Below are 57,509 nucleotides of genomic sequence, written 5' to 3'. Positions count from 1 at the left end.
GACGAGCCGTTCGACTACGTCGGCTTTGGGGAGACCAATGCCGGCGTCGGTGCCGGGCGCTACGGCAACTCGATCAACCTGGCTGACTCGGTGCAATACTCCGACTTCAACGGCCCGGGCGAGCGGTCCTGGCAGATGCGCTATGACCTGGACATGGGAGCCTTTGGCGCCCCCGGCCTGAGCTTCATGGCCCGCCATATTCGCGGTGCCGGCATCGACGGTACGCATACCCCCGGCAATTCGGCCTACACCGGGTTCTATGGCGCCAACGACCAGGAACACGAAACCGACGCCGAAGTGAAATACGTCGTGCAGAGTGGCCCGGCCAAGAAGCTGTCCTTCCGCCTGAGGGAAGCCTGGCACGATGGTGATGCGTCCACCGGGGGGCATTTGGTGCAGACACGCCTGATTACCGAGTACCCGTTGAATATCTTCTAAACAGGCGGGAGTGCCCGGTTGATGGATCTACCGGGTACTCTGCGTAGCCAGGTATTGATCGGTAGGCGTTTTGATTCCACACACAAAAAAAGGCGCTACCAAGAGCGCCTTTTTTGTTACCGCTGACTTATTGCAAACTAACCTGACGCAGTTCGGGCTCTTTCCCGCTGCCAATCGTGATGCGCTTGGGCTTGGCCTCTTCAGGAACCACGCGCAGCAAGTCGATGCTTAACAGCCCGTTGTTCATCGAAGCACCGCGCACCTCGATATGATCTGCCAGCCGGAACGACAGCCGAAATGCTCGTTGCGCGATGCCCTGGTGCAGATAAGTGACTGCTTTCTCGGTTTCGCGCTTGTCGCCAACGACTGTCAAAACGCCCTTCTCGACCTGTATATCCAGATCCGCTTCAGTAAGCCCAGCGACAGCAATGACAATGCGATATTCGTCATCACCGTGCTTTTCCACATTGTGAGGCGGATAAGTGTTCGGAGCCTCGCTGCGAAGCGCCGACTCAAACAGGTCATTGAAGCGATCGAAGCCCACGGATTGACGGAACAAAGGGGCCAACGAAAGGGTAGTAGCCATCTCAAAATCTCCTGATTAAATCCAAGTGATTAAGTGCGCGACCCGCATTCGGCGTCGCGTGATAAAAATTTATGTTCGCCGGGAAAATTTTCAAGAGGCCAGATAAAAATTTTTACATTTGAGTACCAGCCGGGAACGGCTTGCTCGGTTGGATAGACAGGCCGCCCTCAGGCTGCGATGCGTAGTCAGCCCACCTTTCTCTTGAGTGCTTGCCTGGGTCGGGTTCAGCAAGCGGTGGCTTCTTGGAACTCTCTGGCATGTTCGCCATTACTCGCGGCATGTCTTAAAATATCCGGTTGCCGAAGAACCGCCATGACATATCCATGAAGGGCTTCAATCCTTTACAAGTAAGTGTGGTCAAGATGAATAAGCCTTTCATTTCGCTGTGCCCTGAAATTACGCGGGCGCACGCGCTGACGTTGATGGATTGGTTAGAGGATGAGCGCATCACCTGCTATCTGAGCGATTCGCGTCATGTCTCCCGCTCCATTGAGCAAGTCATTGATCGGACTCAGTTGCCGATCCTGACTCATCTATTCAACCAGGGCGGCAGATTCTTTATGGCCTATGACCGGCATGACGCCCCGGTGGGCTTTGTCCGTCTCATCAAGACCGGCTCAAATTGCGAGATTGTCCTGGTCATCGGAGACAGCGACAAATGGGGCCGGAACCTGGGCGCCAGCACGATCCGCGAAGGCATGAAACTGGCCTTCCTCGACATGCGGGCCGAGAAGCTCATCGCCAAGATTCACCCGGACAACTCGCGCTCGCTGAAAGCCTTTCTGCGCAGCGGCTTTATGCTGGAGAGCGAAACGCCGACATTGACGTCATTTTCCATGACGGCGGCGAGCTATTTCCAGTTCTTGCGCGAAGGTGCCGGTGGCGACTCCACCAGGATCTACATCACTGAAATCGACAAGGCCAGGCTCGAGGATCTGATCGCGTTCGAGCAAGGCCCGGCGGTTGTTGAACTCGAACATGAGCTTGAGCGGGCCATTGTCGTCAAGCCGCAGCAGGTGGCGTGCAATGTCATCACGATGAACTCCAGGGCCTTGCTGCAACTGGACGATGAAGAGTTCGAAGTGGCCTTGGTCTACCCTGAAGACGCGGACAGCAACGCAGCAAAGCATTCCGTGTATTCCGACATAGGCACCGCCATCCTTGGCTATCAGGAGGGAGACGCCATCGACTGGCGAATTGCTGACCGGACCCGCCGGATTGAGATCAAGAAAGTGCTTTACCAGCCGGAGGCTGCGGGCGACTTCCACCTGTAATTGCGCCTTTTCTCAGTAACGAATCACGCCAGTCAGCGCGCCCGGCTTGGGTGCCTGACTTCTCCAGCGTGAACTGATAACCGAGACGGTTATCGGCGCGGGGGGTGAGATCGTGAAACCTACCCGCTGACGCCCACTTTTTGCAGAGTTGCGGAAACTGCCTGAAATGATACGGAAACGATTAGAGGTGTATTCCTGAACCCCAGAAACGCAAAAGCCCCGCAATAGCGGGGCTCTTGAGTAAATCTTGGCGGGAAACCAGGGATTCGAACCCTGGAGACGCTATTAACGTCCGCCGGTTTTCAAGACCGGTGCATTCAACCACTCTGCCAATTTCCCTTGTGCAACACAGGATTAGCGTAGCTCATCCTGCCTCAGCGGGCGCCATAATACCCGAATGAAACACACTGTCAAACTCTCGCCATAGCTTGTTACAGAGCGTCTGTTATGATCCTTGCGACTGAATGTTTCAAAACTGAAGGAGTGTCGCCATGCGCGAACAAAATTACGCAGTGAATGGAAACGCGCAGGCTGAGCAGCTAGAAGTTAGCCGCGTCCTGCGCAATACGTACGGCTTGCTCGCTCTCACCCTCGCGTTCAGCGGCGTGATGGCCTTCGTAGCCCAGCAAATGCGCGTCGGCTACCCGAATATCTTCGTCGTGCTGATCGGCTTCTACGGTCTGTTCTTCCTGACCAACAAGCTGCGCGACTCGGCCTGGGGCCTGGTGTCGGCGTTTGCCCTGACCGGTTTCATGGGCTTTATCCTCGGCCCGATCCTTAACCGCTACCTCGGCATGGCCGGCGGCGCGGAAGTGGTCAGCTCGGCATTTGCCATGACTGCCCTGGTATTTGGCGGCCTGTCGGCCTATGTGCTGATCTCCCGCAAGGACATGAGCTTCCTGGGTGGTTTCATCACCGCCGGTTTCTTCGTGTTGCTGGCTGCCGTACTGGCAGGCATGTTCTTCCAGATCAGCGGCCTGCAACTGGCGATCAGCGCAGGTTTCGTGCTGTTCTCCTCGGCCTGCATCCTGTTCCAGACCAGCGCAATCATCCAGGGTGGCGAGCGTAACTACATCATGGCCACCATCAGCCTGTATGTATCGATCTACAACCTGTTTATCAGCCTGTTGCAGATCTTCGGCATCATGGGCCGCGACGACTGATCGCAGCCGCACGCAAAAAGCCCGCTTCGGCGGGCTTTTTGTTGCCTGCGGCTTTATCATTGCCACAGGTTTTGCCTTCAGAGTGTTCCATGAAGTTCGCGATTGCGCTTTTTTCCGCCGCCCATGCGCCCTCCTCGCGCCGTGCCTTGCTGTTCGCCCAGGCGGCGCTGGCGGGTGGACATGAGATTGTGCGGCTGTTTTTTTATCAGGATGGCGTCTACAGCGCGTCCACTAACATTGTTGCGCCGCAGGATGAGCAGGATATCGCCCGTCAGTGGCGCGAGTTTGTCAGCGGGCATCAGCTCGATGGCGTGGTGTGCATCGCCGCGGCCCTGCGCCGTGGCGTGCTGAATGCCGAAGAGGCCACCCGTTATCAGCGCAGCGCGGTGAACCTGGACGCGCCTTGGGCATTGTCCGGGCTTGGGCAGTTGCATGACGCCGCCCAGTCCGCTGACCGCTTGATCTGCTTCGGAGGGCCGTGACATGTCGAAATCCTTGCTGGTGATCAGCCGACAGGCGCCGTGGTCCGGCCCCAGCGCCCGTGAAGCGCTGGATATCGTATTGGCTGGCGGCGCGTTTGATTTGCCGATTGGCCTGTTGTTTCTGGATGACGGCGTGTTTCAACTGGCCGCGAGCCAGGACGCCAGGGCCGTGCAACAGAAAGACCTGAGCGCCAACCTCCAGGCCCTGGAATTATTTGGCGTCGAAGAGGTGTTTGCCTGCAGCCATAGCCTCGCCGTGCGCGGGCTGGCCACCTCCGGCAACGCACAGCCGCTGAGCAGTGAACAAATTTCACAGATGATTGACCGTTACGACCAGGTGATTACCCTCTGATGTCGACCTTGCATGTGGTATCCCACTCGCCTTTTACCGACAGCCGGCTGGACAGCTGCCTGCGCCTCTGTGGCACCCAGGATGCGATCCTGCTGTGCGGCGACGGCGCCTACGCCCTGCAACCCGCCAGCGCGCCTTGCCAGGCCCTGCAGGCCAGGGGCGTGAAAGTGTTTGTACTGGCCGAAGACAGCCAGGCGCGTAACCTCGCCGTGCCTGAATGGGCCGGCAGTGTCGATTACCCGGCGTTCGTCCAGCTGTCGATCGACTATGACAAGGTCAACACCTGGCTATGAACACTTTGACCGTAGGTGAACGCACCCTCGAACTGGACAAGGACGGCTACCTCGTCGACCTGACCGAGTGGTCCAGCGACGTGGCCAACGCCCTCGCCACTACCGAAGCGCTGGAGCTGACCCCGGAACACTGGGAAATCCTCGAACTGCTGCGCGGCTTTTACGACGAATTCCAGCTGTCGCCCGCCGCCCGCCCGCTGATCAAGTACACCGCCTTGAAGCTGGGCCCGGAAAAGGGCAACAGCCTGCACCTCAACCGACTGTTCAAAGGCACTCCCGCCAAACTCGCCGCCAAGCTGGCGGGCCTGCCCAGGCCGACGAATTGCTTATGACTGATTTTGCCCCGTTGATCACTGAAACCCCTGCTGAGCACCCGTTCGCGCCGTTCGTGCGCATCCTCGGCAAAGGCAAGCGCGGCGCCCGCAACCTCACCCGTGAGGAAGCCCGGGAAGCCATGGGCATGTTGCTGGACGAGAAGGTCGAAGACACCCAGCTCGGCGCCTTCCTCATGCTGCTGCGGCACAAGGAAGAAAGCCCGGAAGAACTCGCAGGCTTCACCGAAGCCGTGCGCGAGCGCCTGAATGCACCGTCGCTCAATGTGGATGTCGACTGGCCGACCTACGCCGGTAAAAAACGCCACCTGCCGTGGTACCTGCTGGCAGCCAAGTGCCTGGCACAGAACGGCGTGCGTATCCTGATGCACGGCGGCGGCGCGCATACGGCAGGCCGGCTCTACACCGAGCAGTTGCTGGATGGCTTGCAGATTCCGTTGTGCCGCAATTGGCAACAGGTGGAAGCGGCCCTTGAACAGGGCAACCTGGCGTTTATTCCCCTGGGGGACTGGGCGCCGCAACTGCAGCGCATGATCGACCTGCGCAACACCCTGGGCCTGCGCTCGCCGATCCATTCACTGGCGCGCATCCTCAACCCGTTGAGCGCCCGCTGCGGCCTGCAAAGCATCTTCCACCCGGGCTACCAGGGCGTACACCGCGATGCCAGCGGCCTGCTTGGCGACAACACCATTGTGGTCAAGGGCGACGGCGGCGAGATCGAGATCAACCCGGACACCATCAGCCACCTGTACGGCACTACCGGCGGCGAAAGCTGGGATGAAGAGTGGCCCGCCCTCTCCGCCCAGCGCCACGTCAAGCCTGCGGCCCTGGAGCCCGAGCATTTGAAGGCGCTATGGCGCGGTGAGGTGCAGGACACCTACCCGCAACTGGCACTGATCGCCACCATGGCCCTGGCCTTGCGCGGCCTCGGCCACCCGCGGGAACAGGCGTTCGAACTGGCCCAGCAGTACTGGGATGCCCGGGACAAATCGATTTAGTCGATCATTAACCCCCACCCTTTGCGCTTTTTGTTCGAAGTCAGACCTTTAGACTGCACTCCAACGCTTATTAGCCAAGGAGTCAGTCATGGGTTTGCTGATCGAAGGACGCTGGCATGACCAGTGGTACGAAAGTAGCGCAGACGGCGCCTTCCAACGGGAGCAGGCGCAACGCCGCAACTGGGTGACCGCCGATGGTGAACCCGGCCCGACCGGCGAAGGCGGTTTCGCGGCTGAAGCCGGTCGCTACCATTTATACGTATCCCTCGCCTGCCCCTGGGCGCACCGCACATTGATCCTGCGCAAGCTCAAAGGCCTGGAGAGCTTGATCGATGTATCCGTGGTCAGTTGGCTGATGCTGGAAAACGGCTGGACCTTCGACAAGGCCCATGGCTCCAGCGGCGACAAGCTTGACGACTTCACCTTCATGCACCAACGCTACACCGCCGACACCGCCAGCTACACCGGGCGGGTCACGGTGCCGGTGTTGTGGGACAAGAAGCGCAAGCGGATTGTCAGCAATGAGTCGGCGGAGATTATTCGCATGTTCAACAGTGCGTTTAATGAACTGACCGGCAATCAACTGGATTTCTATCCCGAAGCCCAGCGCTCGACCATTGATGCACTGAACGATCGAATCTATCCCGCCGTGAACAACGGTGTGTACCGCGCAGGCTTTGCCACGTCACAAAAGGCTTATGAGGCCGCATTTGATGATGTGTTTGCCGAACTGGATCACCTTGAGCAGCACTTGGGTGAGCATCGTTACCTGGCGGGAGAATACCTGACTGAAGCCGATGTAAGGCTTTTCACCACGGCGATTCGGTTTGATGCGGTGTACTACAGCCACTTCAAATGCAACCTGCGACGGATTGCGGATTATCCGAACCTGTCGAACTGGCTAAGGGAGTTGTATCAGTGGCCGGGGATTGCCGAGACGGTGGATTTTGCTCACATCAAGGGGCATTACTACGCCAGTCACCGCACGATTAATCCGACGGGGATTGTGCCGAAGGGGCCGTTGCAGACGTTTGAGGCGGAGCATGACCGCGCGAGACTGAGCGGAAAAGGCATCTTGAGCTGACAAACCCTGTGGCGAGGGAGCTTGCTCCCGCTGGGCTGAGCAGCGGCCCCAAAATCCTGGGAGCGCTTCGCACTCCAGCGGGAGCAAGCTCCCTCGCCACAGCAAGCTCCCTCCCCACAGCAAGCTCCCTCGCCACAGAGACGGTCTCGCCACAGGAGACGTGTCAGACTTGCGACTGAGCGCCTTCAAACCACTTCAGCTTCTCACGCAACTGCACCACTTCTCCCACAATCACCAGTGTCGGCGCATGAACCTCATGTTCCGCCACCATGCGTGGCAGGTCAGCCAGGGTGCCGGTAAACACCCGCTGGTTGGACGTGGTGCCCTGCTGGATCAACGCCGCCGGCGTATCCGCCGAACGACCATGCTTGATCAGCTGTTCGCAGATGATCGGCAACCCGATCAAGCCCATGTAGAACACCAGGGTCTGCGAAGGGCCCACCAAGTCACTCCACGGCAGGTCCGAAGTCCCGTCCTTCAAGTGCCCGGTAATGAAGCGAACCGATTGCGCATAGTCACGGTGGGTCAGCGGAATACCGGCATACGCCGCGCAACCACTGGCCGCGGTAATACCCGGCACCACCTGGAACGGGATGCCATGGGCCGCCAGCTCTTCGATCTCTTCACCGCCACGCCCAAAGATGAACGGGTCGCCACCCTTGAGCCGCAGCACGCGCTTGCCTTGCCTGGCCAGGTCCACCAGTTGCTGGTTGATCTGGTCCTGCGGCACCGCATGGTCGGCGCGCCGCTTGCCGACATACACCCGCTCGGCATCGCGACGGCACAGCTCAAGAATCGCCGGCGCCACCAGGCGGTCGTACAGCACCACGTCGGCCTGTTGCATCAAGCGCAAGGCGCGGAACGTCAGCAGGTCCGGATCACCCGGGCCTGCGCCCACCAGGTAGACTTCGCCCGGTGCGTGGGGCGGCGCGCCGTTGATTTTCTCCACCAGCAGACGCTCGGCTTCATCGCCCTGCCCGGCCAGTTGCCGATCAGCAATCGGGCCCTGGAAGACATCTTCCCAGAACGCGCGACGTTGCTGCACATCCGGGAACAAGCCTTTGACCTGGCTGCGAAACCGCGCCGCCAGCCCGGCCAACTGGCCGTAAGTCGACGGAATCCAGGTTTCCAGCTTGGCGCGGATCAAGCGTGCAAGCACCGGCGCATCGCCGCCGCTGGACACTGCGATCACCAACGGCGAACGGTCGACAATCGCCGGGAAGATCACGCTGCACAAGGCCGGCGCATCCACCACATTGACCGGTACGCAACGACGCCGGGCATCGCTGGACACTTGCGCGTTCAGCGGCTCGTCGTCGGTCGCCGCGATGATCAGGGTGCAACCGTCGAGGTCGGCCTCCTGATAACCACGCAAAATCAGTTCACCGCCACTGCCCTGCACCAGTTCACGCAACTGGTCTTCAATCTGGGGAGCAACCACCCGCAACAACGCGCCGGCGTCGGCCAGCAGCCGGGATTTGCGCAAGGCAATCTCCCCGCCACCGACGACCAACACACGACTGCCGCGCAGGTTATGAAACAGCGGCAGAAATTCCATTTAGCCGATGACCTCAACGCCCGCCATGTACGGCTTGAGCACTTCAGGCACGCGGATCGAACCGTCAGCCTGCTGGTAGTTTTCCAGCACGGCCACCAGGGTACGGCCTACTGCCAGGCCCGAACCGTTGAGGGTGTGGACCAGCTCGGGCTTGCCGGTTTCCGGGTTACGGAAACGCGCCTGCATGCGACGGGCCTGGAAATCACCGCAGTTGGAGCACGACGAAATCTCGCGGTATTTGTCCTGGCTCGGCACCCACACTTCCAGGTCGTAAGTCTTCACGGCACTGAAACCCATGTCGCCGGTGCACAGGGCCAGAACGCGGTACGGCAGCTCCAGCAGTTGCAGGACGCGTTCGGCGTTGGCGGTCAGGCCTTCCAGCGCTTCCATGGAAGTCGACGGCTCGACAACCTGCACCATCTCGACCTTGTCGAACTGGTGCTGGCGAATCATGCCGCGGGTGTCGCGGCCCGATGCACCGGCTTCGCTGCGAAAGCATGGCGAGTGGGCGACAAACTTGATCGGCAGCTGCTTGGCGTCGAGGATTTCCCCGGCCACGATATTGGTCAGCGACACTTCGGCGGTCGGGATCAGGTACAAGTCGGCTTCGCCATCGCGGCTGATCTTGAACAGGTCTTCCTCGAATTTCGGCAGCTGGCTGGTGCCCATCAGCGCCGGAGCCTGGACCAGGTACGGGGTGTAAGCCTCTTCGTAGCCGTGCTCGCCGGTGTGCAGGTTGATCATGAACTGCGCCAGGGCGCGGTGCATGCGTGCGATCGGGCCACGCAGCAAGGCAAAGCGCGCGCCGGACATTTTGGCCGCCGTTTCGAAGTCCAGGCCACCGGTCAGTTCGCCCAGGGCGACGTGGTCCTTGATCTCGAAATCGAAGGTTTTTGGCGTGCCCCAGCGACGGACTTCGACGTTGCCGTCTTCGTCTTCGCCGATTGGCACGGATTCGTGCGGCAGGTTCGGGATGCCCAGCAGGATCGAGTCCAGTTCGGTCTGGATAACGTCCAGCTCGACTTTGCCGGAAGCCAACTCGCCAGCCATACGCTCGACGTCCGCCATCAACGGCGCGATGTCTTCGCCGCGCTGCTTGGCCTGACCGATGGATTTGGAACGCGCATTACGCTCAGCCTGCAGTGCTTCGGTGCGGGTCTGGACGGTCTTGCGCTGTTCTTCCAGCGCTTCGATGCGCGCAACATCCAAGGCAAAGCCACGGGATGCCAGGCGGTCCGCTACGTCCTGAAGGTTGCTACGTAACAGTTTGGAATCGAGCATGTCGGTCTCTCGTTTATCAAAGTTTGGTCAAGGACAGGCCAGCCCAGGTGGCGAGCAGCCCGCCGAACACGCTGACGGCCAGGTACCCGAAGGCGACCGGTGCCTGCCCGCTTTCCAGAAGGCGTAGCGTGTCCAGTGAAAAGGATGAAAAGGTCGTCAGACCGCCTACAAAACCGACAATCAAGCCGGCACGAATCTCAATCGGCACTTCCGGGCGAAGCAGAAACCACCCGTACAACAAGCCGATGATCAAACAGCCCACCAGGTTGACCGCCAGGGTCGCCGCATAAAAATGCTTCGGCCAATTGGCGCTGACCCACGTGCTGGTGGCGAAACGCAATAATGTACCAGCGATGCCGGCCACGGACACGGCAAGAATCGTTCTGAGCACTACTTTCTCCGCTGTTTCGGACTGAGCCGGTCAAGTTGGGCAAGGTGATTGAGCTTTTCGCCGATCTTCAGCTCCAGGCCGCGGGGCACCGGCTGGTAGAACGGCTGCGGCTCAAGGTCATCCGGGAAGTAATCTTCGCCAGCCGCATAGGCGTCCGGCTCATCGTGGGCGTAGCGGTATTCATCGCCGTAGCCGAGTTGCTTCATCAGCTTGGTCGGCGCATTGCGCAGGTGCAGCGGCACTTCCAGGGAACCATGCTCGGCGGCAGCACGCAGGGCGGACTTGAAGCCCATGTACACCGCGTTGCTCTTCGGTGCGCAGGCCAGATAGGTGATGGCCTGGGCCACCGCCAACTCGCCTTCCGGGCTGCCCAGGCGTTCCTGCACTTCCCAGGCGGCCAGGCACAGGCTCAGCGCACGCGGGTCGGCATTGCCGATATCTTCACTGGCCATGCGCACCACGCGCCGGGCCAGGTACAGCGGGTCGCAACCGCCGTCGATCATCCGCGCAAACCAGTACAGCGCGCCGTCTGGGTTTGAGCCGCGCACAGACTTGTGCAACGCGGAAATCTGGTCGTAGAACGCTTCGCCGCCCTTGTCGAAACGCCGGCGGGTGTCGCCCAACAGGCTCTGCAGCAAGTCGACGCCGATTTCGCTGCCATCCTCGGCCAGGTCGGAAGCGTTTTCCAGCAGATTGAGAAAACGTCGACCGTCGCCATCCGCAGCAGTCAGCAGGATCTTGAAGCCTTCCTCACTGACACTCAACTGGCGCTTGCCCAGGCCCTTGTCTTCGTTCAGCGCACGCTGCAAGAGCTTCTGCATCGCGGCTTCGTCGAGGCTCTTGAGCACATAGACACGCGCCCGGGACAGCAAGGCATTGTTCAGTTCAAAAGACGGGTTTTCGGTGGTGGCACCAATAAAGATCAGCGTGCCGTCTTCGACATACGGCAAGAACGCATCCTGCTGCGACTTGTTGAAGCGATGCACTTCGTCGACGAACAGGATGGTGCGCTTGCCGTACTGCCCGGCCTGCTGCTTGGCGACTTCCACCGCCTGGCGGATCTCCTTGACCCCGGCCAGCACCGCCGAGACCGTCTCGAAGTGTGCATCCGAGACTTTTGCCAGGAGCCGCGCCAGGGTGGTTTTACCCACGCCCGGCGGCCCCCAGAAAATCATCGAGTGCAGCGCACCCTGCTCAAGGGCCTCGCGCAAAGGCTTGCCGCGGGCGAGCAGGTGTTCCTGCCCGACGTACTCGTCCAGGTTGGTCGAGCGCAGGCGCGCCGCCAGAGGCTGAGCAATCGGGTCACTTCGAAACAGGTCCATGGGCAGCGTTTGAAACCTCTGGGCAGTTTATTCCTGGATCACGTCGGCACCCTTCGGGATGTCGAACTTGAACTTGGATGCCGGTACCGGCTGGTTGGCCTTGACCCCGGAGAACAGGATATCGGTGCGCTGGCCGACGCTGTCAACCAGGCGCATGTTGTTGATCACGCCGTTGCCAAACGACAGGGACAGCGTGTCAAAGAGCGTGTCCTTGGATTTCGGCTTAAGGGTGAATTCAATCACGTTGCTGGTCTGCTTGGAGGTAATGTCGAAGCTGTCGTTGATCTTCGACACATCGCCCGACAGCAACAGCGCTGGCGTCTGGTTCAGGCGCGGGTCGAGCTTCTTGATGGTCGCCTGCTCCAGGTCCGGGTCCCACAGGGTGACTTTTTGGCCGTCAGAGACGATGGTCTGCTCGGCCTTGCCTTCTGTGTGCCAGTAGAACAGCCCTGGGCGCTGCACAGCCATCTCGCCGGCGGTTTCCTGCAACTGGGTGCCACCGGCATCCAGCGTAAGCTGGGAGAAGCGCGCGGTCAGGGTCTGGGATTTGTCCAACAGGTTTTTCAGGCTGGCGACGGAAGCCGGGTCAGCATGAGCCGAAACAGCAGTCAGGGCCAATGCAGGCAACAACAGCATGCGGATAAGACGCATGGGAGTCCTCTTAGATTCGGTTGCAAGGCGTGCCGCGTGTTGCCACGCGGCACGTAATCAGTCACGCATCTGCGCTGGCGCAATCACTTCGCGCGAGCCGTTGGTGTTCATCGAGGTGACCACGCCGGCCATTTCCATGGCTTCGATCATGCGGGCAGCGCGGTTGTAGCCAATCTTCAGCTTGCGCTGTACGGCGGAGATCGAGGCGCGGCGGCTTTCAAGCACGAACTGCACCGCTTCGTCGTAGAGCGCATCGGTCTCGGCATCATCGTCGCCACCGCCGCTGCCACCGTCGAAGCCGCTGCCAGCCTCTTCGACGCCGGCGAGGATGTCGTCGTTGTATTCCGGGGCGCCACGCAGTTTCCAGGCTTCCACCACACGGTGCACCTCATCGTCGGAGACGAACGCGCCGTGGACACGGATCGGCAAACTGGTGCCCGGCGGCATGTAGAGCATGTCACCGTGGCCCAGCAGTTGCTCGGCGCCGCCCTGGTCGATGATGGTCCGGGAATCGATCTTGCTCGACACCTGGAACGCCATGCGGGTCGGGATGTTGGCCTTGATCAGGCCGGTGATCACGTCCACCGACGGACGCTGGGTCGCGAGGATCAAGTGGATCCCGGCGGCCCGCGCCTTCTGGGCGATACGGGCGATCAGCTCTTCGACCTTCTTGCCGACGATCATCATCATGTCGGCAAATTCGTCGACCACCACCACGATGGTCGGCAATTTGGTCAACAGCGGCGCTTCGTCGTGGATGCTTTCACGCTTGTACAACGGGTCGGTCAGCGGCGTGCCGGCGTCCTGGGCTTCCTTGACCTTGGCGTTGAAGCCCGACAGGTTACGCACACCCATCTTCGCCATCAGCTTGTAGCGCCGCTCCATCTCGGCAACGCTCCAGCGCAGGGCGTTGGCCGCATCCTTCATGTCGGTCACCACCGGGCACAACAGGTGTGGAATCCCTTCGTAGATCGACAGCTCAAGCATTTTCGGGTCGATCATGATCAGCTTGGCGTCATCCGGGCCCGACTTGAACAGGATCGACAGGATCATCGCGTTCACACCCACCGACTTACCGGAACCGGTGGTACCGGCAACCAGCAAGTGAGGCATTTTCGCCAGGTCGGTGATCACCGGCTTGCCGCCGATGTCGTGGCCCAGGGCCAGGGTGACCGGCGATTTGAAGTTGTCGTATTCCGGGGTCGACAGCACTTCGGAGAAGCGCACGATCTGCCGGTCTTCGTTGGGAATCTCGATACCGACGGTGGTCTTGCCCGGAATCACTTCCACCACCCGCACGCTGGTCACGGCCAGCGAACGCGCCAGATCCTTGGCCAGGTTGGAAATGCGGCTGACCTTGACGCCGGCAGCCGGCTGGATTTCGTAGCGGGTAATCACCGGGCCCGGGTGGATCGAATCCACCGAGACTTCGACGCCGAATTCCTTGAGCTTGATTTCCAGCAGGTGGCCGACGGCCGCCAGGGATTCAGGGGAGTAATTGAGCTGTTTCTTTTCCGCAGGATCAAGAATCGAGATCGGCGGCAAGGTGCCTTCCACGGCGCTGTCGACAAACAACGGCGCCTGTTTCTCTTTCTGCACGCGGTGGCTTGGCTCGGGGGCCTTCGGCGGCGCAGGGGCAATCACCGGCGGCACTTGCTTCTCGCGGTCCGACATGTGCTTGGTCAGGGCCTGCTCGCGTTCGATCAGGCGTTCCTTGACCTTGGCCTGCTCACGCCGGTCCGGCGTGCTCGGGGCTACCACCTCGTTGACGCGGGTATCCACCTCGCGCAGTTGCGCAACCATGCGTTTGCGGTCCACCCGGGCCGACCACCAGCGATTGGCCGCGCCCTGGAACAGTTCGAGCAGGTCGAGGGTGATCTTGCCGGTCACGTCCATGACCTTGAACCAGGACAGGTCGGTAAACACGGTGAGGCCGAACAGGAACAGCGCAATAAACATCAGGGTGCTGCCCTGGATGTTCAGGGTCCTGCGGGCCAGGTCGCCGAGGCTTTCGCCCAGAGCGCCGCCGGCACCGGCCGGCAGACCGGTAGGTGCATGGAAATGGATATGGGCCAGGGCCGCGCCGGACAACACCAGGAACACCAGGCCGATCAGGCGCCAGGAGAACAGCCAGCCGCTCCATTGCCACGGCTCGTGACGCTGGCGGAAGATCTGCCAGGTCTTGATGGCCAGCAGCAACGGGAAGATGTAAGCGAAGTAACCCAGCACCATGAACAGGATGTCGGCGCTGTAGGAGCCGGCCGGACCACCGAAGTTCTGCACGTCTTCGATCTTGCTGTTGTGGCTCCAGCCTGGATCGTCCTTGCCATAGGTGAGCAAGGCCATCATCAGGAACAGGCACAGCGCGCCGATGGCGATTAGTGCACCTTCCTTGAGTCGGTAGTGCAGGTGCTGGCGCCAGGCGGGCACGACTGCGGCTTTAGGTGTTGCGGCGGATTTCTTCAAAACGGGTCTTTTCCTGCGCCTTTAGCGCGTCCATCTGTTGAATGACTGCAAAACACTGCCCAATCCGGGCAGGTAAAAAATGAACGAGTGCCAGTGGAGCTACTTTTAACACCCTGCTACTGATTCATGAAACGGCGATAACGCCCCAATGGCCGCATTGTACGGGTTTGTGCGCGCGATGCCACGCACTTGGCCCTACGTTACACAGCATAGCCAATGCTCAATTTCATAACGTTCAATTTGAGCATGCATTGTCTTTACTGACAAAGGCTTATGAGCTGTTTTTGCCAATCCAGGCTAGCTTGCCGACCGACGTACGCGATTACGACCACGCCCCCGGCATAGAGTTGCAGAAACACCCGTTCATGCTTATCTGCACCGATCCCATGTTCGGGGTAGCCCCAGAGCGTTTCGTCGACAATAATCACAGCTCTTGCAACGGACAACATCGCCGTTTCCGCCCTCCCCTTCCGTAAGCCTGGATGCCATGCTGACCTGGTTACAACGCAACACCCTGACCTTCCCACCGCTGGCCAAGGCCATGCGCGAACCCAATGGCCTGCTCGCGGCCGGTGGCGACCTGTCGGCCGACCGCCTGATCCAGGCCTACCGCCACGGCTGCTTTCCCTGGTTCTCGGAAGGCCAGCCCATCCTCTGGTGGTCGCCCGACCCACGCACCGTACTGTTCCCCGATGAGCTGCACGTTTCCCGCAGCCTCGGCAAATTGTTGCGCCAGCAGCGTTACACGGTGACCTTCGACCAGGACTTCGCTGCGGTCATCCAGGCGTGCGCGGCGCCGCGCAGTTATGCCGATGGCACCTGGATCACCGAAGCCATGCAGAACGCCTACCTACAACTGCACCAGCGCGGTTATGCGCATTCGGTGGAGGTGTGGGACGCGGGCGAACTGGTGGGCGGCCTGTACGGCCTGGCGATGGGCCAGTTGTTTTTCGGCGAGTCCATGTTCAGTCGCGCCGACAACGCCTCGAAATACGGCTTTGCCACCCTGGTTCGGCAACTACAGGCCTGGGGCTTTGTGCTGATCGACTGCCAGATGCCCACCGATCACCTGCACAGCCTCGGCGCCCGCGCCATTCCCCGCAGCGACTTCGCCAACTACCTGCGCGACCATTTGGACCAAACCAGCTCTGCTCCGTGGGTTTCCTAGGCGACTTCCCCACACCTGGCTTACACTTATTTCAAAGCTTATCCGAGGGTTGATCATGACCGAGTTGGCGCGTTTGAAGTTTTATGCCACTCAACCCCACTCATGCAGCTATCTGCCCGATGAGCAGGCCACCACGCTGTTCCTCGACCCCAGCCAGCCGATGGACGTGCATGTGTATGCCGATTTGTCGGAAATGGGCTTCCGGCGCAGCGGCGACCACCTTTACCGGCCGCACTGCCAGAACTGCAACGCCTGCGTACCGGCGCGCATCCCGGTGGCGCAGTTCCTTCCGGACCGCAACCAGAAACGCATCCTGAAGCGCAACGCCGACCTGACCGTTACCGCCACCAAACCCGGCTTCAGCGAAGAATATTTCGACCTTTACCAACGCTACATCGAACAGCGCCACGCCGACGGCGACATGTTCCCGCCCAGCCGCGACCAGTTTTCCACCTTCCTGGTGCGCGATCTGCCCTTCTCGCGCTTCTATGAGTTTCGGCTGGAGGGACGACTGGTGGCGGTCGCCGTGACTGACCTGCTGCCCAATGGCCTGTCGGCGGTCTACACCTTTTATGAGCCCGCCGAGGAACGGCGCAGCCTGGGACGCTTTGCGATCCTGTGGCAGATCGGTGAAGCCTTGCGCCTGGAATTGGAGGCGGTGTACCTCGGATACTGGATAAAAAACTGCAAAAAGATGAACTACAAGACCCAATATCGGCCCATTGAGCTGCTAATTAACCAAAGATGGGTCACGTTGAACTAGAACCTCTTGGCTTAAACACCCTTTTTCGGGCACAATGCACGCCGCTTTTGCCTGGCGCAGTTGCACCGGGCCATTCACTGGATACCGAGGGCTTTACTGCATGTCGAAAGAAGACAGCTTCGAAATGGAAGGCACTGTCGTCGACACCCTGCCCAACACCATGTTTCGTGTGGAGTTGGAAAATGGGCACGTCGTAACCGCGCATATCTCCGGCAAGATGCGCAAGAACTACATTCGTATTCTTACCGGTGACAAAGTGCGCGTCGAACTGACGCCCTATGACCTGAGCAAAGGGCGCATCACTTACCGCGCCCGTTAATCAAGTCAATACAAAACGCCCGGTTATGCCGGGCGTTTTTGTGTGCGCGCGATTTACCTGAAACCAGCAATCCCTTGTGGGAGCGGGCTTGCTCGCGAATGCGGCATATCAGTCACTGACTGTGTCGACTGGCACACCGCATTCGCGAGCAAGCCCGCTCCCACATTTGATCTGCATCGGTTTCAAGACAGCAAAAAGGCGCCTCTCGGCGCCTTTTTGTTTTGTTGCGTCAGCTATCAGGCCATTTCAGCCGTGGTTTCGAAGTCGAAGGTCAACTCGCCGTCCTTCAGATCGATATGCACCACGCCACCATGGTCTGCCAGTTCGCCGAACAGGATCTCTTCCGCCAGTGGGCGCTTGATCTTGTCCTGGATCAGGCGAGCCATTGGCCGAGCGCCCATTGCCGCGTCGTAGCCACCTTCCGCCAGCCAGTTGCGCGCCGCGTCCGAGACTTCCAGCTGCACGCGCTTGTCTTCCAACTGCGCCTGGAGCTCGGTGAGGAACTTGTCCACCACGCTTTTGATGACCTCATGGCTGAGGCGACCAAACTGGATGATGGTGTCCAGGCGGTTGCGGAATTCCGGCGTGAAACTCTTCTTGATCACTTCCATGGCGTCGGAAGAGTGATCCTGATGAGTAAAGCCAATGGAAGCCCGCGCGGCTGTTTCGGCACCGGCGTTGGTGGTCATGATCACGATCACGTTGCGGAAGTCCGCCTTGCGCCCGTTGTTGTCGGTCAGGGTGCCGTGGTCCATGACCTGCAACAGCAGGTTGAAGACTTCCGGGTGCGCCTTCTCGATTTCATCGAGCAGCAGTACGCAATGTGGCTGCTTGGTGATCGCCTCGGTCAACAGGCCGCCCTGGTCGAAGCCGACATAGCCCGGAGGCGCACCGATCAGGCGCGACACGGTGTGACGCTCCATGTACTCGGACATGTCGAAACGCACCAGCTCGATCCCCATGGCCTTGGCCAATTGCCGCGCCGCTTCGGTCTTGCCGACGCCGGTAGGCCCGGCGAACAGGAACGAACCGACCGGCTTGTCCGGCGACTTGAGGCCAGCGCGGGACAGCTTGATCGCGGTGGACAGCGAGTCGATGGCTGCATCCTGACCAAACACCGTCAGCTTGAGGTCGCGCTCCAGGTTACGCAGCAGCTCCCGATCGGAGGTGTTGACGTGTTTTGGCGGAATCCGCGCGATCTTCGCCACGATATCCTCGACCTGAGGCACGTCGATGCGTTTCACACGCTTCTCTACCGGCTGCAGGCGCTGGTAGGCACCCGCCTCGTCGATCACGTCGATGGCCTTGTCCGGCATGTGCCGGTCATTGATGTAGCGCGATGCCAGTTCGGCGGCTGCACGCAGCGCCTCATCGGTGTACTCGATGCCATGGTGCGCTTCAAAGCGCCCCTTGAGCCCGCGCAGGATGCCAATGGTGTCTTCTACCGAAGGCTCGGACACATCCACTTTCTGGAAGCGGCGCGCCAGGGCACGGTCTTTTTCGAAGATCCCGCGGAATTCCTGGAACGTGGTCGAGCCGATGCAACGGATATCGCCCGAAGACAGCAGCGGCTTGAGCAGGTTCGAAGCATCCATCACCCCACCGGAAGCCGCACCGGCACCGATGATGGTGTGGATTTCGTCAATGAACAGGATCGCCTGCGGGCGTTTTTTCAGCTCACCGAGCAGCGCCTTGAAGCGCTTCTCGAAGTCGCCACGGTACTTGGTCCCGGCGAGTAACGCGCCCAGGTCAAGGGAGTAGACGACGCTGTTGGCCAGCAGGTCGGGCACCTGGTTATCAACAATGCGTTTGGCCAGGCCTTCGGCAATCGCGGTTTTACCCACGCCTGCCTCACCGACCAACAACGGGTTGTTCTTGCGGCGACGCGCCAGGATCTGCGCCACGCGCTCAACTTCCAGCTCACGCCCTACCAGCGGATCGATCCGCCCCTGGCGCGCCAGTTCGTTGAGGTTGCTGGCATAAGCGTCCAGCGGGTTGCTCGAAGAAGAAGACTCACCGCCCTCGTCATCCTGCATATCCTGCTCACCTTCCGAGTGATCGCCATGCCCCGGCACCTTGGAAATGCCATGGGCGATGTAGTTGACGACATCAATACGGGCAACGCTTTGCTGCTTGAGCAGGAACACAGCCTGGCTTTCCTGCTCGCTGAAGATCGCCACGAGCACATTGGCCCCTGTGACTTCGCGCTTGCCGGAGCTCTGTACGTGGAAAACGGCACGCTGCAGTACCCGCTGGAAGCCCAGGGTTGGCTGGGTCTCGCGGTCCTCGTCATGAACGGGGATCAACGGCGTGGTGGAGTCGATAAACTCCTGCAGGTCATGCTTGAGTTTGTCGAGATTGGCACCACACGCACGCAGTACGGTGGCGGCAGCTTCGTTATCCAAAAGTGCCAGCAGCAGGTGTTCGACGGTCATGAATTCATGACGCTTCGAACGGGCCTCCTTGAAGGCAAGATTGAGGGTGACTTCGAGCTCGCGGTTTAACATAGCTTCACCTCATACCCAAGTGGTCGGAGTTAACCGTCCTTCTCGATTTCACAGAGTAGCGGATGCTGGCTTTCCCTGGCGTACTGGTTGACCTGCATGGCCTTTGTCTCGGCGATGTCGCGGGTAAACACTCCACATACTGCCCGTCCTTCTGTGTGAACGGCCAGCATTACCTTGGTCGCCAACTCGCGGTTCAGGTTAAAAAACACCTCGAGCACTTCGACGACGAAATCCATCGGTGTGTAGTCATCATTGAACAAAACCACCTTGTACATCGGCGGCGCCTGTAAAGCAGGCTTGGCCTCCTGGACAGCAATGCCTGCAGAACCGTCGTCGTCTTCTTGATGATCCGGGCGATCCTGATTGAATGTTAGTCGAATCTGGCTGATTGCATGCATGGAAAGAAAGGTTCGTCAGTGGTTCAAATACAGTGGTGGGGGCGACCTGTCAGAATTTCAACTCTGACCGACTGGTCGCCTTGACTATCGGCAAATCAGTGTTACAACCAATAGAACCCACAGTGGGTAAAAAAGGTCCGCGCAGTCAACCTTATTTATTCGGGTTAGGACGGATAAACTGGATGATACTCCAGTGATGGAGTCTGGTGCAGAGGGATATGGGCATGGCGAGCGGTAAGGTCAAGTGGTTCAACAATGCCAAGGGTTACGGCTTCATCAACGAAGACGACAAGACTGACGACCTATTTGCGCATTACTCGGCTATCCAAATGGATGGCTACAAGACACTAAAGGCAGGGCAACCGGTTTCCTTCGACATCATTCAGGGACCCAAGGGCTTGCACGCAGTGAATATCAGCGCTCCAGTCAGCGCCACTACCCCCAAAGAGGGCGTCGCTCAAAAATCAAAAAGACAACTGGCCTGATCAGCCACTGAGCAAACGCTCTAAAAAAAACCGGCCCATAAGGCCGGTTTTTTACGCCTCTGTATCAGCTTACATATGCGAAATCAGCGCATCCCCGAACGCCGACGACGACAGCAACTTGGCGCCGTCCATCAAGCGGTGGAAGTCATAGGTCACGGTCTTGGCCGAAATTGCGCCGTTGGTGCCCTTGATGATCAGGTCGGCCGCTTCGGTCCAGCCCATGTGGCGCAACATCATTTCCGCCGACAGGATCAGCGAACCCGGGTTGACCTGGTCCTTGCCGGCATACTTCGGCGCAGTACCGTGGGTGGCTTCGAACATCGCCACGGTGTCGGACAGGTTGGCGCCCGGCGCAATACCGATACCGCCCACTTCCGCCGCCAGGGCGTCGGACAGATAGTCACCGTTAAGGTTAAGGGTGGCGATCACGTCGTATTCGGCCGGGCGCAGCAGGATCTGCTGGAGCATGGCGTCGGCAATGGCGTCCTTGACCACCACATTCTTGCCGGTGCGCGGGTTCTTGAATTGCATCCACGGGCCGCCATCCAACAGGGTCGCACCGAACTCTTCGGCCGCCACTTCGTAGGCCCATTCCTTGAAGGCACCTTCGGTGAACTTCATGATGTTGCCTTTGTGCACAATGGTCAGCGAGTCGCGGTCGTTATCCACGACATACTGCAAGGCCTTGCGCGCCAGGCGCTTGGTGCCTTCCAGGGACACCGGCTTGATGCCGATCCCGCAGTTCTGGTCGAAACGGATCTTGGTGACGCCCATCTCTTCCTTCAGGAACTTGATGACCTTGATCGCTTCCGGGGAGCCGGCTTTCCACTCGATGCCGGCGTAAATATCCTCGGAGTTCTCGCGGAAGATGGTCATGTCCACATCGCCTGGCTTCTTGACCGGGCTTGGCACGCCTTCGAACCAGCGCACCGGGCGCAGGCACACATAAAGGTCGAGCTGTTGGCGCAGGGCCACGTTCAGCGAACGGATACCGCCACCGACTGGGGTGGTCAGCGGGCCCTTGATGGAAACCACGTAGTCCTTGACCGCATCCAGGGTTTCCTGGGGCAGCCAGGTGTCCTGGTCGTAAACCTGGGTGGCCTTTTCGCCGGCATACACCTCCATCCAGGAGATTTTGCGCTTGCCGCCATAAGCCTTGTTAACAGCTGCATCGACCACCTTGATCATCACCGGGCTGATGTCGACGCCAATACCGTCACCCTCGATGAAGGGGATGATCGGGTTGTCAGGAACATTGAGAGAATGGTCTGCATTGACGGTGATTTTGTCGCCGACTGCCGGAACCTGAATCTTCTTGTATCCCATGCTGAACTCCATCTATGGATTGAACATCTGGCTGCGTTCGAGCCTACTCCAGATAAATGAGGACTGAAACCTCAGGCCCTGCACATTTGCGTCGAAAACAGCATATTTAGCGGCCTACAAGCTTGAAAGCAAAGGGAAAAGCGCCAATCTTGAGCACATCATGCGACTTTAGGCGCAACCCGCTGCCTGCGACCTTTAGACCAATGGACGACACACCTTTTGTATGAAGGCTCGGCGTAAGCATAGCGACCTATGTATAATGCCGCCGCTGACCAAAGAGTCACGACGGCCGACCGCTCTAGACAGACGCCCTCCGCCAGAAAAGCCGAGCTACTACAGTAGCTCACCCGCTTGACGCTCGACTGATGCAACCCAACATCACCGCGAAGAAACTTCGACATTTCGCTCATGGATGACTTTGAACGAACGCGCTTTACCCGGCGCATCTCGAGTTTCTGCGCATGCTTTCAGCAAAGAAGAGAGTTAATCCGAATATGCCCACCCGCTCGAAGATCATCTACACCTTCACCGACGAAGCCCCAGCCCTCGCCACCTATTCACTGCTGCCTATCGTAGAGGCCTTCACCGCTTCCGCTGATATTGCCGTGGAAACCCGCGACATTTCCCTGGCCGCGCGCATCCTCGCAAGCTTCCCCGAGCAACTGGGCGCCAAGGCCGTGCCGGACCACCTCGCCGAACTGGGCGACCTGGCCGTTACCCCTGAAGCCAACATCATCAAGCTGCCGAACATCAGTGCCTCGACCCCTCAGCTGCAAGCTGCGATCAAGGAACTGCAGGCCCAGGGCTACGCCCTGCCGGACTACCCGGAAACCGTAACCACCGACGCGGAAAAAGAAACCCGTGCACGTTACGACAAGGTCAAGGGCAGCGCCGTGAACCCGGTACTGCGCGAAGGCAACTCCGACCGCCGCGCCCCGCTGTCGGTCAAGAACTACGCTCGCAAGCACCCGCACAAAATGGGCGCCTGGGCTGCCGACTCCAAGTCCCACGTTGCCCACATGAGCAACGGCGACTTCTACGGCAGCGAGAAAGCCGTTCAGATCGAAGGCGCTGATGCCGTCAAGATCGAACTGATCGCCAAGGACGGTACCGCTACCGTCCTGAAGGAAAAAACCAGCGTACAAGCTGGCGAGATCATCGACACCGCCGTGCTGAGCAAGAAAGCCCTGCGCAGCTTCATCGCCGCTGAAATCGAAGACGCCAAGAAACAAGGCGTGCTGCTGTCGGTTCACCTGAAAGCCACCATGATGAAGGTTTCCGACCCGATCATGTTCGGCCAGATCGTTGCCGAGTTCTATAAAGACGCGCTGGCCAAGCACGCTGTGGTGCTGGAGCAGATCGGCTTCAACCTGAACAACGGCATCGGCGACCTGTACGCTCGCATCAAGGCCCTGCCGGCCGATCAGCAAGCGCAGATCGAAGCCGACATCCAGGCGGTATACGCTGCTCGCCCTTCCCTGGCGATGGTCAACTCCGACAAAGGCATCACCAACCTGCACGTGCCGAGCGACGTCATCGTCGACGCCTCGATGCCTGCCATGATCCGTGACTCCGGCAAGATGTGGGGCACCGACGGCCAGCTGCACGACACCAAGGCGGTGATCCCGGATCGCTGCTACGCCACTATCTACCAGGCAGTGATCGAAGACTGCAAGGCCAATGGCGCCTTCGACCCAACTACCATGGGCAGCGTGCCAAACGTTGGCCTGATGGCGAAAAAAGCCGAAGAGTACGGCTCCCACGACAAGACCTTCCAGATCAAGGCTGACGGCGTAGTCCGCGTCACCGACAGCAAGGGCAACCTGCTGATGGAACAGGCTGTTGAAGCCGGCGACATCTTCCGCATGTGCCAGACCAAAGACGCGCCGATCCAGGACTGGGTCAAACTGGCCGTCAACCGCGCCCGCGCCAGCAACACCCCGGCCATCTTCTGGCTGGACCCACAGCGCGCGCACGATGGCGTCGTGGTCGAGAAAGTTCAGGCTTACCTGAAAGACCACAACACCGAAGGCCTGGACATCCGCATCATGTCGCCGGTCGACGCGATGAAGTTCACCCTGGAGCGTACCCGCAAGGGCCTGGACACCATCTCGGTGACCGGCAACGTTCTGCGCGACTACCTGACCGACCTGTTCCCGATCATGGAACTGGGCACCAGCGCCAAGATGCTGTCGATCGTGCCGCTGATGAACGGTGGCGGCCTGTTCGAAACCGGCGCTGGCGGCTCGGCTCCGAAGCACGTGCAGCAACTGGTTGAAGAGAACTTTCTGCGCTGGGATTCCCTGGGCGAGTTCCTCGCCCTGGCCGCATCCCTCGAGCATTTGGGTGTGACGTACAACAACCCGAAAGCCCTGGTGCTGTCCAAGACCCTGGACCAGGCCACCGGCCAGTTCCTCGACAACAACAAGTCGCCATCGCGCAAAGTCGGCAACATCGACAACCGCGGCAGCCACTTCTACCTGGCGCTGTACTGGGCTCAAGCCCTGGCGGCCCAGACCGAAGACACTGCATTGCAAGCGCAGTTTGGCGAACTGGCCAAGACCCTGACCGCGAATGAGGCAACCATCGTTGCCGAGCTCAACGCTGTCCAGGGCAAGCCAGTGGACATCGGTGGCTACTACGCACCGAACGCCGAGCTGACCAGCAAGGCCATGCGCCCAAGCGCCACCCTCAACGCGGCAATCGCTGCGCTGGTGTAAGGTTGTAAGGATGCAAAGAAGCCCCGGCCCTGTGCCGGGGTTTCTGTTTCTGGACATGGCGCTTTTATTGAAGAAACCCAATCAAAATGTGGGAGCGGGCTTGCTCGCGAATGCGGTGGATCAGTCAATACCTCTTTAACTGACACGCCGTATTCGTGAGCAAGCCCGCTCCCACACTGAATGCAATCGCGCCTGAAGACAGCGTTACACCTTGAATCGAGGCACTTTATGACCTGGCTACCTCACATCACCGTCGCCACCATCGTCGAAGACAACGGCCGCTTCCTGATGGTCGAAGAACTCAAGGGCGGCCGCGCCGTGCTCAACCAGCCCGCCGGTCACCTCGACCCGAACGAAACCCTGACCGAGGCCGCCGTGCGCGAAACCCTCGAAGAGACCGGCTGGGACGTCGAAGCCACCGGGATTGTCGGGATTTACCTGTACACCGCTCCCAGCAATGGCGTGACCTATCAGCGCGTATGCTTCATCGCCAAGGCCCTGCAACACCACCCGGACTACCCACTGGACGACGGTATTCTGCGCGCCCGCTGGCTGACCCGTGACGAATTGATGGCCCTGCGCGAAGACTGGCGCAGCGAGCTGATTATCCGCTGCATCGACGATTATCTGGCCGGCCAGCGCCACAGCCTCGAATTGATCCGCCCTTCTCTTTAGCCTTGCAGACGCGAGCCTGCTAGAATCGCGTCCTTTTTAAAGACTCCCGTTGAAATCCTATGCGTGATCCAGCCCCTTCTGACACACAAAAGAAGCGCGTCATCGTCGGTATGTCCGGCGGCGTGGATTCTTCCGTTTCCGCCGTTCTGCTCATGGAGCAGGGTTATGAGGTGGAAGGCCTGTTCATGAAGAACTGGGAAGAAGACGATGGAACGGAATATTGCACCGCCATGGACGACCTGGCGGATGCCCAGGCCGTCTGCGACAAAATCGGCATCAAGCTGCACACCGCCAACTTCGCCGCCGAGTACTGGGACAACGTGTTCGAGCACTTCCTGGCCGAATACAAGGCCGGCCGCACGCCGAACCCGGACATCCTGTGTAACCGCGAGATCAAGTTCAAGGCGTTCCTCGACTACGCGATGATCCTCGGTGCCGATCTGATTGCTACTGGCCACTACGTGCGCCGTCGCGACATCGATGGCCGCACCGAACTGCTCAAGGGCCTGGACGCCAACAAGGACCAGAGCTACTTCCTGCACGCCGTCGGCGGCGAACAGATCGCCAAGACACTGTTCCCGGTGGGCGAGCTGGAAAAGCCCGAAGTGCGCGCCATTGCCGAGAAACACGGCCTGGCCACCGCCAAGAAGAAGGATTCCACCGGGATCTGCTTTATCGGCGAGCGCCGTTTCAGCGACTTCCTCAAGCAGTACCTGCCGGCGCAACCGGGCGAGATCAAGACCACCGAAGGCGAGATCATCGGCCGTCACCACGGCTTGATGTACCACACCATCGGCCAGCGCCAGGGCCTGGGCATCGGCGGCTTGAAAGACGCCGGCGAAGAGCCGTGGTACGTGCTGGTCAAGGACCTGGAGCACAACGAGCTGATCGTGGGCCAGGGCAATGACCACCCATGGCTGTTCTCCCGCGCCCTGCTCGCCTCGGACATCTACTGGGTCAACCCGGTGGACCTCAGCAGCCCGCGCCGCCTGACGGCCAAAGTGCGCTATCGCCAGAGCGACCAGCCCTGCACCCTGGAAAAAACCGCCACCGGCTATCGCGCCACCTTCGACGACCCGCAGCGCGCCGTAACGCCGGGCCAATCGGTAGTGTTCTATGACGGAGAGATTTGCCTGGGGGGCGGTGTGATCGAAGTTGCCGAACCCTGGAGCAGCCAGGCATGAGCCCGACCCAGGAGCAACTGACGGCACTGGGCGGCGTGTTTCTCGCCGCGGTGCTGGTGGACAAGATCGCCAAGACCGGCCAGGTCACCGAGGCAGGCCTGACCTGTATGCTCGGCAGCCTGCTGATCCGCGACCCGAAGGACACCCTGGAAGTGTACGGCGGCGATGACCTGGCCCTGCGCGAAGGTTATCGCGCACTGGTCGGCGCCCTCGAGCGCGATCCAAGCACCTTGCAGCGCGAGCCGCTGCGCTACGCCCTGTCGATGCTCGGCCTGGAGCGTCAATTGGCCAAGCGCGACGACCTGCTGGACACCATCGGCAAGCGCCTGCCGCAGATCCAGTCCCAGGTCGAGCATTTTGGCCCGGCCCACGAAAACGTGATCGCAGCCTGTGGCGCCCTGTACCAGGACACCCTGAGCACCTTGCGCCAGCGGATCCAGGTGCACGGCGATATGCGCAACCTGCAACAACCGAACAACGCCTCGAAAATCCGCGCCCTGCTGTTGGCCGGTATTCGTTCGGCGCGGTTATGGCGCCAATTGGGCGGTCATCGCTGGCAGTTGGTGGTCAGCCGACGCAAATTGCTGAAAGAGCTTTACCCGTTGATGCGCAACGAATAAGTCGCAGCAACCGATTTTTTTATAGCCCCACGCGTAATACGCCGGTCAGTTGGCAACGGACCGGCGGATTTTTTCATGTATGATACGCGCCCCATTTCGTTGCCCGACTGTCCGAGAACACCCCATGCAGCTTTCTTCGCTCACTGCGGTTTCCCCTGTTGACGGCCGCTACGCCGGCAAAACCCAGGCCCTGCGCCCTATTTTCAGCGAATACGGCTTGATCCGTGCTCGTGTTCTGGTTGAAGTGCGCTGGCTCCAGCGCCTGGCCGCTCACCCTGGCATCAGCGAAGTGCCGGCGTTCTCTGCCGAAGCCAACGCTGTGCTGAACGCCCTGGCGGAAAACTTCGCTCTGGAGCACGCCGAGCGTGTCAAAGAGATCGAGCGCACCACCAACCACGACGTTAAAGCCATCGAATACCTGCTCAAAGAGCAAGCGGCCAAGCTGCCGGAACTGGCCAAGGTCAGCGAGTTCATCCACTTTGCCTGCACCAGCGAGGACATCAACAACCTGTCCCACGCCCTGATGCTGCGCGAAGGCCGTGATGACGTGATGCTGCCACTGATGCGCCAGACTGCCGACGCCATCCGCGAACTGGCGATCCGTTTCGCCGACGTTCCGATGCTGTCGCGCACCCACGGCCAGCCGGCTTCGCCGACCACCCTGGGGAAAGAACTGGCCAACGTGGTGTACCGCCTGGAGCGCCAGATCGCTCAAGTCGCGGCCGTACCGCTGCTGGGCAAGATCAACGGCGCCGTAGGCAACTACAACGCCCACCTGTCGGCCTATCCTGAGATCGACTGGGAAGAAAACGCCCGCGCCTTCATCGAAGACGAACTGGGCCTGGGTTTCAACCCGTACACCACGCAAATCGAACCCCACGACTACATCGCCGAGCTGTTCGACGCGATTGCGCGCTTCAACACCATCCTGATCGACTTCGATCGCGATATCTGGGGCTACATCTCCCTGGGCTACTTCAAGCAGCGCACCATTGCCGGCGAAATCGGTTCATCGACCATGCCGCACAAGGTCAACCCGATCGACTTCGAAAACTCCGAAGGCAACCTCGGGATCGCCAACGCCCTGTTCCAGCACCTGGCCAGCAAGTTGCCAATCTCCCGCTGGCAGCGCGACCTGACCGACTCCACCGTACTGCGCAACCTCGGCGTGGGCTTCGCCCACAGCGTGATCGCGTACGAAGCCAGCCTCAAAGGCATCAGCAAACTGGAGCTCAACGAGCAGAAGATCGCCGCCGACCTGGACGCTTGCTGGGAAGTCCTGGCCGAGCCGATCCAGACCGTGATGCGCCGCTATAACATCGAAAACCCGTACGAGAAGCTCAAAGAGCTGACCCGCGGCAAGGGCATCACCTCCGAAGCGCTGCAAACTTTCATTGACGGCCTGGACATGCCAGCCGCCGCCAAGGCCGAGCTGAAACTGCTCACCCCGGCCAACTACATCGGCAACGCTGTGGCTCAAGCCAAACGCATCTGATAGAAGCTTGACCCCTTGAGACGCCCGGCAGCGCCGGGCGTTTTTATTCCCGTCTGAAAAGTGCTTTTTTTCAATAGGTTACACATGAATCCTGACATTCCTCTTCAACTTCTGGGCGGCATCACGGCACGGGAATTCCTGCGCGACTACTGGCAGAAAAAACCCCTGCTGATCCGCCAGGCCATCCCTGACTTCGAAAGCCCGATCGACGCCGACGAACTGGCCGGCCTGGCGCTGGAAGAAGAAGTCGAGTCGCGCCTGATCATCGAACACGGCGAACGCCCGTGGGAGTTGCGCCGCGGCCCGTTCGCCGAAGATGCCTTCAGCACCCTGCCCGAGCGCGAGTGGACCCTGCTGGTGCAGGCGGTCGACCAGTTCGTGCCGGAAGTGGCCGAACTGCTGGAAAACTTCCGCTTCCTGCCAAGCTGGCGCATTGACGATGTGATGATCAGCTACGCCGCCCCGGGTGGCAGCGTGGGCCCGCACTTCGACAACTACGACGTGTTCCTGCTGCAAGGTTCCGGCAAGCGCAACTGGAAGATCGGCCAGATGTGCAACTCCGAAAGCCCGCTGCTGCAACACGCGGACCTGCGCATCCTCGCTGAATTCGAAGAGACCGCCGAATGGGTGCTGGAACCGGGCGACATGCTCTACCTGCCGCCCCGCCTGGCCCACTGCGGCGTGGCCGTGGATGATTGCATGACCTACTCCGTAGGCTTCCGCGCCCCGAGCGCCGCTGAAGTGCTGACCCACTTCACCGACTTCCTCAGCCAGTACCTGACTGACGAAGAGCGCTACACCGACGCCGATGCCCAGCCGGTCAGCGACCCGCACCAGATCCAGGGCGACGCCCTCGACCGCCTGAAAAGCCTGTTGGCCGAGCACATGAGCGACGAGCGCATGCTGCTGACCTGGTTCGGCCAGTTCATGACCGAGCCGCGCTACCCGGAACTGGTCGCCGGCCCGGAAGTGGAAGAAGAAGACCTGCTGGGCAGCCTGGAAAACGGCGCCGTGCTGATCCGCAACCCGAGCGCCCGCCTGGCCTGGTCCGAAGTCGACGACGACCTGCTGCTGTTCGCCAGCGGCCAGAGCCGCCTGTTGCCGGGCAAGCTGCGGGAACTGCTGAAGCTGGTGTGCGCCGCCGACGCCCTGCACATCGACAACCTCGGCCCATGGCTGGCGGATGAAGATGGCTGCGCCCTGCTGTGGGAACTGGTCAAGCAAGGAAGCCTGGGGTTTGCCGATGAATAAGATTCACGTAAGTGTCGCGGACTGGCAAAAGGATATCGCCGAGATACGGCGCATTCGTGAAGCGGTATTTATCGCTGAACAATCGGTTCCACCGGAGCTGGAATGGGATGCAGACGACGCGAGTGCCGTGCATTTCCTGGCGTTCGAAGGCGACTTTCCCATCGGTACTGCACGCCTGCTGCCTACCGGCGAGATCGGCCGCGTGTCGGTTCTCAAGGACTGGCGCGGCCTGAAGGTCGGCGACAAGCTGATGGAAGCGGTGATCGGCGTGGCCGAGAAACGCGGCCAGACCCGGCAGATCCTCAGTGCACAGGTCCATGCGGCGCCATTTTATGAGCGCCTGGGCTTCAAGATTGTCAGCGATGAGTTCCTGGAAGTCGGGATTCCTCACGTTGATATGGTGCGCGAGGGCTGATCCGAGACCGCGCCGCGCCCTTCGCAGGCAAGCCAGCTCCCACATTCGATCCAGTACATCCTTTGGAATGAGGTCAAATGTGGGAGCGGGCTTGCTCGCGAAGGCGCCATCAGCAACACCTCAAAAGGCCCTGCCATCCCCCGATGCCAGGGCCTTTTGCCGTCCAGGATTCAACTTGCACCCCGCCAGGCCGACAAACTGGCAATATCTAGCCTAAATGACTCGCAGAGATAACGGACATGTCCCTACGCACCCTGCTCACCCTGTTGCTCCTGGCCACCAGTTTCTCGGTGATGGCCGCCACCGAAGTCGTGCCCCTGAGCAACCGCACCAGCGCCGACCTGCTGCCGGTGGCGCAGAACTTTATCGGCAAGGACGGCACCGTCAGCGCCTACGGCAACCAACTGATCGTGAATGCCGAGCCCGACAAGATCCAGGGCCTGCGCGCCCTGCTCGCGCAACTGGACACGCCTTCCAAGCGCCTGCTGATCACCGTCGACACCAACGAAAACAACCAGCAGAGCAACGGCAATAACCAAACCCAGGTCATCACCTACAGCACCGAGAGCCGTGACGGCGGGATCCAGCAGATCCAGGCCAGCGAAGGCGTGCCCGCGCTGATCCAGGTCGGCCAGAGCGTGCCCCTCACCACTACCCAGCCCGATGCCTACGGCCGGCCGCAGAACCAGACCCAGTATCGCAACGTAACCCAGGGCTTCTACGTGACGGCCAGCGTCACCGGCGAGACCGTTCACCTGAGCATCAGTACCAATCGTGACCGCATGAGCCAAGAACGTCCCGATGTAGTGAACGTGCAAAGTACCGACACAACTGTCAGCGGACGCCTGGGCGAGTGGATCACCCTGGCCGGGATCAACCGCCAGACCCAGGCCGACAAAAGTACTACAACCCGCAGCTACTCTACTCAAGGGCGCGATGACCTGACATTGCGGGTCAAAGTCGACACGCTGAACTGAAGCACCAAAAACTGACTGGCGAGTCGTATTAGACTAAAGATGTAGTGCTTTAAAAAAAGCACTACAAAACATTTGACGATCCAAAAAAGCATGGGCATGATGGCCTCGCTCCCGCTAATCAGGGGCCCTGGCAAGGGCCTTCGGATCGTCGCTCAAAGCCACCCACCTGAGCCGATTCGTGTCTGTACCGCCCACAAGGTGTGTTTGACGAGGTTGCGACTGGAACGAAGTTGTCCCGAGGGACGGAAGCTAACCAGGTAACCCGGCAACACACTGATGGATCGTACAAAGGCCCACGACGCCCGAAGACTGTTCGCAGTTCGCCCTTACCTGCTCAACTCCCCCTTGAGCCACTCGTTCATCCCGTCGCCTTCCCCGCCAAGCCTGACTTGACCGCCTAAGCTTCTGGTCAGCGAGCAGCCATAACCACGCACTGATACGTGGCTGGCAAATGGAATTTTCCACCTAGACCTATGCGACGAGGTTTTTCCCCATGGCACTGACACGCGAACAGCAAATTGCAGCCCTTGAAAAAGACTGGGCTGAAAACCCACGCTGGAAAGGCGTGACCCGCGCTTATTCCGCTGCTGACGTCGTCCGCCTGCGTGGCTCGGTTCAACCTGAGCACACCTTTGCAAAACTCGGCGCCGAGAAGCTGTGGAAGCTGGTCACCCAGGGTGCCAAGCCGTCCTTCCGTCCCGAAAAAGATTTCGTCAACTGCATGGGCGCCCTGACTGGCGGCCAAGCGGTTCAACAGGTCAAAGCCGGTATCCAGGCGATCTACCTGTCTGGCTGGCAAGTGGCAGCGGACAACAACTCCGCTGAATCCATGTACCCCGACCAATCGCTGTACCCGGTGGACTCCGTGCCAACCGTGGTCAAGCGCATCAACAACTCGTTCCGCCGTGCCGACCAGATCCAGTGGAAAGCCGGTAAAGGCCCGGGCGATGAAGGCTACATCGACTACTTCGCACCGATCGTTGCAGACGCTGAAGCCGGTTTCGGTGGCGTACTGAACGCCTACGAGCTGATGAAGAGCATGATCGAGGCAGGCGCTGCCGGCGTTCACTTCGAAGACCAGCTGGCTTCGGTGAAGAAATGCGGCCACATGGGCGGCAAGGTACTGGTTCCAACCCAGGAAGCTGTTCAGAAGCTGACGGCTGCTCGTCTGGCTGCTGACGTTGCTGGCACTCCGACCATCATCCTGGCCCGTACCGATGCCAACGCGGCTGATTTGCTGACCTCGGATTGCGACCCGTACGACCAGCCGTTCGTGACTGGCGAACGTACCCAGGAAGGTTTCTATAAAGTGCGCGCCGGTCTCGACCAGGCGATCGCTCGTGGCCTGGCCTACGCGCCGTACGCCGACCTGATCTGGTGCGAAACCGCCAAGCCGGACCTGGACGAAGCTCGCCGCTTTGCCGAAGCCATCAAGAAGGAATACCCGGATCAACTGCTGTCCTACAACTGCTCGCCTTCCTTCAACTGGAAGAAGAACCTGGACGACGCGACCATCGCCAAGTTCCAGCGTGAACTGTCTGCCATGGGCTACAAGCACCAATTCATCACCCTGGCCGGCATTCACAACATGTGGCACAGCATGTTCAACCTGGCGCACGACTACGCCCGCAACGACATGACTGCCTACGTGAAGCTGCAGGAACAAGAGTTCGCTGATGCTGCCAAGGGTTACACCTTTGTGGCGCACCAGCAGGAAGTGGGCACCGGCTACTTCGACGACATGACCACCGTGATCCAGGGCGGCACCTCGTCCGTGACTGCGCTGACCGGTTCGACCGAAGAAGAGCAGTTCCACTAAGTACTGAGTACACGGCCACTGCGGCCCCACGGAAGACCTAACCGCAGTGCCGCACAGCAATCACGCCCCGACTGGTTCGGGGCGTTTTTTTGCACTGATGAAACCCTGCCTGACACAACACAGATCAAAATGTGGGAGCGGGCTTGCTCGCGAATGCGGTGTATCAGTCAACAGATTCATTGGCTGACCCACTGCATTCGCGAGCAAGCCCGCTCCCACAAGGGGAATGTGTGCATTCTGAAAATTTGTGCAAAACATTGATCTAGAGCGGTATCTGCATCAACCAGATCGGTTAAAAGATCTCCGTCAGCAACTAAGCGACAATCTAGCAAGTAACGGCAACTTCCCCCGCCACACGAGAAACATTCGCTTAAACCCCACGCAAACAATATTCATTATCATTTAGAGTATGAAAACTTCTTTACCGGTTAAACAAAACACAATTCGTGAAAAGCCCGCTAATGCCCGCAGCACAAGGGCTACAGCCCCAAGAAGGTGCACTATGTCCTTATTCCAACGAATAATTTCGCTATAGGAATTTTACTTGCCCGGTGTTTAGCCATAAAATCACCGCGATTGATTGCGCTGCGACATATCGTCACTGCATCGTTACTTTTTCGAGCTCAGAGACCTTTGCTCTCTGTTAAGGATTTCCAGCATGACCGAAGCGACAGGACTCATGGCCCACAACTGGGGCTTTGCCATTTTCCTCCTCGGTGTAGTCGGCCTTTGCGCCTTCATGCTCGGCGTCTCCAGCCTCCTCGGGTCAAAAGCCTGGGGCCGCAGCAAAAACGAACCGTTCGAGTCCGGCATGCTACCTACAGGTGGCGCCCGCTTGCGGCTCTCAGCCAAATTCTATCTGGTCGCGATGCTCTTCGTGATCTTCGACATCGAAGCCCTTTTTCTCTTTGCCTGGTCTGTGTCCGTCCGCGAAAGCGGCTGGACCGGATTCGTCGAAGCCCTCGTTTTCATAGCAATTCTGTTGGCAGGCCTTGTCTACCTATTTCGAGTGGGCGCCCTTGACTGGGCTCCGGAAGCTCGTCGCAAGCGGCAAGCGAAGCTGAAACAATGAGGCTTTGGCGATGCAATACAATCTCACCAGGATCGACCCGGATGCTCCTAACGAGCAGTACCCAATCGGCGAACGGGAAACCGTTTCCGACCCGTTAGAAGACCAAGTCCACAAAAACATCTACATGGGCAAGCTGGAAGACGTGCTGAGTGGCGCGGTCAACTGGGGACGTAAGAACTCCCTGTGGCCGTACAACTTCGGTCTGTCCTGCTGCTACGTGGAAATGACCACCGCCTTCACGGCGCCCCACGACATCGCGCGCTTTGGCGCCGAAGTTATCCGGGCATCGCCGCGTCAGGCGGATTTCATGGTTATCGCCGGTACCTGCTTTATCAAGATGGCGCCGATCATTCAGCGTCTCTACGAGCAAATGCTCGAGCCAAAGTGGGTTATCTCCATGGGGTCGTGCGCCAACTCCGGTGGCATGTACGACATCTACTCCGTGGTTCAGGGGGTGGACAAGTTCCTGCCCGTGGACGTCTACGTGCCTGGCTGCCCGCCCCGCCCTGAAGCATTTCTGCAAGGCTTGATGCTGTTGCAGGAATCGATTGGCAAGGAGCGTCGCCCACTTTCCTGGGTTGTCGGAGATCAAGGCGTATACCGCGCCGAAATGCCGTCACAAAAGGAACAGCGCCGCGAACAGCGTATTCAGGTAACCAACCTGCGCAGCCCCGACGAAGTCTGATCCAGAACCGCTTCTTTTATAGAACGAAAACCTGGCTTCATTCTTTACGTTGACCGAAAGCGATAAAAAACCATGACTACAGGCAGTGCTCTGTACATCCCGCCTTATAAGGCAGACGACCAGGATGTGGTCGTCGAACTCAACAACCGTTTTGGCCCTGACGCCTTCACCGCCCAGGCCACACGCACCGGCATGCCGGTGCTGTGGGTGGCGCGTGCCAGGCTCGTCGAAGTCCTGAGCTTCCTGCGCAACCTGCCCAAGCCGTACGTCATGCTCTATGACCTGCATGGCGTGGACGAGCGCCTGCGCACCAAGCGCCAGGGGCTGCCGAGCGGCGCCGACTTCACCGTGTTCTACCACTTGATGTCGCTTGAACGTAACAGCGACGTGATGATCAAGGTGGCCCTCTCCGAGAGCGACCTGAGCGTTCCGACCGTGACCGGTATCTGGCCCAACGCCAACTGGTACGAGCGTGAAGTGTGGGACATGTTCGGCATCGATTTCCCGGGCCACCCGCACCTGTCGCGCATCATGATGCCGCCGACCTGGGAAGGTCACCCGCTGCGCAAGGACTTCCCTGCCCGCGCCACCGAATTCGATCCATTCAGCCTGACCCTCGCCAAGCAACAGCTTGAAGAAGAGGCTGCGCGCTTCCGTCCGGAAGACTGGGGCATGAAGCGCTCCGGCACCAACGAGGACTACATGTTCCTCAACCTGGGCCCGAACCACCCTTCTGCTCACGGTGCCTTCCGCATCATCCTGCAACTGGACGGCGAAGAAATCGTCGACTGCGTACCGGACATCGGCTACCACCACCGTGGTGCCGAGAAGATGGCCGAGCGTCAGTCGTGGCACAGCTTCATCCCGTACACCGACCGTATCGACTACCTCGGCGGCGTGATGAACAACCTGCCGTACGTGCTCTCGGTCGAGAAGCTGGCCGGCATCAAGGTGCCGGACAAGGTCGACACCATCCGCATCATGATGGCCGAGTTCTTCCGGATCACCAGCCACCTGCTGTTCCTGGGTACCTATATCCAGGACGTCGGCGCCATGACCCCGGTGTTCTTCACCTTCACCGACCGTCAGCGTGCGTACAAGGTCATCGAAGCCATCACCGGTTTCCGCCTGCACCCGGCCTGGTACCGCATCGGCGGCGTCGCCCACGACCTGCCACGTGGCTGGGAACGCCTGGTCAAGGAATTCATCGACTGGATGCCCAAGCGTCTGGACGAATACCAGAAAGCCGCCCTGGACAACAGCATCCTCAAGGGCCGGACCATCGGCGTCGCCCAGTACAACACCAAAGAGGCCCTGGAATGGGGCGTCACCGGTGCTGGCCTGCGTTCCACCGGTTGCGATTTCGACCTGCGTAAAGCACGCCCGTACTCCGGCTACCAGAACTTCGAATTCGAAGTGCCGCTGGCGGCCAACGGCGATGCCTACGACCGCTGCATCGTGCGCGTCGAAGAAATGCGCCAGAGCCTGAAGATCATCGAACAGTGCATGCGCAACATGCCGGAAGGCCCGTACAAGGCGGATCACCCGCTGACCACGCCGCCGCCGAAAGAGCGCACGCTGCAACACATCGAAACCCTGATCACGCACTTCCTGCAAGTTTCGTGGGGCCCGGTAATGCCGGCCAACGAATCCTTCCAGATGATCGAAGCGACCAAGGGTATCAACAGTTATTACCTGACGAGCGATGGCGGCACCATGAGCTACCGCACCCGGATTCGTACGCCAAGCTTCCCGCACCTGCAGCAGATCCCTTCGGTGATCAAAGGTGAAATGGTCGCGGACTTGATTGCGTACCTGGGTAGTATCGATTTCGTTATGGCCGACGTGGACCGCTAAGCATGAATAGCACGCTTATCCAGACAGACCGTTTCACCTTGAGTGAAACCGAGCGCTCGGCCATCGAGCACGAGCTGCATCACTACGAAGACCCGCGCGCGGCGTCGATCGAAGCCTTGAAGATCGTCCAGAAGGAACGTGGCTGGGTGCCGGACGGCGCCCTCTACGCCATCGGCGAGATCCTCGGCATCCCCGCCAGCGACGTTGAAGGCGTGGCGACGTTCTACAGCCAGATCTTCCGCCAGCCGGTCGGCCGCCACATCATTCGCGTGTGCGACAGCATGGTCTGCTACATCGGTGGCCACGAGTCCGTGGTCAGCGAGATCCAGAGCAAGCTGGGCATCGGCCTGGGCCAAACCACTCCGGACGGGCGCTTCACGCTGCTGCCGGTGTGCTGCCTGGGCAACTGTGACAAGGCGCCGGCGTTGATGATCGACGACGACACATTCGGCGACGTGCAGCCTGCTGGCGTCACCCAATTGCTCGAGGGCTACCCATGACCCTGACTTCCTTCGGTCCTGCCAACCGCATCAAGCGGTCGGCCGAGACTCACCCGCTGACCTGGCGCCTGCGTGACGACGGCGAGCCTGTATGGCTTGACGAGTACCAGGCCAAGAACGGTTACGCGGCCGCGCGCAAAGCCTTTGCCGACATGGCCCAGGACGACATCGTCCAGACCGTGAAAGACGCAGGCCTTAAGGGCCGCGGCGGTGCAGGCTTCCCCACGGGTGTCAAGTGGGGCCTGATGCCCAAAGACGAATCCATCAACATCCGCTACCTGCTGTGCAACGCGGATGAAATGGAGCCGAACACCTGGAAAGACCGCATGCTGATGGAGCAACTGCCCCATCTGCTGATCGAAGGCATGCTGATCAGTGCCCGCGCGCTGAAAACCTACCGGGGCTACATCTTCCTGCGTGGCGAATACACCACCGCCGCCAAGCACCTGAACCGTGCCGTGGAAGAAGCCAAGGCCGCTGGCCTGCTGGGCAAGAACATCCTTGGTTCGGGTTTCGACTTCGAACTGTTCGTGCACACCGGAGCCGGGCGTTATATCTGCGGTGAAGAAACCGCACTGATCAACTCCCTCGAAGGCCGCCGCGCCAACCCGCGTTCCAAGCCGCCCTTCCCTGCCGCCGTGGGCGTGTGGGGCAAGCCGACCTGCGTGAACAACGTTGAAACCCTGTGCAACGTGCCGGCAATCATCGGCGACGGCGTGGAGTGGTACAAATCGTTGGCCCGCGAAGGCAGCGAAGACATGGGCACCAAGCTCATGGGCTTCTCCGGCAAGGTCAAGAACCCGGGCCTGTGGGAGCTGCCTTTCGGCGTGACCGCACGCGAGCTGTTCGAGGACTACGCCGGCGGCATGCGCGATGGCTACACCCTCAAGGCCTGGCAGCCAGGCGGCGCCGGTACCGGCTTCCTGTTGCCAGAACACCTGGACGCGCAAATGTACGCCGGCGGCATCGGCAAGGTGGGCACCCGTATGGGTACCGGCCTGGCCATGGCCGTGGACAACACCGTGAACATGGTGTCGTTGCTGCGCAACATGGAGCAGTTCTTCTCCCGCGAATCCTGTGGCTTCTGCACCCCGTGCCGCGACGGTTTGCCATGGAGCGTCAAGCTGCTGATGGCCCTGGAAAACGGCGAAGGCCGCGAGGGCGACATCGAGACCCTGCTGGGTCTGGTCGGTTTCCTCGGCCCAGGCAAGACCTTCTGTGCTCACGCACCGGGCGCCGTGGAGCCATTGGGCAGCGCGATCAAATACTTCCGCTCGGAGTTCGAAGCCGGCATCGCGCCTACCAGCGCCGCCGTCCCGCCTCTGGCAAGGCCGATCGTAGTCGGCGCGTAACGCTTAAAAAGGCGAAGGGTCCGTGCCCTTCGCTTTCTCATGTGCTGACGCCTTCAAGGCTGTGTTGATGCACATGAATAACAAGATTCCATTAGCCACGCCCGCTGACACCGGGCCAACGAAGAACTTTGAACCATGGCCACTATCCACGTAGACGGCAAAGAGCTCGAAGTCGATGGGGCAGACAACCTGTTACAGGCGTGTCTGTCGCTAGGCCTCGACATTCCATATTTCTGCTGGCACCCCGCCCTTGGCAGCGTTGGCGCTTGCCGCCAGTGCGCGGTCAAGCAGTACACCGACGAGAACGACACCCGTGGTCGTATCGTGATGTCCTGCATGACCCCTGCCACCGACGGCAGCTGGATCTCCATCGAAGACGAAGAAGCGAAAGTGTTTCGCGCCAGCGTCGTCGAATGGCTGATGACCAACCACCCGCACGACTGCCCTGTGTGTGAGGAAGGCGGCCACTGCCACCTGCAAGACATGACCGTGATGACCGGCCACAACGAGCGCCGGTATCGCTTCACCAAGCGTACTCACCAGAACCAGCAACTGGGCCCGTTCATCTCCCACGAGATGAACCGCTGCATCGCTTGCTACCGCTGCGTGCGCTTCTATAAGGACTACGCCGGCGGTACCGACCTCGGTGTGTTTGGCGCCCACGACAACGTGTACTTCGGTCGCGTTGAAGACGGCACCCTCGAAAGTGAATTCTCCGGCAACCTCACCGAGGTCTGCCCGACCGGTGTGTTCACCGACAAGACTCACTCCGAGCGCTACAACCGCAAGTGGGACATGCAGTTCTCGCCGAGCATCTGCCATGGCTGCTCCAGCGGTTGCAACATCTCCCCGGGCGAACGCTACGGCGAACTGCGTCGGATCGAAAACCGCTTCAACGGTTCGGTCAACCAGTACTTCCTGTGCGACCGTGGCCGTTTCGGCTACGGCTACGTCAACCGCGAAGACCGCCCGCGTCAGCCACTGCTGGCCGACGGCGCCAAGCTGAGCCTCGACGAAGCACTGGATAAAGCCGCTGACCTGCTGCGCGGTCGCAACATCGTCGGTATCGGTTCGCCCCGCGCCAGCCTCGAAAGCAACTACGCGTTGCGCGAGCTGGTAGGCGCCGAACACTTCTACTCGGGTATCGAAGCCGGTGAGCTGGAGCGTATCCGCCTGGTGCTGCAAGTTCTGAACGACAGCCCGCTGCCGGTTCCGAACATGCGCGACATCGAAGACCACGACGCGATCTTCGTCCTCGGTGAAGACCTGACCCAAACCGCTGCACGCGTGGCCCTGTCCCTGCGCCAGTCGGTAAAAGGCAAGGCCGAAGACATGGCCGACGCCATGCGCGTCCAGCCTTGGCTCGACGCTGCGGTGAAAAACATCGGCCAGCACGCGCTGAACCCGCTGTTTATCGCCAGCCTGACCGCCACCAAGCTCGACGACATCGCAGAAGAATGCGTACACGCCGCGCCTGACGACCTGGCCCGCATCGGTTTCGCCGTGGCCCACGCCCTCGACGCCAGTGCGCCTGCCGTAGAAGGCCTGGACGCTGAAGCCGCTGAACTGGCCAAGCGCATCGCCGACGCCCTGCTGGCCGCCAAGCGTCCATTGATCATCGCCGGCACCTCGCTGGGTTCCAAGGCGCTGATCGAAGCCGCTGCCAACATTGCCAAAGCCTTGAAGCTGCGCGAGAAGAACGGTTCCATCAGCCTGATCGTGCCGGAAGCCAACAGCCTTGGCCTGGCCATGCTCGGTGGCGAGTCCCTCGACGCCGCCCTGCAAGCCGTGACCGACGGCAGTGCCGACGCGATCGTGGTGCTGGAAAACGACCTGTACACCCGCACTGATTCGGCCAAGGTCGACGCAGCGCTGAACGCGGCCAAAGTGGTGATCGTTGCCGACCACCAGAAAACCGCCACCAGCGACCGTGCCCACCTGGTACTGCCCGCCGCCAGCTTTGCTGAAGGCGACGGTACCCTGGTCAGCCAGGAAGGCCGCGCCCAGCGCTTCTTCCAGGTGTTCGATCCGAAGTACATGGACGCCAGCATCCTGGTTCACGAAGGCTGGCGCTGGCTGCATGCCCTGCGCGCCACCCTGCTGAACCAGCCGATCGACTGGACCCAGCTCGACCACGTGACCGCTGCCGCCGCTGCCGCTGCACCGCAACTGGCACGCATCGTCGACGCTGCACCGTCCGCCGCGTTCCGCATCAAGGGCATGAAACTCGCCCGTGAACCGCTGCGTTACTCCGGCCGTACCGCCATGCGTGCTGACATCAGCGTGCATGAGCCACGTACGCCACAAGACATCGACACCGCGTTCGCCTTCTCCATGGAAGGTTACTCGGGTTCGGTCGAGCCACGTCAGCAGGTGCCATTTGCCTGGTCGCCGGGCTGGAACTCGCCGCAAGCCTGGAACAAGTTCCAGGACGAAGTCGGTGGTCACATCCGCGCTGGCGACCCGGGCACCCGCCTGATCGAAAGCACCGGCGACTCGCTGAACTGGTTCACCAGTGTTCCGCGTCCGTTCAACCCGGCCCAGGGTACCTGGCAGGTTGTGCCGTTCTTCCACCTGTTCGGCAGCGAAGAAACCTCTTCCAAGGCCGCGCCGGTACAAGAGCGCATCCCTCAAGCCTACGTGTCTGTTGCCAAGTCCGAAGCCGACCGCCTGGGCGTCAACGACGGTGCCCTGCTCAGCTTGAACGTCGCCGGCAAGACCCTGCGTCTGCCACTGCGCATCAACGAAGAGTTGGGTGCTGGCCTGGTTGCATTGCCAAAAGGCCTCGCGGGGATTCCTCCGGCGATCTTCGGCCTCACCGTTGACGGTCTGCAGGAGGCAGCTCAATGACCTGGTTCACCCCTGAAGTGATCGATGTGATCATCGCGGTGGTCAAGGCCATCGTGATCCTGTTGGCCGTGGTCGTGGCGGGCGCCCTGCTCAGCTTCGTCGAACGTCGCCTGCTGGGCTGGTGGCAGGACCGTTACGGTCCGAACCGCGTTGGCCCGTTTGGTATGTTCCAGATCGCCGCCGACATGCTGAAAATGTTCTTCAAGGAAGACTGGACCCCGCCGTTTGCCGACAAGGTGATCTTCACCCTGGCACCGGTCGTGGCCATGAGCGCCTTGCTGATTGCCTTCGCAATCATCCCGATCACCCCGACCTGGGGCGTGGCGGACCTGAACATCGGCTTGCTGTTCTTCTTCGCCATGGCCGGCCTGTCGGTCTACGCGGTGCTGTTCGCCGGTTGGTCGAGCAACAACAAGTTCGCCCTGCTGGGCAGCTTGCGGGCCTCGGCCCAGACCGTGTCCTACGAAGTGTTCATGGGCCTCGCGCTGATGGGCATCGTGGTGCAGGTGGGGTCGTTCAACATGCGCGACATCGTCGAGTACCAGGCGCAGAACCTGTGGTTCATCATTCCGCAGTTCTTCGGCTTCTGTACGTTCTTCATCGCTGGCGTCGCCGTGACTCACCGTCACCCGTTCGACCAGCCGGAAGCAGAACAGGAACTGGCCGACGGTTACCACATTGAATACGCCGGCATGAAATGGGGCATGTTCTTCGTTGGTGAATACATCGGCATCATCTTGATCTCGGCCCTGCTGGTCACGCTGTTCTTCGGCGGCTGGCACGGTCCGTTCGGCATCCTGCCGCAGCTGGCGTTCTTCTGGTTCTTCCTGAAGACCGCGTTCTTCATCATGCTGTTCATCCTGCTGCGCGCTTCCATCCCGCGTCCACGGTATGACCAGGTGATGGATTTCAGCTGGCGATTCTGCCTGCCGCTGACCCTGATCAATTTGCTGGTGACTGCTGCCGTTGTGTTGTTGAACACGCCAGCGGGCGCGGTTCAGTGAGGATTTGACCCATGTTCAAATATATTGGCGACATCGTTAAGGGTACCGGTACCCAGTTGCGAAGCCTGGTGATGGTGTTCGGTCACGGCTTTCGCAAACGCGACACCCTGCAATACCCGGAAGAAGCGGTGTACCTGCCGCCGCGTTATCGCGGCCGCATTGTCCTGACCCGCGACCCCGACGGCGAAGAGCGCTGCGTGGCCTGCAACCTGTGCGCCGTGGCGTGCCCGGTGGGTTGCATCTCGCTGCAGAAAGCTGAAACCGAAGACGGTCGCTGGTACCCGGACTTCTTCCGCATCAACTTCTCGCGCTGCATTTTCTGCGGCCTCTGCGAGGAAGCTTGCCCGACCACCGCGATCCAGCTGACACCGGATTTCGAGATGGCCGAGTTCAAACGTCAGGACCTGGTGTACGAGAAAGAAGATCTGCTGATCTCTGGTCCCGGTAAAAACCCTGATTACAACTTCTATCGTGTTGCAGGTATGGCCGTTGCCGGTAAGCCGAAAGGCGCCGCACAAAACGAAGCCGAGCCGATCAACGTGAAGAGCTTGCTGCCTTAAGGAAGAAAGATGGAATTCGCTTTCTATTTCGCATCGGGTATTGCAGTGGTGTCCACGCTTCGCGTGATAACCAACACTAACCCTGTGCACGCCCTGCTCTACCTGATCATTTCGCTGATCGCCGTGGCCATGACCTTCTTCAGCCTCGGCGCACCGTTCGCCGGTGTACTGGAAGTGATCGCCTACGCCGGCGCCATCATGGTGCTGTTCGTGTTTGTGGTGATGATGCTCAACCTGGGGCCGGCGTCTGTCGCCCAGGAACGCGTCTGGCTCAAGCCCGGCATCTGGCTCGGCCCGGTGATCCTCGCAGCCCTGCTGCTGGGTGAACTGCTGTATGTGCTGTTCGCTCACCAGAGCGGCCAGGCCATCGGCCACACCACCGTAGACGCGAAAGCCGTGGGCATCAGCCTGTTCGGCCCGTACCTGCTGGTGGTCGAACTGGCTTCGATGCTGCTGCTCGCTGCAGCCATCACCGCCTTCCACTTGGGCCGCAACGAAGCCAAGGAGCAATGACGATGCCTGCTATCCCTTTGGAGCATGGTCTGGCGGTCGCCGGCATCCTGTTCTGCCTTGGCCTGGTCGGCCTCATGGTTCGCCGCAACATTCTGTTCGTGTTGATGAGCCTGGAAATCATGATGAACGCCGCGGCACTCGCGTTCATCGTGGCCGGTAGCCGTTGGGGCCAGCCGGATGGACAAGTGATGTTCATCCTGGTGATCAGCCTGGCAGCCGCCGAGGCCAGTATTGGCCTGGCGATCCTGCTGCAACTGTATCGTCGCTTCCACACGCTTGATATCGACGCTGCCAGTGAGATGCGCGGATGAACATGATCTTTCTGACTTTCGTATTTCCCCTGATCGGTTTCCTGCTGCTGTCGTTCTCCCGTGGACGCTGGTCGGAAAACCTCTCGGCCCTGGTCGGCGTGGGTTCCATTGGCCTGTCGGCAATTGTCGCCGCCTACGTCATCTGGCAATTCAACGTCGCACCGCCTGAAGGCGGTCACTACACCCTGGTGTTGTGGCAGTGGATGTCGGTGGAGGGCTTCAAGCCCAACTTCGCCCTCTACGTCGACGGCCTGTCGATCACCATGCTCGGCGTGGTGGTGGGTGTGGGCTTCCTGATCCACCTGTTCGCGTCCTGGTACATGCGCGGTGAAGCCGGTTACTCGCGCTTCTTCGCCTACACCAACCTGTTTATCGCCAGCATGCTGTTCCTGGTGCTGGGCGATAACCTGTTGTTCCTGTACTTCGGCTGGGAAGGCGTGGGCCTGTGCTCGTACCTGTTGATCGGTTTCTACTACAGCAACCGCAACAACGGTAACGCCGCACTCAAAGCCTTTATCGTGACCCGGATCGGTGACGTGTTCATGGCCATCGGCCTGTTCATCCTGTTCCAACAGGTGGGCACGCTGAACATCCAGGAACTGCTGGTGCTGGCACCGCAGAAATTCCAGGTCGGCGACTTCTGGATCACCCTGGCGACCCTGATGCTGCTGGGTGGCGCTGTCGGTAAATCCGCGCAACTGCCGCTGCAAACCTGGCTGGCGGATGCGATGGCCGGTCCTACCCCGGTTTCGGCACTGATCCACGCCGCGACCATGGTAACCGCCGGTGTCTACCTGATTGCCCGTACCCACGGCCTGTTCACCCTGGCACCGGAGATTCTGCATCTGGTGGGCCTGGTGGGTGGCGTGACCCTGGTACTGGCAGGTTTTGCTGCCCTGGTTCAGACCGACATCAAGCGTATCCTCGCCTACTCGACCATGAGCCAGATCGGCTACATGTTCCTGGCCCTGGGCGTTGGCGCCTGGGACGGCGCGATCTTCCACCTGATGACCCACGCCTTCTTCAAGGCCCTGCTGTTCCTTGCTTCCGGTGCGGTGATCGTTGCCTGCCACCACGAGCAGAACATCTTCAAGATGGGCGGCCTGTGGAAGAAACTGCCGTTGGCCTACGCCAGCTTCATCGTCGGCGGCGCGGCCTTGTCGGCCCTGCCACTGGTGACCGCAGGTTTCTACTCGAAAGACGAAATCCTCTGGGAAGCCTTTGCCAGCGGTAACCACGGCCTGCTGTACGCCGGCCTGGTAGGTGCGTTCATGACCTCGCTGTACACCTTCCGCCTGATCTTCATCACGTTCCACGGTGAAGCCAAGACTGAAGCCCACGCAGGCCATGGCATTTCCCACTGGCTGCCACTGTCGGTGCTGATCATCCTGTCGACCTTCGTCGGCGCCATGATCACCCCGCCACTGGCCGGTGTTTTGCCGGAAAGCGCCGGCCATGCCGGTGGTGCAGCCAAGCACAGCCTGGAAATCGCCTCGGGCGCCATCGCCATCGCGGGTATCCTGCTGGCGGCCCTGCTGTTCCTCGGCAAGCGCCGCTTCGTCACCGCCATCGCCAACAGTGGCATTGGCCGCTTCCTTTCGGCCTGGTGGTTCGCTGCCTGGGGCTTCGACTGGATCTACGACAAACTGTTCGTCAAGCCGTACCTTGCGATCAGCCACGTGCTGCGCAAAGACCCGCTCGACCAGACCATCGGTTTGATCCCGCGTGCCGCCAAGGCCGGTCACACCGCCCTGAGCCGCAGCGAGACCGGCCAATTGCGCTGGTATGCAGCTTCCATGGCGGCCGGTGCCGTCCTGGTAATCGGCGCCATCATCGTGGTCGCGGTCTGACTATGCACATTGCGAACTTTGCGAACTTGCGAAAGGAAACGAGCCCGTCATGATTCTGCCCTGGCTAATCCTGATCCCCTTTATCGGCGGCCTGCTCTGCTGGATGGGTGAACGCTTCGGCGCCACCCTCCCCCGCTGGATTGCGTTGCTGACCATGTCCCTGGAACTCGCGCTCGGCCTCTGGCTGTGGGCCCACGGTGACTATTCATTTGCTCCGGCACCGGGTGTCGATCCCACCTTCGCGCTTGAATTCAAGCACGTGTGGATCCAGCGCTTCGGCATCAACGTGCACCTGGCCCTCGACGGCCTGTCGCTGTTGATGATCCTGCTGACCGGCCTGCTGGGTATCCTCTCGGTACTCTGCTCCTGGAAAGAGATCCAGCGTCACGTGGGCTTCTTCCACCTGAACCTGATGTGGATCCTGGGCGGCGTTGTCGGCGTGTTCCTCGCCCTCGACCTGTTCATGTTCTTCTTCTTCTGGGAAATGATGCTGGTGCCGATGTACTTCCTCATCGCGCTCTGGGGTCACAGTTCTTCGGACGGCAAGAAAACCCGGATCTACGCGGCGACCAAGTTCTTCATCTTCACCCAGGCTTCCGGCCTGATCATGTTGGTGGCGATCCTGGGCCTGGTACTGGTCAACTTCAACAGCACGGGCGTGATCACGTTCAACTACGCCGACCTGTTGAAAACCAAGATGTCCCTGACCACCGAGTACATCCTGATGCTGGGCTTCTTCATCGCGTTCGCGGTGAAGCTGCCGGTGGTGCCGTTCCACTCCTGGTTGCCTGACGCTCACGCCCAGGCGCCGACTGCCGGTTCCGTCGACCTGGCCGGTATCCTGTTGAAGACGGCGGCCTACGGCCTGCTGCGTTTCGCCCTGCCGTTGTTCCCGAATGCCTCGGCCGAGTTCGCGCCGATCGCCATGACCCTCGGTCTGATCGGGATCTTCTACGGTGCGTTCCTGGCCTTCGCCCAAACCGACATCAAGCGTCTGATTGCCTTCTCGTCCGTTTCCCACATGGGCTTCGTACTGATCGGCATCTACTCCGGCAGCCAACTGGCGCTGCAAGGCGCCGTGATCCAGATGCTGGCTCACGGTGTGTCGGCAGCGGCACTGTTTATCCTCAGCGGCCAACTGTACGAGCGCCTGCACACTCGTGACATGCGCGAGATGGGTGGCGTGTGGTCACGTATCGCCTACCTGCCGGCCATCAGCCTGTTCTTCGCCGCCGCATCCTTGGGCTTGCCGGGTACTGGTAACTTCATCGGCGAGTTCCTGATCCTGATGGGTGCCTTCGTGCATACGCCGTGGGTCAGTGCGATCGCTACGTCTGGCCTGGTGTTCGGTTCGGTCTACTCGCTGATCATGATCCACCGCGCATACTTCGGTCCGGCCAAGTCCGACACCGTGTTGCACGGCATGGACGGTCGCGAACTGATCATGGTGCTCGGCCTTGCGGTACTGCTGGTGTTTATCGGCGTGTACCCGCAACCGTTCCTGGATACTTCTGCCGCAACGATGCATGGCGTGCAGCAGTGGTTCGGCACCGCCTTCTCTCAACTCGCTTCGGCCCGGTAAGAGCGCTATGGAATTCACGATCCAACACTTTATCGCGCTTGCGCCGCTGCTGATCACCAGCCTCACCATCGTGGTGGTGATGCTGGCGATCGCCTGGCGCCGCAATCACTCGCAAACGTTCCTGCTGTCCTGTGCGGGCTTGAACCTGGCCCTGCTGTCGATTATCCCGGCACTCAAGGTCGCGCCACTGGCCGTGACCCCGCTGATGATGGTCGATGACTTCGCGCTGCTGTATATCGCGCTGATCCTGGTTGCCACCCTGGCCTGCGTCACGCTCGCCCACGCCTACCTCGGCGAAGGCGGCACCGGCTACCCGGGCAACCGCGAAGAGCTGTACCTGCTGATCCTGCTGGCTGCGGCCGGTGGTATCGTGCTGGTCAGCGCGCAGCACCTGGCCGGCTTGTTCATCGGCCTGGAACTGCTGTCGATCCCGGTCTACGGCCTGGTGGCGTATGCCTTCTTCAACAAGCGCTCCCTGGAAGCCGGCATCAAGTACATGGTGCTGTCGGCAGCCGGTTCGGCGTTCCTGTTGTTCGGTATGGCCCTGCTCTACGCAGAAGCCGGCAGCCTGAGCTTCAGCGGTATCGGTCACGCCCTGGCAGCCTCCGGCAGCCCTGCGCCAATCGCCCAACTGGGCCTGGCCATGATGCTGATCGGCCTGGCGTTCAAGCTGTCGCTGGTGCCGTTCCACCTGTGGACCCCGGACGTGTACGAAGGCGCCCCGGCGCCGGTGGCTGCTTTCCTGGCTACCGCGTCGAAAGTCGCCGTGTTTGCCGTGATGGTGCGTCTGTTCCAGATCTCCCCTGCGGCCAACACCGGTGTACTCAGCAACGTGCTGACCATCATCGCCATCGCTTCGATCCTGTTCGGCAACCTGCTGGCGCTGACCCAGAACAACCTCAAGCGTCTGCTGGGTTATTCGTCCATCGCGCACTTCGGTTACCTGCTGATCGCCCTGGTGGCGAGCAAGGGCCTGGCGATGGAAGCCATCGGCGTGTACCTGGTCACCTACGTGATCACAAGCCTGGGTGCATTCGGTGTGATCACGCTGATGTCCTCGCCTTACAAAGGCCGCGACGCCGACGCCCTGTACGAATACCGCGGCCTGTTCTGGCGCCGTCCGTACCTGACCGCCGTACTGACCGTGATGATGCTGTCCCTGGCGGGTATCCCGCTGACTGCGGGCTTCATCGGCAAGTTCTACATCGTGGCCACCGGTGTTGAAGCGCACGAATGGTGGTTGGTTGCTTCCCTGGTACTGGGCAGCGCCATCGGCGTTTTCTACTACCTGCGCGTGATGGTGACCTTGTACCTGATCGAGCCAAACCTGCGCCGTGTGGACGCCGAGTTGCACTGGGAACAGAAAGCAGGCGGCGTGATGCTGCTGGCAATCGCCCTGCTAGCGTTCTTCTTGGGTGTGTACCCACAACCGTTGCTCACCCTGGTGCAGCATGCGGTGATGGCGGGTTGATCGCTTAGTTAAACGCAGCAAGCAAAACGGCGCCTTCGGGCGCCGTTTTGCGTTTCTGGCGTATTAATTTGTTGTCTGACACACAAAGGGAATTTTCCTCGTCGAGATGCCTCCCCTTCCGGCATCACCCTGCCTGGGTCGCTCGTATCGTGGTTGCGTTTTAGGAAACATCCCACAGCAGGGTCACTTGACCCACCGCAGATGGGCCACCAAACTATACGCAGGCTACGTACAGAACATGGATGCTCTATTTATCGAATTGCCAGCCTTTGAGCGGCACCGCAGGGATTATCTGAGTGATGAGTTATTTCACGGCTTTCAACAAGAGTTGATGAGAAACCCGCAAGCGGGCAACGTGATAGAGGGAACCGGCGGGTTACGCAAGGTGCGCTTTGTCGACGAGCGACGCAACAAGGGCAAACGGGGTGGCCTGCGAGTCATCTATTACTGGTGGTCGGGCGGTACGCAGTTCTGGCTGTTCACCCTTTATGGCAAACACGAACAGGACGACCTGAGCGCTCAACACAAAACGGCGCTCAAACACCTGCTGGACAGGGAAATCAAAGCGAGAAAATCTTATGAAACGTGACATCTTTTCCGAACTGGTCGAAGGCTTCGACGCGCTGGCAGATGAACGAGAAGGCAAGGTAACGCTGCGCAGCCACAAGGTGCAGTTGAGCAAGCTGGCACCGCTCACTGCCGACGAAGTAGTCGCTGTGCGTCAACAACTCAATCTGTCGCGCTCGGTGTTTGCGATGTACCTGCGCACCAACACCCGGACCCTGGAAAATTGGGAGCAAGGCCGGGCCACACCCAATGCTCAGGCGGCAACCTTGATTCGGCTGGTGTCGAAGTTTCCGGAGACGGTGGAACGTTTGGCGCTGTTGACCTGATCGATCAATCCAGCCAAGCCCATCGGCAACAGGACGTTGCCGATGGGCAAAAGCCTGCAATCAAATCCTGAACTGCCCCACCAACTGACCCAACCGCTGCCCCAGGTCCGCCAGGCTGCGGGAGGTCTGGGCGCCCTGTTGGGTTTCATCGGCCACGCTGTCCACCGCCACCGCGATCTGATGCACGCTGCGGTTGATCTCTTCGGCCACGGCGGTTTGTTCTTCCGCCGCGCTGGCGATCTGCGCGTTCATCGAGTTGATGGTGCCGATCAACTGCGCCATGGTGTCCAGGGACGCACCGGCTTCGTTGGCCTGGGCGGACGTGCCGTCACCGGCGTCACTGGAACGGCGCATGGACTCCACGGCGGCTTCGGTGCCTTTTTGCAGGCGGTCGATCATGCCCTGGATCTCCTGGGTGCTTTGCTGGGTGCGGCTGGCCAACGCCCGTACTTCGTCGGCGACCACGGCAAAACCACGACCGGCCTCCCCTGCCCGCGCGGCTTCAATGGCGGCGTTGAGGGCGAGCAAGTTGGTCTGTTCGGCAATCGAGCGGATCACGCCAAGCACGCTGACAATCGACGACACATCCTGCTGCAAGCTGTCCAGGGACACGCCGCTGCTGCGGATGTCGTTCACCAGCGCGTGAATCTGCGCGATGCTGCCATCCACGACTTTTTTCGCGGCCTGGCCTTCGGCGTCGGTTTGCTGCGCAGCGACGGCTGCGCCTTGGGCACTGCGCGCCACTTCATGGGCCGCGGAGGACATTTCGTTGATGGCGGTAGCCACCTGGTCGGTCTCGTGTCGCTGGCGCTCCATGGCCTTTTCCGAGCGGTTGGCTTGCTCGGCGACCTGGCTCACCAAGCCGGTAAGCTGGGAGGTCATCTCGGTGATCTGGCGTACCAGGCTGTGGATCTTGTCGACAAAGCGGTTGAAAGAGCCTGCCAGTTCGCCAAGCTCGTCCTGGCTGGTGATGGCCAAGCGGCGGGTCAGGTCACCCTCACCGGCGGCGATGTCGTCGAGGTTGATCTTCATCAGGTGCAACGGCCGCAGGATGGTATTGGCCACCAGCATGCCCACGGCGGCAATCACCAACAGCACCACCACGGCAATGCCGATGATGCTCAGGACCACGCCTTCCATGCGTTTCTCCACCTTGGCCTGAACCTCGGCAACCTGGGCGTCGATGCCGTCCAGGTTCACCGAGGTACCGATCACCATGTCCCACTTGGGCAAGTATTCGGTGTAGCCAAGCTTGGGCACCAGCTCGGTCTGGCCGGGCTGCGTCGAGCTGTATTGCAGGTAGTGGGTGCCGTCCTTGCCGACTTTCACCAGGTCGCGGTTGACGTAGACGCCGTTCGGGTCGCGGTTGTCCTTGAAGCTTTTGCCGACGCCGTCCGGGCTGTTGCCCTTGAACAGGCGAATGGTCTCGGAGTCGTAGCCGAAGAAATAACCATCCTTGCCATAGCTGGTGTTGGACAGCAGCTTGACCACTTGCGTCCGTGCGGCCGTATCGCCTTGGGCGGCAGCGTCGTACAGCGGCTTGATGGTGGTCATCGCCACCTCGACGTAGCCGCGCAAGGTGGTCTTGGCGTGGTTGAGCAGGTTCTGACGGGTTTCTTCGACCTCGTTGCGGGCCTGCTCCCGAAGGATCCACACCGTGGTCAGGCTGATGATCACGGCAAACAACAACACGGGCAGGACAGCAAGGGACAGTACTTTGGCCTTTAGACTCAGACGCATGGCTCTTCTCTCTTGAGGGACAACTCAAGAGGTTAACGGCTAGTTACAATAAATCTGTAGGACAATCCCGTCAGAGCGTCATCGCGGCAAACCAGCCAAACGCCAGCAGCGGAATGTTGTAGTGCAGGAAGGTCGGCACCACGGTGTCCCAGATATGGTGGTGCTGGCCATCGATGTTCAAACCGGAAGTCGGGCCCAGGGTGGAGTCCGACGCAGGCGAGCCGGCATCACCCAATGCCCCGGCCGTGCCGACGATGCACACGATCGCCAGCGGGCTGAAGCCCAGTTGCACGCACAGCGGCACAAAGATCGCCGCCAGGATCGGCACCGTGGAAAACGACGAGCCGATGCCCATGGTCACCAGCAAGCCCACCAGCAGCATCAGCAGCGCGCCCACACCGCGGCTATGGCCGATAAACGCCGCGGAGGCTTGCACGAGTGTCTGCACTTCACCGGTGGCCTTGAGCACTTCGGCAAAGCCTGACGAGGCGATCATGATGAAGCCGATCATCGCCATCATCTTCATGCCTTCGGTGAACAGGTCATCGGTGTCGCGCCAGCGCACGATGCCCGACACCGAAAAGATCAGGAACCCGGCCAGGGCGCCAATGATCATCGAGTCCAGCCACAGCTGGATAATGAACGCCGCCGCAATCGCCAGGCCGGCCACCAGCAGGGTCAGCGGGTTGTAGTGCACCGCCACCTGCTCGACTCGCTCGATCTTCTCCAGGTCGTACACACGCTTCTTGCGGTAGCTGACAAACACCGCCACCAGCAAACCGACCACCATGCCCAGCGCTGGGAGGCCCATGGCATGGGTGACATTGACCTGGCTGATGTCGACACCGCTCTTGGCCACGTTGGCCAGCAGGATCTGATTCAGGAAGATGTTGCCGAAGCCCACCGGCAGAAACATGTAGGGCGTGATCAGGCCGAAGGTCATGACGCAGGCGATGAGACGGCGGTCCAGCTGCAGTTTGGTCAGCACGTATAAAAGCGGCGGTACCAGCAGCGGGATAAACGCGATGTGGATCGGCAGGATGTTCTGCGAGGCGATGGCCACCACCCAGAGCAGACCGATCAGCAGCCATTTGACGTGACTGCCGCCCGTGGCTTCCTGGCGATCCACCAGCAGCAGGGCTTTATCGGCCAGCGCATGAGCCAGGCCGGATTTGGCAATCGCCACGGCGAACGCGCCGAGCAGCGCGTAGGACAACGCCACCGTCGCACCGCCACCCAGGCCGCTGTTGAACGCCTTGAGCGTCGCGTCGATACCCAGGCCGCCGGTCAGGCCACCCACCAGGGCGCCGACAATGATCGCGATCACCACATGCACGCGGGACAAGCTGAGCACCAGCATGGTGCCGACCGCGGCGATTACTGCATTAATCATCGTTACCTCAAGACAGAAAACATGAAAACAGCACGCACCTGCCCGGGCTGCTGTCGGGAACGGCTGCCGCAAACCAGGTTTTAAGGGAGTTTTATTAGAGGGCGCGCACTTTGCAGCACCCGGCCTGCCTTGTCAAAAAAGTGGGGAGAAGGTTTGTCAGTGGTTAGGGGATTTGTCTGTGGCGAGGGGGCTTGTCCCCCGTTGGAGTGCGCAGCGCTCCCGCTTTTCTTGGGGCCGCTAAGCAGCCCAACGGGGGACAAGCCCCCTCGCCACACAAACAGCTTTAAATTGATCGTTTGAATAAAGAAAATTTCCGAGCGGCCGATACAGGCAGATCGTCTCTGTCGTATCGAAAGGTTAAGGAAGGCTCCATGTCGCTCAGACAGCTGTCCATTCAATGGAAAATTACCCTGCTGGCCGGTCTTTGCCTGCTGGGCATCGTGACCTTGCTGGTAGGTCTCTCGCTGTACCGCATGGCGCAGAGCTCCGACCTGGTCAAGGCTTCCAGTATGGAAATGCTCGACGAAGCCGCCCAGGCGCGCATCGAAGCCCAGGGTGAGGTCCAGGCCTTGGGCATTCGCCAGCAGTTCATGGACGCCTATCAATACGGCCACGGTTTTTCCCGGCAGGTGTTGTTCCTGCGCGAACAGGCCGAGAAACGCTTCCTGGATGCCTTCGACCTGCGCGAAGACCTGACCCGCCAAGTCAAGGCCGCGCTGCAGGCCAATCCGGAACTGCTGGGCCTGTCCCTGGTATTCGAGGCCAACGCACTGGATGGCAAGGACGAACTGTTCGCCAACCAGCAAGAGCTGGGCAGCAACGACAAGGGCCGCTTTGCGCTGTACTGGTCCCAGCCGACTGCGGGCAAGCTGACTTCAATGTCGCTGCCCGAAAGCGACATGTCCGACACCAGCGTCGGACCCAGCGGCGAAAAAGCCAACGCCTGGTTCACCTGCCCGCGCACCACACTCAAGCCCTGCGTGATCGAGCCGTACTTCTATGTGATCGATGGGCAAAAGGTGCTGATGACCAGCATCGTCTTCCCGCTGATGGTCAACGGCAAAGTCATCGCCTCGCTGTCGGTGGACATCAACCTCAACAGCCTGCAAGCCGTCAGCCAGGGCGCCAGCCAGAAACTCTACGACGGCCAGACCAGCGTCAGCATCATCAGCCCGGTGGGCCTGCTGGCCGGCTACAGTCCGGACGCCGGCAAACTCAGCCAGCGCCTGGATGCCGTCGACACCGCCAACGGCGCGCAATTGATCAGTTCGCTTTCCACCAGCACCCAGACCCGCAGCGTGCGCACCGACCACCAACTCAAGGTGCTCGCGCCGTTCCAGCCGATCCCCGATGGCAAGCCGTGGGGCGTGTTGCTGGATGTTCCGGAAAAAGTCCTGGTGGCTCCGGCTGAAGCCCTGAAGTCCAAACTGGACGCCGATAACGCCAAGGGCACCCTGCTGGAACTGAGCCTGGGCCTGCTGGCAGCAATCGTCGGCCTGTTGCTGGTGTGGCTGATGGCCCGCAGCGTGACCCGGCCGATCCTCGGCGTGGCACGCATGCTGGAAGACATTGCCAGTGGCGAAGGTGACCTGACCCGCCGCCTGGCCTACGACAAACACGACGAACTCGGCGAATTGGCCGGCTGGTTCAACCGCTTCCTCGACAAGCTGCAGCCGATCATTGCCCAGGTCAAACGCTCAGTGCAGGACGCCCGTGGCACCGCCGACCAGTCGGCCGCCATCGCCACTGAAACCAGTGCCGGCATGGAGCAGCAATACCGTCAGGTCGACCAGGTGGCCACCGCCTCCCACGAGATGAGCGCCACCGCCCAGGACGTCGCCCGCAGTGCAGCGCAAGCCGCCCAGGCGGCCCGCGATGCAGATCAGGCGACGCGTGAAGGTTTGACCGTGATCGACCGCACCACCACCAGCATCGGCCACCTGGCGGCGGATATGAGCACCGCGATGACCCAGGTTGAAGGACTGGCGGCCAACAGCGAGAAGATCGGCTCGGTACTGGAAGTGATTCGTGCAATCGCCGAGCAGACCAATCTGCTGGCACTGAACGCCGCTATCGAGGCCGCCCGCGCGGGTGAAGCCGGTCGTGGTTTTGCGGTGGTCGCCGATGAAGTGCGCAACCTGGCGCGACGTACCCAGGAGTCGGTGGAGGAAACCCGCCTGGTGATCGAGCAACTGCAAAGCGGTACCCAGGAAGTGGTCGGTTCCATGAGCAACAGCCATCGCCAGGCCCAGGGCAGCGTCGAACAAGTGGGCCAGGCCGTGACCGCCTTGCGCCAGATCGGCGATGCGGTAACGGTAATCAGCGACATGAACCTGCAGATCGCCAGCGCCGCCGAAGAGCAAAGTGCGGTGGCCGAGGAGATCAACAACAACGTGGCGACGATTCGGGATGTGACGGAGTCGTTGTCCGAACAGGCGAATGAATCGGCGCGGGTCAGCCAGGCGTTGAACAGCCTGGCGAATCAGCAGCAGGGCCTGATGGATCAGTTCAGGGTTTGATGAGTTGCGGGATACTCCGGCAATCAGCCCGAGTATCCCGTAGCAGCTGTCGAGCCTTGGCGAGGCTGCGCAGCGTTGTATCAGACACAATTGCGGTGGGCCCGACGCAGCCTCGCTAAGCTACGGACGAGTCGTCAGACGCTCAGCAGCAGGAACTCACGTTCCCAGGAGCTGATCACCCGCTTGAAATTCTCGTGTTCGGCACGCTTGACCGCGACGTAGCCGCGCACAAACTTGTCTCCCAGGTACTGCTTGACGGTGTCGCACTCTTCCATGCGCGCCAGGGCGTCTTCGATGGTGATCGGCAGCCTCAGGTTGCGGCGCTCGTAGGCGCGGCCTTCCACCGGGGCGCTGGGCTCGACCTTTTCGATCATGCCGAGGTAGCCGCACAGCAGGCTGGCGGCGATGGCCAGGTACGGGTTGGCGTCGGCGCCCGGCAGACGGTTTTCCACGCGCATGGCGTCGGGGCTGGAACTCGGTACACGCAGGCCAACGGTGCGGTTTTCTTCGCCCCACTCGACGTTGACCGGTGCCGAGGTGTCCGGCAGGAAGCGGCGGAACGAGTTGACGTTAGGCGCAAACATCGGCAGCAGCTTGGGGATGTACTTCTGCAGGCCGCCGATGTGGTTGAGGAACAGTTGGCTCTTGTTGCCGTGCTCATCGACAAACACCTGCTTGCCGGTGGCGATCTCCACCACGCTCTGGTGCAGGTGCATGGCGCTGCCGGGCTCGTCGGCCACCGGTTTGGCCATGAAGGTGGCCGCCACGTTGTGCTTGAGTGCAGCCTCGCGCAGGGTGCGTTTGAACACGGTGATCTGGTCGGCCAGGTCCAGGGCGTCGCCGTGGCGGAAGTTGATTTCCATCTGCGCCGGGCCGTCTTCATGGATCAGCGTGTCGAGGTCCAGGCCCTGGGCTTCGCACCAGTCGTAGACGTCTTCGAACAGCGGGTCGAACTCGTTGGCAGCGTCGATGGAGAACGACTGGCGGCCACTTTCGGCGCGACCGGAACGGCCCAGCGGGGTCTTCAGCGGCAGGTCCGGGTCTTCGCAGCGCTGGGTCAGGTAGAACTCCATCTCCGGCGCGACAATCGGCTGCCAGCCCTGGTCGGTATAGAGTTGCAGGACCTTTTTCAGCACGTTGCGCGGCGACAGTTCGATGGGGTTGCCCTGCTTGTCGAAGGTGTCGTGGATCACGATGGCCGTCGGCTCGATGGCCCATGGCACCACGTAGGTGGCGTTGGACACCGGGCGGCAGATCATGTCGATGTCGGCGGGGTCCAGCAGGTCGTAGTAGATGTCGTCGTCGACAAAGTCCCCGGTTACCGTTTGCAGCAACACACTTTCCGGCAGGCGCATGCCTCGCTCATGCAGGAACTTGTTGGTGGGCGAAATCTTGCCGCGTGCGATGCCAGTCAAATCACTGATCACGCATTCGACTTCGGTAATCTTGTGTTCTTTCAGCCAGGCGGACAGCTGATCGAAGGGGGCGTTCATAAGGACCTCGTCATGGGTTGGATGCTGCGCCGCGGGCTTCCCTCGCGGCGCATTGAGGTCTATCTTGGGCCAGCCGTCCAACGGCATCTATCCACTTTGCGCCAACCACAACGCACCAATAGAGTGCGCCCAGGTTACCCATGACACAGGCAACAGCTTTGCGCGTACAGGCCTTCACCACCGGTGATGTGGCCGCTCAATGCAGTGCGACACCCGGTTGGGTGCAGCAGTACCAGCAGATGTCCCCAGGGCATTTCGCCGGGCAGATCCGCTACCTCGACCTGCAAGGTGTCGAGGTGTACGAAGAGCGGATGAACACCCGGGTGGAGCAGAACTTCAACGCGCCGCCGGGTTCCCTGGCGTTCTGTTTCGATGGCAGCGACAACGCGCTGTACGTGCTCAATGGCGAAAGCCGCAACACCTGGATCACCCCGGAAAACTACCGCGAAGTGGCAGTGGTGTTCGGGCCGCAGTTTGTCCAGCGCCATGGTCTGGATGTGGCGAAGCTGGAGGGGTTGTTCATGGCCCCGCTCAACTCCCTGCAAAACCCGTTGTTCAGCCGCTGGCTCAGCGGCACGCTGACACGGCTGTCGGCGACGCTGGACCTGCCGAGTCGTGATGCGCTGACTCAGCAGTTACTGGACGACTGCCTGTTCATCCTCGACAACGCCTGCGTGTGCCTCGACAAAGGCTCATTGCAGCGACGCACCGAGGAGCGAATCATCATGGCGCGCATTGGCGAATGGGCGGCGGATGTGCCGGATGAAACCGTCAACCTGCTGCAGCTGGCGCGCATTGCCGGGGTGCCGTTGCGCCAGTTGCAGCACGGGTTCAAGACGTATACCGGGATGAGCCCGGCGCAGTGGTTGCGGTTGCGCCGGTTGAACAGTGCACGGCGGGAGTTGTTGAACCCGCCGTCAGTGGACACCACCGTGGCGGAGGTGGCGATGAATTGGTCGTTCTGGCATTTGGGGCGGTTTTCCAACAGTTATCGGGCGTTGTTTCAGGAGTTGCCCAGCGAGACCCTGAAGCGCCAGAGGTAAATGTAGGAGCGGGCTTGTGTGGGAGCGG

52 protein-coding genes, 1 tRNA gene and 2 pseudogenes (1 of these 55 cut by a window edge) are annotated in these 57,509 nt (G+C 60.5%); 40 read left to right on the top strand and 15 right to left on the bottom strand.

Features of this window, described 5'->3' with window-relative positions:
• Positions 1-438 carry the 3' portion of an OprD family porin gene (locus HX786_RS23690; protein ID WP_003219643.1) on the top strand. The gene continues 891 nt to the left of window position 1, outside the view, so 438 of the gene's 1,329 nt are visible here — the last part of the coding sequence; its start codon lies off the left edge, out of view; it ends in the stop codon at positions 436-438.
• Between the two features lie 127 nt (positions 439-565).
• Here the strand turns inward: HX786_RS23690 and HX786_RS23685 are convergent, their stop codons facing one another.
• The gene (locus tag HX786_RS23685; RefSeq protein ID WP_003219642.1) at positions 566-1,024 is read right to left on the bottom strand and encodes an Hsp20 family protein; all 459 of its coding nucleotides are present in this window, start codon (positions 1,022-1,024) and stop codon (positions 566-568) included.
• A gap of 362 nt (positions 1,025-1,386) precedes the next feature.
• On the opposite strand from HX786_RS23685, the gene HX786_RS23680 reads away from it, so the two are divergent.
• The gene (locus HX786_RS23680; protein WP_177116745.1) at positions 1,387-2,298 is read left to right on the top strand and encodes a bifunctional GNAT family N-acetyltransferase/nucleoside diphosphate kinase regulator; all 912 of its coding nucleotides are present in this window, start codon (positions 1,387-1,389) and stop codon (positions 2,296-2,298) included.
• Positions 2,299-2,546: 248 nt separating this feature from the next.
• On the opposite strand, the gene HX786_RS23675 is transcribed toward HX786_RS23680, so the two are convergent.
• Positions 2,547-2,637: transfer RNA gene (locus tag HX786_RS23675), tRNA-Ser, on the bottom strand.
• A gap of 152 nt (positions 2,638-2,789) precedes the next feature.
• Between HX786_RS23675 and HX786_RS23670 the strand changes: the two genes are divergently transcribed.
• The 7 genes from HX786_RS23670 (at position 2,790) to HX786_RS23640 (ending at position 7,002) form a co-directional block, all read left to right on the top strand.
• Entirely contained in the window at positions 2,790-3,461 is a 672-nt protein-coding gene (locus HX786_RS23670) for a Bax inhibitor-1/YccA family protein (RefSeq protein ID WP_003219636.1), read from the top strand.
• An 89-nt stretch (positions 3,462-3,550) separates the two neighbouring features.
• The gene (tusD, locus tag HX786_RS23665; RefSeq protein WP_178912662.1) at positions 3,551-3,943 is read left to right on the top strand and encodes a sulfurtransferase complex subunit TusD; all 393 of its coding nucleotides are present in this window, start codon (positions 3,551-3,553) and stop codon (positions 3,941-3,943) included.
• 1 nt (position 3,944) lies between these two features.
• Positions 3,945-4,295 carry a sulfurtransferase complex subunit TusC gene (tusC, locus tag HX786_RS23660; protein WP_087693046.1) on the top strand — a complete coding sequence of 117 codons (351 nt, stop codon included), beginning with the start codon at positions 3,945-3,947 and terminating at the stop codon, positions 4,293-4,295.
• Positions 4,295-4,588, top strand: a complete 294-nt coding sequence (tusB, locus tag HX786_RS23655; protein ID WP_003219628.1) for a sulfurtransferase complex subunit TusB — start codon at positions 4,295-4,297, stop codon at positions 4,586-4,588. Before tusC ends, tusB begins: the two co-directional genes overlap by 1 nt.
• Positions 4,585-4,920 (top strand): TusE/DsrC/DsvC family sulfur relay protein, encoded by a 336-nt coding sequence (locus tag HX786_RS23650; protein ID WP_178912661.1) that lies wholly within the window; start codon positions 4,585-4,587, stop codon positions 4,918-4,920. Before tusB ends, HX786_RS23650 begins: the two co-directional genes overlap by 4 nt.
• Positions 4,917-5,918 carry a glycosyl transferase family protein gene (locus HX786_RS23645; RefSeq protein ID WP_178912660.1) on the top strand — a complete coding sequence of 334 codons (1,002 nt, stop codon included), beginning with the start codon at positions 4,917-4,919 and terminating at the stop codon, positions 5,916-5,918. Before HX786_RS23650 ends, HX786_RS23645 begins: the two co-directional genes overlap by 4 nt.
• A gap of 88 nt (positions 5,919-6,006) precedes the next feature.
• A complete protein-coding gene (locus tag HX786_RS23640; RefSeq protein WP_178912659.1) occupies positions 6,007-7,002 on the top strand; it encodes a glutathione S-transferase family protein in 996 nt (331 codons plus the stop codon).
• Positions 7,003-7,165: 163 nt separating this feature from the next.
• On the opposite strand, the gene cysG is transcribed toward HX786_RS23640, so the two are convergent.
• Genes cysG through ftsK form a run of 6 tightly spaced genes read right to left on the bottom strand, consistent with a single transcriptional unit; the run spans position 7,166 to position 14,671 of the window.
• Positions 7,166-8,560, bottom strand: a complete 1,395-nt coding sequence (gene cysG / locus HX786_RS23635) for a siroheme synthase CysG (RefSeq protein ID WP_003219620.1) — start codon at positions 8,558-8,560, stop codon at positions 7,166-7,168.
• Complete coding sequence (serS, locus tag HX786_RS23630; RefSeq protein WP_177048396.1) at positions 8,561-9,841, bottom strand: serine--tRNA ligase; 1,281 nt, start codon at positions 9,839-9,841, stop codon at positions 8,561-8,563.
• A gap of 16 nt (positions 9,842-9,857) precedes the next feature.
• Positions 9,858-10,232, bottom strand: coding sequence for a fluoride efflux transporter CrcB (gene crcB, locus HX786_RS23625; protein ID WP_003219617.1), 375 nt, complete (start codon positions 10,230-10,232; stop codon positions 9,858-9,860).
• Positions 10,232-11,554 (bottom strand): replication-associated recombination protein A, encoded by a 1,323-nt coding sequence (locus tag HX786_RS23620; RefSeq protein WP_003219616.1) that lies wholly within the window; start codon positions 11,552-11,554, stop codon positions 10,232-10,234. Before HX786_RS23620 ends, crcB begins: the two co-directional genes overlap by 1 nt.
• Positions 11,555-11,581: 27 nt before the next feature.
• A complete protein-coding gene (lolA, locus tag HX786_RS23615; RefSeq protein ID WP_016975527.1) occupies positions 11,582-12,205 on the bottom strand; it encodes an outer membrane lipoprotein chaperone LolA in 624 nt (207 codons plus the stop codon).
• A 57-nt stretch (positions 12,206-12,262) separates the two neighbouring features.
• Positions 12,263-14,671 (bottom strand): DNA translocase FtsK, encoded by a 2,409-nt coding sequence (gene ftsK / locus HX786_RS23610; RefSeq protein WP_003219614.1) that lies wholly within the window; start codon positions 14,669-14,671, stop codon positions 12,263-12,265.
• 487 nt (positions 14,672-15,158) lie between these two features.
• On the opposite strand from ftsK, the gene aat reads away from it, so the two are divergent.
• The 3 genes from aat (at position 15,159) to infA (ending at position 16,921) form a co-directional block, all read left to right on the top strand.
• Positions 15,159-15,839 carry a leucyl/phenylalanyl-tRNA--protein transferase gene (gene aat / locus HX786_RS23605; RefSeq protein WP_003219611.1) on the top strand — a complete coding sequence of 227 codons (681 nt, stop codon included), beginning with the start codon at positions 15,159-15,161 and terminating at the stop codon, positions 15,837-15,839.
• A 55-nt stretch (positions 15,840-15,894) separates the two neighbouring features.
• Positions 15,895-16,602, top strand: a complete 708-nt coding sequence (locus HX786_RS23600; RefSeq protein ID WP_003219609.1) for an arginyltransferase — start codon at positions 15,895-15,897, stop codon at positions 16,600-16,602.
• Between the two features lie 100 nt (positions 16,603-16,702).
• Positions 16,703-16,921, top strand: coding sequence for a translation initiation factor IF-1 (gene infA / locus HX786_RS23595; RefSeq protein WP_002553999.1), 219 nt, complete (start codon positions 16,703-16,705; stop codon positions 16,919-16,921).
• Positions 16,922-17,157: 236 nt separating this feature from the next.
• On the opposite strand, the gene clpA is transcribed toward infA, so the two are convergent.
• Positions 17,158-19,428: an ATP-dependent Clp protease ATP-binding subunit ClpA gene (gene clpA, locus HX786_RS23590; RefSeq protein ID WP_003219606.1), complete on the bottom strand. Its 2,271-nt coding sequence runs from the start codon at positions 19,426-19,428 to the stop codon at positions 17,158-17,160.
• Between the two features lie 29 nt (positions 19,429-19,457).
• Positions 19,458-19,826 (bottom strand): ATP-dependent Clp protease adapter ClpS, encoded by a 369-nt coding sequence (gene clpS, locus HX786_RS23585; protein WP_003219604.1) that lies wholly within the window; start codon positions 19,824-19,826, stop codon positions 19,458-19,460.
• Positions 19,827-20,050: 224 nt separating this feature from the next.
• On the opposite strand from clpS, the gene cspD reads away from it, so the two are divergent.
• Positions 20,051-20,311 (top strand): cold shock domain-containing protein CspD, encoded by a 261-nt coding sequence (gene cspD / locus HX786_RS23580; RefSeq protein WP_023658953.1) that lies wholly within the window; start codon positions 20,051-20,053, stop codon positions 20,309-20,311.
• A 69-nt stretch (positions 20,312-20,380) separates the two neighbouring features.
• Here cspD and icd read toward each other — a convergent pair whose 3' ends face one another.
• Positions 20,381-21,637: an NADP-dependent isocitrate dehydrogenase gene (gene icd / locus HX786_RS23575; RefSeq protein WP_003219599.1), complete on the bottom strand. Its 1,257-nt coding sequence runs from the start codon at positions 21,635-21,637 to the stop codon at positions 20,381-20,383.
• A gap of 494 nt (positions 21,638-22,131) precedes the next feature.
• On the opposite strand from icd, the gene HX786_RS23570 reads away from it, so the two are divergent.
• The 24 genes from HX786_RS23570 to HX786_RS23455 all read left to right on the top strand — a co-directional run bounded on the left by HX786_RS23570 (position 22,132) and on the right by HX786_RS23455 (position 49,293).
• Positions 22,132-24,357 carry an NADP-dependent isocitrate dehydrogenase gene (locus HX786_RS23570; RefSeq protein ID WP_087693052.1) on the top strand — a complete coding sequence of 742 codons (2,226 nt, stop codon included), beginning with the start codon at positions 22,132-22,134 and terminating at the stop codon, positions 24,355-24,357.
• Between the two features lie 228 nt (positions 24,358-24,585).
• The gene (locus tag HX786_RS23565; RefSeq protein WP_008431568.1) at positions 24,586-25,032 is read left to right on the top strand and encodes an NUDIX hydrolase; all 447 of its coding nucleotides are present in this window, start codon (positions 24,586-24,588) and stop codon (positions 25,030-25,032) included.
• A 59-nt stretch (positions 25,033-25,091) separates the two neighbouring features.
• Positions 25,092-26,216, top strand: coding sequence for a tRNA 2-thiouridine(34) synthase MnmA (mnmA, locus tag HX786_RS23560; RefSeq protein ID WP_003219588.1), 1,125 nt, complete (start codon positions 25,092-25,094; stop codon positions 26,214-26,216).
• Positions 26,213-26,836, top strand: a complete 624-nt coding sequence (gene hflD / locus HX786_RS23555; protein WP_003219586.1) for a high frequency lysogenization protein HflD — start codon at positions 26,213-26,215, stop codon at positions 26,834-26,836. Before mnmA ends, hflD begins: the two co-directional genes overlap by 4 nt.
• Positions 26,837-26,960: 124 nt before the next feature.
• Positions 26,961-28,331, top strand: a complete 1,371-nt coding sequence (purB, locus tag HX786_RS23550) for an adenylosuccinate lyase (protein ID WP_003219584.1) — start codon at positions 26,961-26,963, stop codon at positions 28,329-28,331.
• 84 nt (positions 28,332-28,415) lie between these two features.
• A complete protein-coding gene (locus HX786_RS23545) occupies positions 28,416-29,582 on the top strand; it encodes a cupin domain-containing protein (RefSeq protein ID WP_003219582.1) in 1,167 nt (388 codons plus the stop codon).
• The gene (locus tag HX786_RS23540; protein WP_003219580.1) at positions 29,575-29,997 is read left to right on the top strand and encodes a GNAT family N-acetyltransferase; all 423 of its coding nucleotides are present in this window, start codon (positions 29,575-29,577) and stop codon (positions 29,995-29,997) included. The genes HX786_RS23545 and HX786_RS23540 overlap by 8 nt, the downstream gene beginning before the upstream one ends.
• 239 nt (positions 29,998-30,236) lie before the next feature.
• On the top strand, positions 30,237-30,974 hold the full coding sequence (locus tag HX786_RS23535) for a secretin N-terminal domain-containing protein (RefSeq protein ID WP_003219578.1): 738 nt from the start codon (positions 30,237-30,239) through the stop codon (positions 30,972-30,974).
• 493 nt (positions 30,975-31,467) lie between these two features.
• Entirely contained in the window at positions 31,468-32,793 is a 1,326-nt protein-coding gene (gene aceA / locus HX786_RS23530; protein WP_003219577.1) for an isocitrate lyase, read from the top strand.
• Between the two features lie 658 nt (positions 32,794-33,451).
• Entirely contained in the window at positions 33,452-33,865 is a 414-nt protein-coding gene (locus HX786_RS23525) for an NADH-quinone oxidoreductase subunit A (protein WP_003219575.1), read from the top strand.
• 10 nt (positions 33,866-33,875) lie between these two features.
• Positions 33,876-34,550: an NADH-quinone oxidoreductase subunit B family protein gene (locus tag HX786_RS23520; protein WP_003219572.1), complete on the top strand. Its 675-nt coding sequence runs from the start codon at positions 33,876-33,878 to the stop codon at positions 34,548-34,550.
• Positions 34,551-34,622: 72 nt separating this feature from the next.
• Entirely contained in the window at positions 34,623-36,407 is a 1,785-nt protein-coding gene (gene nuoC / locus HX786_RS23515; protein ID WP_003219570.1) for an NADH-quinone oxidoreductase subunit C/D, read from the top strand.
• 2 nt (positions 36,408-36,409) lie between these two features.
• Positions 36,410-36,907 carry an NADH-quinone oxidoreductase subunit NuoE gene (gene nuoE / locus HX786_RS23510; protein ID WP_003219568.1) on the top strand — a complete coding sequence of 166 codons (498 nt, stop codon included), beginning with the start codon at positions 36,410-36,412 and terminating at the stop codon, positions 36,905-36,907.
• Entirely contained in the window at positions 36,904-38,259 is a 1,356-nt protein-coding gene (gene nuoF, locus HX786_RS23505; RefSeq protein WP_003219566.1) for an NADH-quinone oxidoreductase subunit NuoF, read from the top strand. Before nuoE ends, nuoF begins: the two co-directional genes overlap by 4 nt.
• Positions 38,260-38,394: 135 nt before the next feature.
• The gene (gene nuoG / locus HX786_RS23500; RefSeq protein WP_178912658.1) at positions 38,395-41,109 is read left to right on the top strand and encodes an NADH-quinone oxidoreductase subunit NuoG; all 2,715 of its coding nucleotides are present in this window, start codon (positions 38,395-38,397) and stop codon (positions 41,107-41,109) included.
• Positions 41,106-42,113, top strand: a complete 1,008-nt coding sequence (gene nuoH, locus HX786_RS23495) for an NADH-quinone oxidoreductase subunit NuoH (RefSeq protein ID WP_003219563.1) — start codon at positions 41,106-41,108, stop codon at positions 42,111-42,113. Before nuoG ends, nuoH begins: the two co-directional genes overlap by 4 nt.
• An 11-nt stretch (positions 42,114-42,124) precedes the next feature.
• Positions 42,125-42,673, top strand: a complete 549-nt coding sequence (gene nuoI, locus HX786_RS23490) for an NADH-quinone oxidoreductase subunit NuoI (RefSeq protein ID WP_003174725.1) — start codon at positions 42,125-42,127, stop codon at positions 42,671-42,673.
• A gap of 9 nt (positions 42,674-42,682) precedes the next feature.
• Positions 42,683-43,186 (top strand): NADH-quinone oxidoreductase subunit J, encoded by a 504-nt coding sequence (gene nuoJ, locus HX786_RS23485; RefSeq protein ID WP_003219561.1) that lies wholly within the window; start codon positions 42,683-42,685, stop codon positions 43,184-43,186.
• A 2-nt stretch (positions 43,187-43,188) separates the two neighbouring features.
• A complete protein-coding gene (nuoK, locus tag HX786_RS23480; RefSeq protein ID WP_003219560.1) occupies positions 43,189-43,497 on the top strand; it encodes an NADH-quinone oxidoreductase subunit NuoK in 309 nt (102 codons plus the stop codon).
• On the top strand, positions 43,494-45,347 hold the full coding sequence (gene nuoL / locus HX786_RS23475; protein ID WP_003219559.1) for an NADH-quinone oxidoreductase subunit L: 1,854 nt from the start codon (positions 43,494-43,496) through the stop codon (positions 45,345-45,347). The genes nuoK and nuoL overlap by 4 nt, the downstream gene beginning before the upstream one ends.
• Before the next feature lie 49 nt (positions 45,348-45,396).
• The gene (nuoM, locus tag HX786_RS23470) at positions 45,397-46,929 is read left to right on the top strand and encodes an NADH-quinone oxidoreductase subunit M (RefSeq protein ID WP_003219558.1); all 1,533 of its coding nucleotides are present in this window, start codon (positions 45,397-45,399) and stop codon (positions 46,927-46,929) included.
• Between the two features lie 7 nt (positions 46,930-46,936).
• Positions 46,937-48,400 carry an NADH-quinone oxidoreductase subunit NuoN gene (gene nuoN / locus HX786_RS23465; RefSeq protein ID WP_003219557.1) on the top strand — a complete coding sequence of 488 codons (1,464 nt, stop codon included), beginning with the start codon at positions 46,937-46,939 and terminating at the stop codon, positions 48,398-48,400.
• A 238-nt stretch (positions 48,401-48,638) separates the two neighbouring features.
• Entirely contained in the window at positions 48,639-48,989 is a 351-nt protein-coding gene (locus HX786_RS23460) for a toxin (RefSeq protein WP_032899042.1), read from the top strand.
• Positions 48,979-49,293 carry a DNA-binding transcriptional regulator gene (locus HX786_RS23455; protein WP_003219555.1) on the top strand — a complete coding sequence of 105 codons (315 nt, stop codon included), beginning with the start codon at positions 48,979-48,981 and terminating at the stop codon, positions 49,291-49,293. Before HX786_RS23460 ends, HX786_RS23455 begins: the two co-directional genes overlap by 11 nt.
• 60 nt (positions 49,294-49,353) lie before the next feature.
• Here the strand turns inward: HX786_RS23455 and HX786_RS32390 are convergent, their stop codons facing one another.
• From HX786_RS32390 to HX786_RS23445, 3 genes and pseudogenes are all read right to left on the bottom strand, one after another.
• Positions 49,354-50,109, bottom strand: a complete 756-nt coding sequence (locus HX786_RS32390) for a methyl-accepting chemotaxis protein (RefSeq protein ID WP_371136008.1) — start codon at positions 50,107-50,109, stop codon at positions 49,354-49,356.
• Positions 50,110-50,211: 102 nt separating this feature from the next.
• Positions 50,212-51,033: pseudogene (locus tag HX786_RS32385) on the bottom strand (cache domain-containing protein); the annotation flags it as partial.
• 70 nt (positions 51,034-51,103) lie between these two features.
• Positions 51,104-52,423: a Na+/H+ antiporter family protein gene (locus tag HX786_RS23445; protein ID WP_161635727.1), complete on the bottom strand. Its 1,320-nt coding sequence runs from the start codon at positions 52,421-52,423 to the stop codon at positions 51,104-51,106.
• A 374-nt stretch (positions 52,424-52,797) separates the two neighbouring features.
• Between HX786_RS23445 and HX786_RS32380 the strand changes: the two are divergent.
• Positions 52,798-54,087, top strand: a pseudogene (locus HX786_RS32380) (HAMP domain-containing protein); the annotation flags it as partial.
• 102 nt (positions 54,088-54,189) lie between these two features.
• Complete coding sequence (locus HX786_RS32375; protein WP_371132963.1) at positions 54,190-54,945, top strand: methyl-accepting chemotaxis protein; 756 nt, start codon at positions 54,190-54,192, stop codon at positions 54,943-54,945.
• 134 nt (positions 54,946-55,079) lie between these two features.
• On the opposite strand, the gene HX786_RS23435 is transcribed toward HX786_RS32375, so the two are convergent.
• The gene (locus HX786_RS23435; RefSeq protein ID WP_003219154.1) at positions 55,080-56,438 is read right to left on the bottom strand and encodes a glutamine synthetase family protein; all 1,359 of its coding nucleotides are present in this window, start codon (positions 56,436-56,438) and stop codon (positions 55,080-55,082) included.
• Between the two features lie 140 nt (positions 56,439-56,578).
• On the opposite strand from HX786_RS23435, the gene HX786_RS23430 reads away from it, so the two are divergent.
• Entirely contained in the window at positions 56,579-57,481 is a 903-nt protein-coding gene (locus HX786_RS23430; RefSeq protein WP_102606368.1) for a helix-turn-helix domain-containing protein, read from the top strand.
• Positions 57,482-57,509: the final 28 nt, after the last annotated feature.

The organism is Pseudomonas sp. 21615526 (assembly GCF_013386245.1).
Lineage (GTDB): Bacteria > Pseudomonadota > Gammaproteobacteria > Pseudomonadales > Pseudomonadaceae > Aquipseudomonas.
This window is presented reverse-complemented; position numbering and strand designations above follow the sequence as displayed.

Coding starts and splice junctions, on each gene's coding strand:
- HX786_RS23685 (WP_003219642.1), bottom strand. CDS start 1,024: ATGGCTACTACCCTTTCGTTGGCCCCTTTGTTCCGTCAATCCGTGGGC.
- HX786_RS23680 (WP_177116745.1), top strand. CDS start 1,387: ATGAATAAGCCTTTCATTTCGCTGTGCCCTGAAATTACGCGGGCGCAC.
- HX786_RS23670 (WP_003219636.1), top strand. CDS start 2,790: ATGCGCGAACAAAATTACGCAGTGAATGGAAACGCGCAGGCTGAGCAG.
- tusD (WP_178912662.1), top strand. CDS start 3,551: ATGAAGTTCGCGATTGCGCTTTTTTCCGCCGCCCATGCGCCCTCCTCG.
- tusC (WP_087693046.1), top strand. CDS start 3,945: ATGTCGAAATCCTTGCTGGTGATCAGCCGACAGGCGCCGTGGTCCGGC.
- tusB (WP_003219628.1), top strand. CDS start 4,295: ATGTCGACCTTGCATGTGGTATCCCACTCGCCTTTTACCGACAGCCGG.
- HX786_RS23650 (WP_178912661.1), top strand. CDS start 4,585: ATGAACACTTTGACCGTAGGTGAACGCACCCTCGAACTGGACAAGGAC.
- HX786_RS23645 (WP_178912660.1), top strand. CDS start 4,917: ATGACTGATTTTGCCCCGTTGATCACTGAAACCCCTGCTGAGCACCCG.
- HX786_RS23640 (WP_178912659.1), top strand. CDS start 6,007: ATGGGTTTGCTGATCGAAGGACGCTGGCATGACCAGTGGTACGAAAGT.
- cysG (WP_003219620.1), bottom strand. CDS start 8,560: ATGGAATTTCTGCCGCTGTTTCATAACCTGCGCGGCAGTCGTGTGTTG.
- serS (WP_177048396.1), bottom strand. CDS start 9,841: ATGCTCGATTCCAAACTGTTACGTAGCAACCTTCAGGACGTAGCGGAC.
- HX786_RS23620 (WP_003219616.1), bottom strand. CDS start 11,554: ATGGACCTGTTTCGAAGTGACCCGATTGCTCAGCCTCTGGCGGCGCGC.
- lolA (WP_016975527.1), bottom strand. CDS start 12,205: ATGCGTCTTATCCGCATGCTGTTGTTGCCTGCATTGGCCCTGACTGCT.
- aat (WP_003219611.1), top strand. CDS start 15,159: ATGCTGACCTGGTTACAACGCAACACCCTGACCTTCCCACCGCTGGCC.
- HX786_RS23600 (WP_003219609.1), top strand. CDS start 15,895: ATGACCGAGTTGGCGCGTTTGAAGTTTTATGCCACTCAACCCCACTCA.
- infA (WP_002553999.1), top strand. CDS start 16,703: ATGTCGAAAGAAGACAGCTTCGAAATGGAAGGCACTGTCGTCGACACC.
- clpA (WP_003219606.1), bottom strand. CDS start 19,428: ATGTTAAACCGCGAGCTCGAAGTCACCCTCAATCTTGCCTTCAAGGAG.
- clpS (WP_003219604.1), bottom strand. CDS start 19,826: ATGCATGCAATCAGCCAGATTCGACTAACATTCAATCAGGATCGCCCG.
- cspD (WP_023658953.1), top strand. CDS start 20,051: ATGGCGAGCGGTAAGGTCAAGTGGTTCAACAATGCCAAGGGTTACGGC.
- icd (WP_003219599.1), bottom strand. CDS start 21,637: ATGGGATACAAGAAGATTCAGGTTCCGGCAGTCGGCGACAAAATCACC.
- HX786_RS23570 (WP_087693052.1), top strand. CDS start 22,132: ATGCCCACCCGCTCGAAGATCATCTACACCTTCACCGACGAAGCCCCA.
- HX786_RS23565 (WP_008431568.1), top strand. CDS start 24,586: ATGACCTGGCTACCTCACATCACCGTCGCCACCATCGTCGAAGACAAC.
- mnmA (WP_003219588.1), top strand. CDS start 25,092: ATGCGTGATCCAGCCCCTTCTGACACACAAAAGAAGCGCGTCATCGTC.
- hflD (WP_003219586.1), top strand. CDS start 26,213: ATGAGCCCGACCCAGGAGCAACTGACGGCACTGGGCGGCGTGTTTCTC.
- purB (WP_003219584.1), top strand. CDS start 26,961: ATGCAGCTTTCTTCGCTCACTGCGGTTTCCCCTGTTGACGGCCGCTAC.
- HX786_RS23545 (WP_003219582.1), top strand. CDS start 28,416: ATGAATCCTGACATTCCTCTTCAACTTCTGGGCGGCATCACGGCACGG.
- HX786_RS23540 (WP_003219580.1), top strand. CDS start 29,575: ATGAATAAGATTCACGTAAGTGTCGCGGACTGGCAAAAGGATATCGCC.
- HX786_RS23535 (WP_003219578.1), top strand. CDS start 30,237: ATGTCCCTACGCACCCTGCTCACCCTGTTGCTCCTGGCCACCAGTTTC.
- aceA (WP_003219577.1), top strand. CDS start 31,468: ATGGCACTGACACGCGAACAGCAAATTGCAGCCCTTGAAAAAGACTGG.
- HX786_RS23525 (WP_003219575.1), top strand. CDS start 33,452: ATGACCGAAGCGACAGGACTCATGGCCCACAACTGGGGCTTTGCCATT.
- HX786_RS23520 (WP_003219572.1), top strand. CDS start 33,876: ATGCAATACAATCTCACCAGGATCGACCCGGATGCTCCTAACGAGCAG.
- nuoC (WP_003219570.1), top strand. CDS start 34,623: ATGACTACAGGCAGTGCTCTGTACATCCCGCCTTATAAGGCAGACGAC.
- nuoE (WP_003219568.1), top strand. CDS start 36,410: ATGAATAGCACGCTTATCCAGACAGACCGTTTCACCTTGAGTGAAACC.
- nuoF (WP_003219566.1), top strand. CDS start 36,904: ATGACCCTGACTTCCTTCGGTCCTGCCAACCGCATCAAGCGGTCGGCC.
- nuoG (WP_178912658.1), top strand. CDS start 38,395: ATGGCCACTATCCACGTAGACGGCAAAGAGCTCGAAGTCGATGGGGCA.
- nuoH (WP_003219563.1), top strand. CDS start 41,106: ATGACCTGGTTCACCCCTGAAGTGATCGATGTGATCATCGCGGTGGTC.
- nuoI (WP_003174725.1), top strand. CDS start 42,125: ATGTTCAAATATATTGGCGACATCGTTAAGGGTACCGGTACCCAGTTG.
- nuoJ (WP_003219561.1), top strand. CDS start 42,683: ATGGAATTCGCTTTCTATTTCGCATCGGGTATTGCAGTGGTGTCCACG.
- nuoK (WP_003219560.1), top strand. CDS start 43,189: ATGCCTGCTATCCCTTTGGAGCATGGTCTGGCGGTCGCCGGCATCCTG.
- nuoL (WP_003219559.1), top strand. CDS start 43,494: ATGAACATGATCTTTCTGACTTTCGTATTTCCCCTGATCGGTTTCCTG.
- nuoM (WP_003219558.1), top strand. CDS start 45,397: ATGATTCTGCCCTGGCTAATCCTGATCCCCTTTATCGGCGGCCTGCTC.
- nuoN (WP_003219557.1), top strand. CDS start 46,937: ATGGAATTCACGATCCAACACTTTATCGCGCTTGCGCCGCTGCTGATC.
- HX786_RS23460 (WP_032899042.1), top strand. CDS start 48,639: ATGGATGCTCTATTTATCGAATTGCCAGCCTTTGAGCGGCACCGCAGG.
- HX786_RS23455 (WP_003219555.1), top strand. CDS start 48,979: ATGAAACGTGACATCTTTTCCGAACTGGTCGAAGGCTTCGACGCGCTG.
- HX786_RS32390 (WP_371136008.1), bottom strand. CDS start 50,109: ATGGAGCGCCAGCGACACGAGACCGACCAGGTGGCTACCGCCATCAAC.
- HX786_RS32375 (WP_371132963.1), top strand. CDS start 54,190: ATGGAGCAGCAATACCGTCAGGTCGACCAGGTGGCCACCGCCTCCCAC.
- HX786_RS23435 (WP_003219154.1), bottom strand. CDS start 56,438: ATGAACGCCCCCTTCGATCAGCTGTCCGCCTGGCTGAAAGAACACAAG.
- HX786_RS23430 (WP_102606368.1), top strand. CDS start 56,579: ATGACACAGGCAACAGCTTTGCGCGTACAGGCCTTCACCACCGGTGAT.